Genomic DNA, 57,671 nt, shown 5'->3' with positions numbered 1-57,671 from the left:
TTAAGGTATCTCATGGCTGAGTGGAATGGTGAGTATGTCAGCCCTTATGCTGAACATGGCAAAAAAAGTGAACAAGTCAAAAAGATTACGGTTTCAATTCCATTAAAGGTATTGAAGATACTGACTGATGAACGCACCCGCCGTCAGGTAAATAATCTGCGTCACGCAACAAACAGCGAATTACTGTGTGAAGCATTTCTCCATGCATTCACCGGACAGCCTCTGCCTGACGACGACGATTTACGCAAAGAGCGTCATGATGAAATTCCTGAAGCAGCCAAAGAGATAATGCGTGAGTGTGGGATTGATCCCGATACTTGGGAATATTGATATCTCTTTTATCTCAAGTCGTTGTTTATATGCTGTACTGCGACTTGAAATCAATCAGATGCAGGCAGTTAAAATTGCATTCGTTTAAAACAAAAACGCCCGGCGTATACACCGGGCGTTTTTGTTGGCAGTAAGAATTACTTCTTAGCACCTGGAACGCTGAAACGTTTGTTAAAGCGATCAACACGACCACCAGTCGCAACGTCACGCTGCTTACCAGTGTAGAACGGGTGGCATGCACCACAAACGTCCAAGTTCACATCGTGACCGGTAGATTTGATTTTGATAACGTTACCGCAAGAACAGGATGCAGTAATTTCTTCGTATTTAGGGTGAATACCTTGTCTCATGGGGAAAACCTCTGTTAAGGCCGTGTCGCTATCCGGCCTTATTGCCGCCAGACACCACACGTCGTGTTGATTAAAATAAGTTTGGTAATTTTTATACCAAAGGCGGCGGATCATACAGAATATCGTTTTATCGCGCAATGAAATCTGCTGAGTTGCTATGATACTCTTTGTTTATATGTTTGCCATTAATCATCCGGAAATTACTTTATGACAGTTGTTCAGGTTGCGTTACCTGTCCCTTTGGCCCGCTCTTTTGATTACCTGTTACCCGAAGGATTGCCCGTTCCTGCCCTTGGAATACGGGTACGGGTGCCTTTTGGCAAACGCAGTGCAATTGGTGTTGTCACCGGGATCACCGACAACAGTGAATTCGCGCCTGAACAACTGAAATCAATTACTGAACTTCTTGATGAAGCTACCCTGTTCCCTGACGATCTCTGGCAATTACTCCAATGGTCTGCCCACTATTATCACTACCCACTCGGGGAAGTTCTTTTTCACGCTATGCCTGTTTTGCTGCGGCAGGGCAAACCAGCAGAATTTTCCCCTCTCTGGCAATGGCAAATCACAGAAACCGGCCAGCAAGTGCCACCAGAACAGCTTAAACGCTCCGCTAAACAGCAACAGGCATTAGCCAAACTGCACCAGCAATCCGTTTATCGCCATCAGGTTTCTGAATTAGAAATCAGCGAAAGTGCACTACAGGCACTGAAAAAAAAGGGGTTCATTGATTTGCATCCGGTACAGCCGGAAGCAGAGAACTGGCGGGAACATTTTCAGATTATCGGCGAACGGCTGAAACTCAACACCGAACAGGCCACCGCAGTTGGCGCGATTCGCGCAGAAGATAAAACTTTCGCTCCCTGGTTACTTGCTGGTATCACGGGTTCAGGTAAAACCGAGGTTTATCTGAGTGTACTGGAAAATATTCTGGAGCAGGGAAAACAGGCGCTGATTTTAGTTCCCGAAATTGGTTTAACACCCCAGACTATTCGCCGATTCAGAGAACGTTTCAATGCACCTGTCGATGTACTGCATTCGGCTTTAAATGACAGTGAAAGGTTATCCGTATGGTTAAGAGCCAGACGGGGAGAAAATGCGATTGTTATCGGCACCCGCTCCGCACTGTTTACACCTTTTGCCCACTTAGGTGTCATCATTATTGATGAAGAACATGACAGCTCCTATAAACAACAGGAAGGCTGGCGTTATCACGCCCGTGATCTGGCGGTATTCCGGGCCAAAAAAGAGAGCATTCCCATTATTCTGGGAACCGCAACTCCTGCACTGGAAACACTGCACAATGTACAGCAGGGTAAATATCGGCAACTCACTTTGACAAAACGGGCCGGTCACGCCAAACCAGCTACTCAACACCTGCTTGATATGAAAGGATTACCGCTGACTGTCGGTCTATCTCAGCCACTGATTAACCGCATTAGAGAACATCTAAAAGCTGATAATCAGGTTATTCTGTTCCTGAATCGACGCGGTTATTCGCCTGCCCTGCTCTGCCATGAATGTGGCTGGATAGCAGAATGTCAGCGTTGTGATCACTATTACACCCTTCATCAGAATCATCGCCATCTGCGCTGTCATCACTGTGACAGCCAACGTCCTATCCCACGCCAATGCCCACAATGTGGGACAACAAATCTCATCCCGGTAGGGCTGGGAACGGAGCAACTTGAGGATGGTATCAGCCAACTATTTCCCGATATTCCGGTTACCCGTATCGATAGAGATACCACCAGCCGCAAAGGGGCTTTAGAGCAACAACTGGCTGACGTTCATCAGGGAGGAGCCCGTATTCTAATCGGAACCCAAATGCTGGCAAAAGGCCACCATTTCCCTGATGTCACACTCGTCGCTTTACTGGATGTGGATGGTGCCCTGTTTTCTGCCGACTTTCGTGCCGCTGAGCGCTTTGCTCAACTATATACTCAGGTTTCCGGCCGGGCAGGACGCGCTGGCAAACAGGGAGAAGTCGTCCTTCAGACTCACCATCCTGACCATCCGCTTTTGCAGGTATTGCTGGAAAAAGGCTATGACGCATTTGCCCGACAAGCAATAGAAGAACGCCAGCAGGTTCTTCTGCCCCCTTTTGTCAGCCATATCATGCTACGATCAGAAGATCACGATAATCAGCAGTCCCCTGCTTTTTTACAGCAAATGCGCCAACTACTTGAACAACACCCCCTGTATAATGACCAGCTCTGGATTATGGGCCCTGTTCCCGCCTTACAGGCAAAACGCAGTGGTCGTTATCGCTGGCAATTACTGGTGCAGCATCCTTCGCGTATTTATCTCCAGAAAATGATGACTGAGGTCTATCCGGGCATTACAGCACTGCCTCTGGCACGTAAAGTAAAATGGAATATTGATGTCGATCCGACTGAAGGCTAATAAAAATTCAAAACTAAGCAGAACCCCATGAAAAACAGTGAAACTTATTTCCTTAATTTGCGAAGCAGCTCTAAGAAATGATGCGTATCACATTTTTTATGCAAACAAAGTAACGGCTTGAACTGTTAATCTGTTTAAAATGGATTTATTAATATGACTGTAGAAAACGAATCCGCCAGCGTTTCCCCACAGAAATGGCTGGCGTTTTTTTACTTTCGTTTTTTGACATTAACTTTTTTAACTTTGCGGATAGCAATCGTTTCACTGCCTGTAGAAAGCGAGGAGTGGCTATGGAAAAAAAGAATTGTGCATTGGCGACAATGAAAGATGTAGCCAAAGTAGCGGGTGTTTCTACCGCAACTGTATCAAGAACGCTAATGAATCCTGATAAAGTTTCTGCGCACACCCGCCAAAAAGTAGAAAATGCAGTACTGGAAGTGGGTTACTATCCCCATAATCTCGCGAAAAATTTAAGGCGGAATGAATCCAGAGCAATTCTGGTCATTGTTCCTAATATCTGCGACCCTTTCTTCAATGAAATTATTCGTGGCATTGAAGAGGCCGCAGCACAACATGGTTATCTGGTTCTGATTGGTGACTGTAAACACCAGCAACAGCAGGAACATGCCTTTATTAACCTGCTTATCACCAAACGTATTGATGGCATGATACTGCTCGGTTCAAACATTCCATTCGATGTTTCCAAAGAGGAACAGAAAAATATGCCTCCTATGGTGATGGCCAACGAATTTGCGCCTGAGCTGGAACTTCCCACCGTCCACATTGATAACCTGACCTCTGCCTTCAATGCCACGCACCACCTGCAAGCTCTAGGCCATAAGCGCATTGCCTGTATCACCGGCCCAGAATCAATGCCCCTGTGCCAATATCGGCTCCAGGGTTACATTCAGGCATTACGCCGTGCCGGTCTGCCTATCCGGGATGAATACATTATCAGAGGCGATTTTACTCATGAAAGTGGCGCTGAATTAGCAGAAAAACTGCTCACCCTAACAAATCCACCCAGTGCTATTTTCTGCCATAGTGATGTCATGGCCATCGGGGCAATGTGGCAAGCTAAAAAAATGGGGTTAAAATTACCAGAAGATCTTTCCATTATTGGTTTTGATAATATCAGCACAGCGCAATATAGCGATCCCCCTCTGACAACCGTGGCGCAGCCATGTTATGAAATTGGGCATAACTCAATGCTTTTGCTGCTGGAACAGCTTCAGGGCCGTATGGTTTCGAAAGGTTCACGATTACTGGATGCAGAACTTCTTATTCGAGGAAGTACTTGCTCGCCTAAAAGCTAGGCAAAGAAAGGCATGTTCAGTAACATTAGGTATCTATTCCTTAATTTTTTTATAACTCAGCGAATTAAATACAGTGGCACAACGAGATTATGTGGGTCGCGGGCATTCTAATCCCCGCAAGAAAGGTTCTGGTAAGAAAAAAAATCAGGCTAAAGGGCTGCCTAAAACACTATTAGTCATTGCTGTAGCTCTGGTCGTCACGTTTATTGGCGGGCTTTATTTCATCGTACACACTAAACATGAAAGTGAAAAAAATATACCGCCAGTTGCTCACCAGCCTAAAGGCCATAGTCTGCCACCAAAACCAGAGGAACGCTGGAGCTATATTAAAGAGCTGGAAAACCGGCCTGTGGGTCTGCCATCAATTCAGGATCCATCGCTAACAACAGGCCAGCCAAACAACCGGCCAGCGGAACTGACCCCAGAGCAGCGCCAGTTACTTGAACAGATGCAGGCCGATATGCGCCAGACGCCTGTCCAATTGACTGAAGTCCCCTATAACAGCGAGCCAGTACCCCGCTCACGTGTGATTATCAACCCACCGTCACAACAGCCGCCTTCAGAATACGCGCCACAGCAAAATAAGCCGTCAGTGCCACTACAGTCGCCTCAGGCTCAGATGCCTCAGTCGCAAGCATCCAATGAGACCAATAAGCCCAAGACAGAGACGAATGGCTCCCGAATAATGTTACAATGCGGTTCGTTCCGTACGATGGAACAGGCGGAATCTGTCCGTGCCAACCTTGCGCTGGCAGGTATTGAGAGTAAGATCACAACCAAGGACAGTTGGAATCGGGTGGTATTAGGGCCGTATAAAAACAGAGAAAGTGCAGAAAAAATGCATAGACGTGTGACTAATACAGGTATTCCCAGCTGTATTCTCCGCCCTGCCGGGGGTTGAAAAACCAAAAAGTTCCCCCCATCTTGATTTCTAATAACGTGCACACGCTGTTTTTGATAAACAATGTGGCTTACAGCTAAGGTTTTGGTAAGCAAAAGTATCGTGTGTACCATCTTCTATTTTGTAACCAGGGGCTAACTCGTGACTACAATCGTAAGTGTTCGCCGTAATGGCCAGGTCGTCATCGGTGGTGATGGACAAGCAACAATGGGCCATACCGTTATGAAAGGCAATGTCCGTAAGGTACGCCGCCTTTATAATGACAAGGTTATCGCGGGTTTTGCCGGCGGTACCGCTGATGCCTTCACCCTGTTCGAACTGTTTGAACGCAAACTGGAAATGCATCAGGGCCACCTGACCAAAGCTGCTGTTGAGCTTGCAAAAGATTGGCGGACAGACAGAATGCTCCGTAAGCTGGAAGCCCTGCTTGCTGTTGCAGATGAAAATGCATCTCTGATTATTACAGGTAATGGTGACGTGATTCAGCCAGAAAATGATCTCATCGCTATTGGCTCCGGTGGTTCATATGCACAGGCAGCTGCGCGCGCAATGCTGGAAACCACTGAACTCAGTGCCCGGGAAATCGCAGAACGCGCCCTGACTATCGCTGGCGATATCTGTATCTACACCAACCAAAATCATAACTTCGAAGAACTGCCTTCAAAAGCGTAAGGATAGATAGCATGTCTGAAATGACTCCTCGCGAAATTGTCAGCGAACTTGACAACCACATCATCGGTCAGGATAAAGCAAAGCGTGCTGTTGCCATCGCTCTGCGTAACCGCTGGCGTCGTATGCAGTTGGATGAATCACTGCGTTATGAAGTGACTCCGAAAAATATTCTGATGATTGGCCCAACTGGTGTAGGTAAAACCGAAATCGCCCGTCGTCTGGCTAAACTGGCCAATGCGCCTTTTATCAAAGTGGAAGCAACAAAATTCACTGAAGTGGGTTATGTCGGTAAGGAAGTTGATTCCATCATCCGCGATCTGACTGATGCGGCAGTAAAAATGGTACGCTTGCAATCCATTGAGAAAAACCGCTATCGCGCTGAAGAACTGGCAGAAGAACGTATTCTGGATGTTCTGTTACCACCAGCGAAAAACAACTGGGGGCAAGCTGAAGAGCAACCAGAACAATCCTCTACCCGTCAGGCATTCCGCAAGAAACTGCGTGAAGGTCAGCTGGATGAGAAAGAGATCGAAATCGAAGTGGCAGCTGCCCCGGTTGGTGTTGAGATCATGGCTCCTCCTGGCATGGAAGAAATGACTAACCAGTTGCAGTCTATGTTCCAGAATCTGTCTGGTCAGCGTCAAAAAAGCCGTAAGATGAAGATCAAAGACGCATTCAAATTGCTGGTGGAAGAAGAAGCTGCGAAGCTGGTGAACCCTGAAGAGCTGAAACAGCAGGCAATTGATGCCGTTGAACAGCACGGTATCGTCTTTATTGATGAAATCGATAAAATTTGTAAACGCGGTCAAACCTCCGGCCCGGATGTTTCCCGTGAAGGTGTCCAGCGTGACCTGCTGCCACTGGTTGAAGGCTGTACTGTTTCCACCAAACATGGTATGGTAAAAACTGATCATATTCTGTTCATTGCTTCCGGCGCATTTCAGGTTTCCAGCCCTTCCGATTTGATCCCGGAACTACAGGGTCGTCTGCCTATCCGCGTCGAGCTGGAAGCATTGACTACTGAAGATTTTGAACGCATCCTGACTGAACCAAATGCTTCACTGACAGAACAGTACAAGGCATTAATGGCAACAGAAGGCATGCACATTGAATTTACCACTGATGGTATTCGCAAAATAGCAGAAGCAGCATGGCAGGTTAATGAAACAACCGAAAATATTGGTGCCCGCCGCCTGCATACTGTTCTTGAGCGCATGATGGAAGATATCTCTTTCGACGCCAGCGAATCTCAGGGTCAGTCAGTTGAAATCAACGCTGACTACGTCAAATCACACTTAGACGAACTGGTCGCTGATGAAGATCTGAGTCGATTCATCCTGTAATTGATCTGGATCCTGCTTAGTAACAGTAAAAATGGAATGGGAGGCTTGCCTCCCATTTCTCTATTCTGCTTAAATCAAAATTTATCACATATGACATATTTGATGACAATATGAACTCAACAACGACAAGCAGTCAAATGCAGGCATGGCTGGAAAGTTTGCGTCCGAAAACCCTCCCGCTGGCGATAGCGGCAATTATGACAGGTTCAGCCCTTGCTTCATGGACCGGTCATTTTAGCTGGCCTGTGGCATTATTAGCCTTCCTGACAGCCTCCCTGCTGCAAATTCTGTCTAACCTTGCTAATGATTATGGTGACGTCGCCAAAGGCAGTGATACCGAAAAGCGTATCGGCCCAATGCGGGGTATGCAGAAGGGCCTGATTACAGCCCAACAAATGAAAACCGCGTTAAAAATTACCGTGCTGCTCTCCTGTTTGTCAGGCATTGCTCTTATCGTCGTAGCCTGTCATAGCCTTGGCGATATTATCGGTTTTCTGGGATTAGGTTTACTGGCAATTATTGCAGCCATTACTTATACCGTTGGTGCTAAACCTTATGGCTATATGGGGCTGGGTGACCTTTCTGTCCTGATATTCTTTGGCTGGCTCAGTGTTCTTGGCACGTATTATTTACAGGCCCATACTTTTTCCTTAAGTACCGTTCTGCCAGCAACGGCCTGTGGTTTACTCTCTGTAGCTGTGCTGAATATTAATAACCTGCGGGATATCGAAACAGACAGCCAGAATGGCAAAAATACACTGGCAGTCAGGCTCGGTGGCAAAAAAGCACGCTATTATCACGCTGCCCTGCTTACAGGAGCTATGTTCTGTTTTATCGCCTTTACACTTCTGTACCTGAACAACAGCGGGTATAGCTGGTTATTTCTGCTGGCCTTCCCCATGCTACTGAAGCATGTACTACAGGTACTGCGCGATCCAACAGCCGAAGGTATGCGTCCTCAATTAGTACAGATGGTCAAAGTGGCACTCCTGACCAATATCCTGTTTTCGATTGGGCTGATACTTAATTAAGCGAGTACATATCAATTTTATCCTCACGTTTTAAGATTGATGATTTTGCCAACGCTAGTCTTAAAAGGATATACTGTCCGTTCCTTGCATAAACCAGACGTAAATCCCATGAAATATGATACTTCCGAACTTTGTGATATCTATCAAGAAGATGTGAATGTGGTAGAACCATTATTTTCCAACTTTGGTGGGCGTACTTCATTTGGTGGTCAAATCATCACGGTGAAATGTTTTGAAGACAACGGTCTGCTCTATGACTTGCTGGAAGAGCCAGGACGCGGGCGCATTTTACTGGTTGATGGTGGCGGATCGGTACGCAAGGCCCTGCTCGATGCCGAGCTGGCCCAGCTTGCTGTCAATAACGAATGGGAAGGTATCGTCATTTATGGCGCTGTGCGTCAGGTAGATTACCTTGCTGAATTTGATATTGGTATTCAGGCGATGGCAGCAATTCCTGCTGGCTCCAGCAGTGAAGGCATCGGGGACAGCGATATCAGAGTGAATTTTGGCGGAGTGACTTTCTTTTCCGGTGATTATCTTTATGCAGACAACACAGGAATGATTTTGTCAGAAGTTCCGCTGGAAATAGATGGGGATGAAGATAATGATGAAGTGTCATAACTTATAGCCTAGCCATCACTCCTTACCATTGATAAAAAAGGGCGCAGTAATTATCGCCCTTTTTTTGCAAAATAATTTCTGCAAAACTATCTTTCGGTAAAGCCAGCGGATACTTTATTGTACGTCTTCCATTTTACCCAACAAGGTACGTAAGCGTTCTTGCCATGCTGATTGTTCTTGTTTGAGCTGCTCATTTTCACGTACCAGTGAATCACGGCTGTCTGTCGCATTCTGGACATCCTGAGATAACACTGCGTTCTGTTCTTTTAATTCTTCAATTTCCATTTGCAGCAAAGTAATGGTATCAATTGCCTGCTGAACTTTAGATTCCAGCTTTTCAAAAACTTCAAATGACATTCTCGAGCCCCTCTTATAAGCAATGCCTTGATTGTATTTAGCCTGTTAACGACTGTCTAGTTTCATACTTCTAATGTGTGGCATATACCCTTCATCTTGCGAGCGACCTCCTTATTTATGACATGAGGTAACCCGAAATTTACCGGGTATGACGAGAAATATAGTGACTAATCCTAAATGAAGATAAGATCACATTTTAACGATGAATAAAACCCCAATTAAATGCGAATTCGCTCATTTTGTTGACGCAACACGCAGATTTCAATTTCGCTATTTCTCGTTTCCGCTCATTAACGATAAATTCACACCACCTTTCTCTGCGTAATCAGAACGCAGCAAGAAAGGACTAATAATTAATCTCCTCTCTGTACTTTTTATAGGATATAGAAATGGGCCAGACAACCACTCCAACATTATCAGGTCAATGTATTTCAGAGTTTCTGGGTACAGCATTGCTTGTTTTCTTCGGCTTAGGCTGTGTTGCTGCTGCACGTCTTGCAGGTGCACAACTTGGACTGTGGGAAATCAGCATTATCTGGGGCTTTGGTGTTGCCCTGGCTATTTACCTTACTGCCGGCATTTCTGGTGCTCACCTTAATCCCGCAGTAACTATTGCTCTATGCCTATTTGCCAGTTTTGACAGAAAAAAAGTACTCCCTTACATCATTGCCCAAATGCTAGGCGGTTTTATCGCCGCAGCTCTTGTCTATATGATGTATTACAACCTTTTCCTTGATTATGAGCAAGTTCACAACATTGCTCGTGGGTCGCAAGAAAGTCTTTTCACGGCTGGCGTCTTTTCCACTTACCCTGCAACACAAATATCCGTATTCCATGCATTTATTGTTGAAGTTATCATCGCGGCTGTTTTGCTTTGCCTGATCTTGGCTCTGACAGACGACGGCAACGGTATTCCACGTGGCCCTTTGGCACCATTGATTATCGGTATTCTGATTGCCGTTATCGGCGGTTCTTTTGGTCCTCTGACCGGATTTGCACTGAATCCTGCTCGTGATTTCGGACCTAAATTAGTTGCTTATTTTGCCGGATGGGGAAATATTGCTCTGACCGGAGGTCGGGACATCCCTTATTTCCTTGTTCCATTGGTAGCCCCTATTATTGGCGCCATTCTGGGTGCATTTGGTTACCGCAAATTAATTTCCCGCCATTTACCACGTGAAAATTAGTTTTGCCTATATTTAGAGATGATAACAGATTAAAAAATAAAAAATTATTAAATAAGACCAGGTTATAGTTATGACAACAGAAAATATCACTGATAAAAAATATATCGTTGCGCTGGATCAGGGAACAACCAGCTCAAGGGCGGTGATTCTTGATCACGATGCCAATATTGTCAGTATTTCACAACGTGAATTTCCGCAAATATACCCTAAACCAGGCTGGGTAGAGCATGATCCTATGGAAATTTGGGCCAGCCAAAGCTCAACGCTGGTTGAAGTATTGGCAAAAGCCGATATTCGCTCAGACCAAATTGCCAGTATCGGGATCACGAATCAACGGGAAACAACGATTGTCTGGGAAAAAGAGACAGGTAAACCCGTTTACAACGCCATTGTATGGCAATGTCGCCGAACCGCAGATATCTGCACCCGCCTGAAGAAAAAAGAAGGCCTGGAAGAGTATATCCGTCATAACACTGGTCTGGTTATCGACCCTTATTTTTCCGGAACAAAAATAAAATGGATTCTGGATAATGTTGAGGGTGTCCGCCAACGTGCTGAAAATGGTGAACTGCTGTTTGGTACCGTTGATACTTGGCTGGTCTGGAAAATGACACAAGGTCGCGTACATGTTACCGACTATACCAACGCTTCCCGCACTATGCTGTTTAACATCCATGACCTCGACTGGGATCAGAAGATCCTTGATGAGCTGGATATTCCTCGCGTGATGCTGCCAAAAGTTGCGGCCTCCTCTGCAATTTATGGTCAGACTAATATCGGCGGTAAAGGCGGTACTCGTATTCCTATCGCAGGTATCGCAGGCGATCAGCAAGCCGCACTGTACGGCCAGCTATGTGTCCATCCGGGCATGGCAAAAAATACTTATGGCACTGGCTGCTTCCTGCTGATGAATACCGGCACCGATGCAGTACGCTCAAGCCACGGTTTGCTGACCACTATAGCCTGTGGCCCACGGGGTGAAGTTAATTATGCTCTGGAAGGTGCCGTGTTTGTGGGAGGAGCATCAATCCAGTGGCTGCGTGATGAACTGAAACTGATCGCTGACGCAGCAGACTCCGAATACTTCGCCACAAAAGTACAAGACAGTAATGGCGTTTATGTTGTTCCGGCCTTTACCGGGCTTGGTGCACCTTATTGGGATCCGTACGCCCGTGGCGCCATTTTTGGGCTGACCCGCGGAGCAAACAGCAACCACATTATCCGGGCGACTCTTGAATCAATCGCTTACCAGACCCGTGATGTACTGGATGCAATGCAGGCTGATTCCGGCGCACGTTTACAGGCGCTGCGCGTAGACGGTGGAGCGGTCGCGAATAATTTCCTGATGCAGTTCCAGTCTGACATTCTCGGCACCCGTGTAGAGCGTCCTGAAGTTCGTGAAAGTACTGCATTAGGTGCAGCATTCCTTGCTGGTCTGGCTGTCGGCTTCTGGAAAGATCTTGATGAAGTGAAAAGTAAAGCGACCATCGAAAAAGAATTCCGCCCAGGCATAGAAACCACAGAGCGTAACCACAAATACAATGGCTGGAAAAAAGCCGTTGCCCGTGCTCAGGAATGGGAAGACCGCGCTTAAAAAGCGCATACATGCGAAAGCTCTGACAGATTAGCGTCAGAGCTTTTTAGTATCCGATAATTCAATGAATATCTCAGACAGTACGTTCCTGCTGCTGGATCCTCTGAGAAATTGGCAACCAGCATAATAAAATCAGCAGCGCCATACAGAACATCAGCATACCCACGCTGAATTGGCTATTTTGTGGCAGCATCGCCGATAACCACGTAGCCACACCAGAACCTACATTCTGTAATCCCCCTACCAGCGCACCTGCCGCACCCGCCAGATAAGGGAAGGGTTCCATAGCACCCGTCGTCGCCAGCGGAAATAACATACCTGCCCCAAAAAAGAACAGCGCAGCCGGAAGCAACAACGTCCAGACATTCATAATGCCGAACCAGCCGGGCAACCACATCAACGTCCCGGCCAGCAGACAGCAAATAACAGCATTCCACACCAGCTGATAAAACGTTTTGTTTTCACGCCCTGCATACCATGCCCCCAGAAATGCGGCAGGAATAGGCAGAATAAACAAGATACTGACCGTTAAACTATCCAGCCCTAAAACAGCGCCGAGCAAAACTCCACAGCTAGCTTCAAACACGGCTACTCCCGCCAGACCGCCAATCAGCATAATCAGATAAGAGACAAAAATGCCATTGGATAGCAGTTGATGGAAAGAAACCAGCATTGTACTCTGCGTTGTCTGCTCCGGGCGGGTTTCCGGGAAATGCCGGAATAAAAACAGAATCACGCCTGAAGCCAGCAACAATAAAAACCAATAGCAGGCCCGCCAGCCAAAATAATGGCCCACGACGCCACCAATCATCGGCGCTAATAACGGGCTGACCAGTATCGCCATATTCAACAGACTATTGGCACAACGCAGCGATGCCCCGGTGTATAAATCTCTTGGCACAGTACGTATCATTACACCTGCAACACCCGTCCCCAACCCCTGAAATACACTGACGATCACCAATGCCAATAAACTGGAAGAAAACAGTGCACATATTGTAGCAACCAGAAAGACTGACATTCCTGCTAAAATCACGGGACGACGACCGATTTTATCCGACAGTGGCCCATAAAAGAGCTGTGAAAACCCATAAGCGAACAAATAGGCCGCCATAACCCGTTGAACTTCCCCCGCCGGCTTGCCGAAGCTATTCGCTATATCAGCAATCACCGGAACATAAATTGTCTGAGTCATCTGCCCAACAGCGGCTAACGCAATTAACATCAGCAATAAATTGAAATGTGCTATTTTTCTCATCGCATTTACATACAATTTTATTTAAGCAAAATATACCGCCTGATTAAGGTACATTCCCTATCAATCAGATGGGTATAACGGCAACAGAGAAGCCCTCAGGTTATTAATGAACAAACCTGACTACAGACTTCACTGGATTAAATTTTCCCGAGCAATGTATATTTTTTATCGGCAGTATACAATTTTACATGAGGAAAAAATTGCAGTCATATTACCCTACAATGTCAATAAAAGTGTACATATCCATCTTAAAATACAACGAAAATACAGTTAATTAGACTGCAACACGTAATCGATAAGCCTATTTCCCTCAATCGCGTAGAATCACCAGTTGATGAGTCACTCACTCCGTACAATTTCATTCTGTAAAATTTTATTTCGTATAATTTTCTTTCGTAATAGTGCAGAGAGGCTAAATGTAATGGCAAACTGGGTTACAGGAAAAGTCACTGACGTCACCAATTGGACAGATTCACTATTCAGTATCAAGCTACATGCACCAATAGAAAAATTTACTGCTGGCCAATTTGCAAAACTTGCTCTCGAAATTGAAGAGGAACGTATCCAGCGGGCCTATTCTTACATCAACGCTCCCAATAACAATAGCCTTGAGTTTTATTTAGTCACTGTACCGAATGGAAAACTCAGCCCTCAGCTTGCCACTTTGCAGGTCGGTGATGAAGTTCTGGTGACAGAACAGGCAGCCGGTTTTTTTGTTCTTGATGAAATCCCTGATTGCCAAAACCTCTGGATGCTCTCAACCGGAACAGGTATAGGGCCTTATCTTTCGATTCTCCAGCTGGGAAGTGATTTGGAGCGGTTTGAAAATATTATCTTAGTTCATGCGGTCAGGCTGGAACAGGATTTAAGTTATTTACCTCTCATGCGGCAACTGGAAAAAACGTTTCAGGGGAAATTGCGGATCCAGACCATCGTTAGCCGGGAACAATGCCAGAATTCGCTAATGGGGAGAATTCCGGCACTGATTGAAAATGGTGAACTGGAATCCGCTATCGGCTTATCAATGCAGGCAGAAAACAGCCACGTGATGTTATGCGGAAACCCCCAGATGGTCAGGGATACCCAACAGTTGCTTAAAGAACAACGTGGCATGATAAAGCACCTGCGCCGTAGGCCGGGGCATGTGACCAGTGAACAATACTGGTAGTGTTCATAAATCAACTCATTGGATATATGACCATTTAATGTTTTTGCGCAGAATTGCCGGCAGAGATGTACTCAACCATTTCTGCCGATTCACCAAAACGGTTTGCACCTTCCGTCCCCCGGAATACTCCGCAGTCCAGTATTATCATGACAAAAATCAGTGTCGGGATAAAACGGCCAATTCCCCACTGCCATATGGGTGCTAGCATATTCCAGTCGAGGGAGAGCAAAAACCAGGCCAGTATCAGCAATAACGCCCACCCTCCGCGTTTATTGCGATCATGCAGGCGCTTCGAAAAAATCGCCGCTGTCGGATACAATATCAGTGCTGTGCATACTGCCGCAAAATTCATGGGGAGAACATTCATTCCATGCAGAGTAAGGAGAATAAAAATCAGAGCAAAACAGATACCAATTCCGATCCAGAACTCCCGTCGCCCGATGCGACCTTTGAATGAAAATCCCCATTGTTGTAATGTCATGTATTCTTTCCCAATTGTGGATACTGTTTTTCTGCCATTGACACTTTTTCCGCGACTTACATTCGGCGAGTAACAACATGAAAACAGGCATAAATAAACTTCTGCTGACAATATTAATCGCTTTTGGTATCGGTTTACCATTCTCAGGCACTGCAGGTGAGCCTTCTGTCACACCAGATCTGCGCCCACAGTTAATGTATCTCCTGCCTGATTCCCCGACTTTTGAAGACAATATCCCGGCCTTCCGGGAAAAATACAATAAAAGTCATCCTGATATTCTGCTGCACGAATATAAAGTTATTACGAGCACCGATATCTCTCTGCCTTTTATCCGTGCTGCCAGCAAGATCAACGAAAAAATCTACTCTTCCGCCGTACTGGAAAGAGGCAGTGAAAAAATTAAAAGTCTGCAAATTACATTGCTGCCATCCCAACTCACACAGGAAAAAGAACAAAACCTGCTCCTGACAAAAAAGTATATCGCCGCCATAACCCGCCAGTTTGAACCCACACTTTCTCTGGAACAGGCTCAGACACAAACAGAGAAACTTTTTAAGATGGCGGAAACACAACCTTTTTACAGCCTAAAAATCGGGGCGATACGCTATATCATCGTAAACAGCAGCGAAAATATAATGACCTTCGCTATTGAACCGATTAAGCTATCACTATCTGACGTACCAGCAAATGAAAATTAGTGACATAGCGCAGAGCTATTCGAGCCGATGATCTTTATACTGTCGGCCTTTCACTGATAGAGAATGGCGTATCACTATTCACGAGAGCACATTCATTTAGTTCGCAATTTGATTATTTTTCTGGTTGGAGGGAAAAACATGCGACATCCATTAGTTATGGGTAACTGGAAACTCAATGGCAGTACCCACATGGTTAACGACCTGATTGCAGGCCTGCGTAAAGAACTGAGCAACGTTGACGGCTGTGGCGTCGCTATTGCACCACCAACTGTTTATGTCACTCTGGCAAATAATGCCCTGGCTGGTAGCCGTATCGCTCTGGGCGCACAAGATGTAGGCATTAACCTTTCCGGCGCATATACAGGCGAAACATCCGCAGAAATGCTGAAAGATGTAGGCGCAAAATATATCATTATCGGTCACTCCGAACGCCGTACTTACCACAAAGAAAGTGATGAGTTCATTGCGAAAAAATTCGCTATCCTGAAAGAACAAGGGCTTATTCCGGTTCTGTGCATTGGCGAAACTGAACAAGAAAATGAAGCAGGCCAGACAGAAGCCGTCTGCGCGCGCCAGATTGATGCCGTTCTGAACACACTGGGCGCAGAAGCGTTTAAAAACACCGTTATTGCTTACGAACCTGTCTGGGCCATCGGCACCGGAAAATCCGCTACTCCTGCACAAGCACAGGCTGTTCACAAATTCATTCGTGATCACATTGCTAAACAGGATGCGGCTATCGCTGAGCAAGTCATTATCCAATACGGTGGCTCTGTTAACGCCAGCAACGCAGCAGAATTGTTTACTCAGCCAGACATCGATGGTGCTCTGGTTGGCGGAGCATCACTGAAAGCTGATGCATTTGCCGTTATCGTGAAAGCAGCAGCTGAAGCGAAAAAAGCCTAAGAGCTTACAAAGATAATCGCCACCGCAGAACGCCGTGGCGATTATCCTTTTCTTACCTGTCAGTTAACGGCGAATAATCTCATCAAATACCCCACCTGTGGCAAAGTGTTCTTTCTGCGCTTTTTCCCAGCCACCAAATACACCATCGACTGTGAATAACTTCAGCTCAGGAAAAACGGCACGGTACTTTTCGATAATCGTTTTATCACGAGGACGATAATAGTTTTTTGCAGCAATTTCCTGTCCGACCGGTGAATACAGATATTTCAGGTATTCTGTTGCCAGCTCACGCGTGCCTCGCTTATCGACCACTTTATCGACTACCGCTACAGTTGGCTCTGCCAGAATAGACATACCCGGAGTGACAATTTCAAATTGCCCTTTCCCCTGCTCTCCGTTATCCAAAGTATGAATTGCCAGTAATGCTTCATTTTCCCATGCAATCAACACATCCCCAATCCCACGCTCAACAAACGTATTCGTTGCGCCACGGGCACCTGAGTCTAAGACTTCGACATTTTTATACAGTGCCTTCACGAAGGCTTTTGCCTTAGACTGGTCCTGATTGTTATGAGTCAGCGCATATCCCCATGCAGCCAGATAATTCCAGCGTGCACCACCGGATGTTTTAGGATTTGGGGTCACAATCGAAACATCAGGCCGGATCAAATCTGACCAGTCTTTGATATGTTTAGGGTTTCCCTTTCTTACCAGAAACACAATGGTTGATGTGTAAGGCGCTGAATTATCGGGTAAGCGGTGAAGCCAATTTTTGGCAATCCGGCCACGTTCTGCAATCGCATCCACATCATAGGCCAGAGCCAGTGTCACCACATCGGCCTGAAGACCATTGATAACTGAAGTTGCCTGTTTGCCTGAACCACCGTGTGATTGCCGGATTGTGACCCGATCTCCGGTTTTCTGCTGCCAGTATTGGCTGAATGCCTGATTATATTGCTGATATAACTCACGCGTCGGATCATAAGAAACATTCAGGAGCTGTAAATCTTTTGCCCAGGCATTTCCTCCGACCAAAATAACCAGCAACAGCACCATCAATGGGGAATACCGGCTTATTCTCCATTTCATCCTCTTCCATTTCATAGGCGTAATCATCGGAAATGCTCTCCTCAATATTGGATATGATTTTCATCGTAAAATTGACAGAAAGCGTTATGCCGCAGAAATAATTTTAAATTTCCACTTATTCATTATGAGAATATGACGTATGAAAAGGAGAGAGATAAAAAGAAAAACAGCCATATAAATATCATATGACTGTATCGGAAAAGCGCTCTTATGAAGGTTAGTAAAGTTTCTTCGCTGTATCTAACCAATCTTTCTTGAAGATACGCTGCATATTCTGCACCGCATCAATAATGTCATGGTGGACAAGTTTTTCGTTCTGGATACCAACACAACGGCCGCCGCACCCTTCCAGCAACAGCTGAACAGAATACGCCCCCATGCGTGATGCCAGAATACGGTCATAAGCCACTGGCGCACCACCACGCTGAATATGACCTAATACCGTTGCCCGCGTTTCGTGGCGTGTTTCCGCTTCAATATATTTTGCCAGCTCATCAACATCACAGACATGCTCCGTAATCGCAACAATGGCATGACGCTTGCCTTTCTGGATGCCCGCTTGAATTTCAGCTAACAATTCTTCGCGATCAAACGGAATTTCACGTTCAGGCAGCACGATAAACTCACATCCACCTGCAATTGCAGCAGACAACGTCAAATCACCGCAGTAACGTCCCATCACTTCAACAATAGAAATACGCTTGTGGGAGGTTGAGGTATCGCGCAGACGGTCAATAGCTTCAACAACCGTATCCAGCGCTGTAAAATAACCGATAGTGTAATCTGTTCCCGCAACATCATTATCAATCGTACCTGGCAGGCCAATGCAGGGGAAACCCGCCTCAGTCAGTTTTTTCGCTCCCAGATAAGAACCATCACCACCAATTACCACCAGCGCATCAATTTCATTCTTACGCATGTTTTCGATAGCAATTTCACGCACTTTATCATCCCTGAACTCAGGAAAACGTGCGGAACCTAAAAACGTGCCGCCACGGTTAATCATGTCGGAAACACTGTAGCGATCGAGCTTTTTCATCCTGTTTTCATACAGCCCCAGATAGCCATCATAAATACCATAAACCTCTAACCCTTCGGTTAAAGCGGCACGAACAACTCCACGAATAGCGGCGTTCATACCCGGTGCATCTCCACCGCTCGTTAAGACTCCGATTCTTTTAATCTTGTTGATCATGATGACCTCTGACTTATAGATGTAATATTTGCCTAATCTGCTGACTGCCCTTCCAAAAGGGAAGGTTCACGACGATTATTTCACTCAACTTTTGATTGCCAATTCATTAGCTGAATTGATTCAACCGCGCCCATGATACGGAAAAACATTCAGTCTGCATCAATCTTTTGTCTACTTTTTGACATTATTTTGATTATGAATAAATTCCTCCATCAATCCCAACGGTTTTTCCGTTCATCGGGAACAACAGAGTTAGGATCCTGATGGATAATAATATCGGCACCGGGAAACCTATCACGCAATTTATTTTCAATTCCTTCGGCTAAAGCATGAGCCTGTACCAACGGTAAATTATCATCTATCTCAAGATGAAACTGAATAAACCTCGTCGGCCCCGATTGACGGGTGCGCAGATCATGCCCACCGGAAACACCGGGGTAATTCCTGATAATCTCTATAATCTCCTGCCGTTCCTCATCTGGCAAGGCACGATCCAGTAAAGACTGGATCGCATCGTATCCCATTCTTAACGCGCTATAGAGAATATACACACCAATTCCCAACGCGAATAAAGCGTCTGCACGTCGGAACCCGTAGACACTCAAAACCAATGCCACCAAAATCGCGCCATTCATTAATAAATCAGATTTGTAATGCAACATATCGGCACGAATGGCCTGACTTTGAGTTTTATTAATCACCCATTTCTGAAAAATAACCAGACAGCTTGTTGAAACAATTGCAATGATGATTACCCAAACACCCACAGCGGCATGTTCTAAAGGCTGGGGAGAAAATAAATGCTGAAAACCTGTCAAAAACAGAAAAATCGCTGAACCGGAAACAAACATACTTTGGGCAAGAGCAGCCAGTGACTCGGCCTTACCATGCCCAAAAGTATGTTCTTCATCCGCTGGCTGAAGGGAATAACGCACGACAAAAAAATTAGTCAGAGAAGCAGCCAAGTCGACCAGAGAATCTACCAGTGCCGCCAATAAACTCACCGAGCCGGTAAACCACCAGGCAAAAATTTTCACGACTAACAATACACTGGCCAGTATTGTCGCCACCAGTGCAGCAGTACTGACCCATCGGCCATAATTCATACCCATATTCACAGCCCTCAGAGTTATTCAGGATGGTCTGTATCAGGTATAAAAATAGCGCGTTAAATGGAAAAATATAGGGGCAGAAAAGCAAAGAGAATCGATTCTGTCCAACATACCGCCGTGACCTTCAATAATCTCACCAAAATCTTTTACGCCGCTGTCACGTTTGATCGCTGACATACACAGCCCACCGATGAACCCCATCAAGGTAATAGCCAGTGACATCCCTCCTGCTACCCACGGAGAAAATGGCGTTATCCAATACAGCGAGATTCCCAGCAATACCGAAGCTAAGATACCGCCGATAAACCCTTCAACCGTTTTATTCGGGCTTAATTTCGGTACAATCGGTCTCTTGCCGAATAATTTACCGAACACATACTGCAAAACGTCAGACATTTGCGCCACAATCATCAAAAACAGCAATAGCTTGATATTCTGCCCCTGATATTCCGCTATATCTAACATCAACAAAGCCGGTGCATGGCTAATGGCAAACACAGTGACCAGCATTCCCCACTGTATTTTTGCGGTACGTTCCAGAAAGTGAGTTGTATCACCGACCAAAGCAATACGGGCCGGTAAAAACAGAAAAACATAAACGGGAATAAACACCGAAAACAGCCCGTACCACTGCATTCCAACTAACACATACTGAACCGGCAGAAAACCAAAGAAACACCAGAACAGAGCCTCATGGTCACTACGACGAGTCGGGGTGAGAGTGATAAATTCACGCAAGGCAAAAAAGGACATAACAGAAAACAACACAACAGACCCGATTGGCCCGATAACTACGGCCAGCACACAGACGATACACATCATCCACCAGCCACGAATACGGGCATTCAGATTATCGATGGTTGCGTTCCGTTTTTCCCCTGAATAACAAAGTGACAAAATACCGCCAATCACACTGGCAATAATCAGCACCCCAAAAATTCCGCTAAACAACAACATCAAATCATGATCTATCCCTGTCATAACACCAGCTCCTCCAATGCAGTCTGGGCACGTTGTAAAAAGGCTTCCTTACTTTCATCATCCGCCAATTTATCCAGAGGCTGACCAAATGTCGCCGAACAAATAACGGGGATTAATATCCTTTTTCCTTTTGGTAAAGCGCGATTTAAATTTTCCAGATAAACAGGAATAAGTTCAGCATCAGGATATTTTCGAGCCAGATGATATAGACCACTCTTGAACGGATTGATTTGCTCACCGTTCCCACGAGTTCCTTCCGGAAAGATGATCAAAGACTCCCCTTGCGCCAGAACACGTTCCAACGGTGCCAGAATTTCTTTTCTGTTACTGTTTTCTCCTTGACGCTCGATCAAGACAGCACAAAATACCTTATGAATAAGATAACGACGCAGTTTGGTTTTATCCCAATAATCACGAGCTGCAACCGGATGTACTAAATGGCGCAATACAGATGGAAGACCTGACCAAATGACTAATCCATCCAGATGACTGGAATGATTGGCATAATAAATCCGGCTCTTAGTCGATGGCTGGCAACCAACCCATCGCACACGTACCCCTGTCAGGACACGACACAGGCCCGATAACATCGCCCCCATGCTTCTCGACAGCAAACTGATTTTATGAATTTTTCCCATATAGGGTATCCCTATCCCTTTTTATATAGAGTAACAGTGATAAGATTTTTTAATTGAACAGACTGGGAAGGTAAGATAATCAAGATTGGCTAAGATAACAACAGGCCTATATACAATGGATTTCAAGATGCATCGCGGCGGCAAGAGAGTGAATCCCCGGGAGCATAGATAACTATGTGACTGGGGTGAGCGAGCGCGGCCAACAAAGAGGCAACTTGAAAGACGAAGTGTATAGCTTATAACAAGAACTGAAATACCTCATAATTTACGGCTTACGATACCTGCCTGACGGAATTTACATGATCGCCCTGTTATTTATTCGTGCCTCAAACCCTAAAATAATAGAGAATACCCGCTAAAATCCGTGTTTGTTCAGGTATGGTTATGTTTAAAGAAACAATCAGAAATCATTTATCTTGGAGTACGTTTTTCGTAGGAGGGTACATTTCACTCGTCTACGTTACAGGTGTTACTCGTTATAAAAACTTATTCTTTGCTTTGATAGCACTGGCTGCGCTCTACTGGATCATAAAAAACCCTAAAGGATGCCTAGCTGCACTAAAAAATAACCTTGTGTTGGCATTGGGAATATTCACACTAACCACTATTTATTCCGTCATTATCTCTCCCGACCCAAAACTCAGCTTCCATGAGATAAAAACACCTTTTTTTAGAGATGTGGTACTTTCTGCCATACTGATTACTTTAGCGCTGAGCCAAACGGATAAATTGAAAATCCAGAAAATGATCATCGGATCATTTCTGCTTGGATTACTATTTATCACAGTGAAAGAGATGTATCTATTTTATCAGGACTATCAAAACGGCATTATGCCTTTTACTAACTACAATCACCGTAGTGTATCTGATGGTATCGTCTTCTTCTTCCCCGCATTAGTTGCCCTTTGGCATTTTCAGAAGCCCAAGAATTATATCCGCCTAGCGCTGACGATTTTACTGATTCTTTCGGTATCTTTTGTACTGTTAGGTACTCTTGCAAGAGGGGCGTGGCTGGCTGTTTTCGTTATGTTTTTCATGATGATATTGATGAATAAAAACTGGAAGACATTGATTGCCAGCATTGTTCTTATTTGTGCGGCTTTATTTGCTATTAAACATGGTTATCTAGCTAAAGAAGCTACTTTAAATTATAAACTAACTCAAACTGATAGCAGCTATCGATATACCAATGGCACGCAAGGTTCAGCCCTAACCTTAATTCTGGAAAATCCGTTCAAGGGTCATGGGACCGGTAATAAGATCTACGACCAGATTTATAATGATAACGTTAAAAATTATCCAGCGTGGACATTCAAAGAATCCTTAGGACCACATAATATCTTCCTAACAATCTGGTTTGCCACGGGCATATTGGGACTAGGCTCTTTTTTATTGCTGATATTTGTTTACCTAAAACAATCAGGCAAACAATGGATGTTGGATAATGATAACTATAAGCAGGCCGCATTAATTTTATTTATTTCTTTCTTTGGATATTTTGTTATAAGAGGAAATTTTGAAAGCGTTCACTTAAACATCTTAGGTATTTATCTCGGTTTGCTGACAACACTCTGCCAGCAAAGGTTGAATAAAACAAAATAAAAGCTAAACGTCAAGAGCATACAGGCTATCAAGAAAAATAGCCTGTAAAATCAAAAAAATTAAAACCATTCAGACAACACACCAATTAAAGACTCACTGACATTATGCCAATCGTAGTTTGTGAGAACCGCTTCCCTACCTTTTTCAGTAATTTCTTGCAATCTACCGTCTAACAACGTATCTGAAATATTCTGAGCTATACTCTCAGAGGATAATGGTTCTTGCAGTAAGAAACCTGTATTTTCAGGGAATACAAACTCTTTGATCCCTCCTCTTGGGCTAACCAAAACAGGTGTACCACTCGCCATTGATTCTAGAGCAACCATACAAAATGCTTCCTCACCTAATGATGGTACAACCGTTAAATCAGCTAGCGAATAAACTTGATGCATATTTGCCGGAGGAATATTTCCGGCCAGAACACAACATTCTTTTATCTCCAACGCCTTATTGAGTACTTTTTTACGATAAATCTCACGCTCGCCTTTTGTAACTTTTGCATGCTCTCCAACTAACAGAAGCGTAAATTGTGAATCCTTTTTGTGTAGTAAGGACACTGCTTCCATTAATTCAAGCACACCTTTTCTCTTATCTAGCCGCCCTGCATACAAAATGACCTTCGCAGCCTCTTTGAGGCCAAACCTTTCCCTATTCCAGCTGCTTTCTTGCATATAAAGCATTTTATCAATGCCATTTGGTACAACTTTAATATTCTCTAATTTGGCTTCGGTCTGGAAAAAGTTGGCTAAAGAGTGGCTTGGCGCAATGAGCTTGGTTTCTTTACCCAAAGTAGTAGCGTTCTGCCTATTGTGCAGATGAAGTACCATCAGTTCTTCAGGGTAATACTGCTTAACTGCGTCATAAAGTGAAATGGAGTTCTGAATAATCAGAACGGGTTTATCCCCATGCTCTTGATTATGCAAAACCATATCCACAACCCGCTTAGCATAAGGATAAGGGTCTAAACGAGACCATTTCCTAAAAATTCGCTTATAAAACGCACTAGTATATATCCTATTGATTGAGGAATAATCACTAATTCTTTCAATAGGCTTTTCTGACTTCTCTCGCTTACAGATAACTGAATTATTACTTTTCATTACCTTAGCGACATTATAAATCCACCATTCTACCGCGGCTGCATAATTTGGGGGGATAGAGTGAAACTCAGGAGCAATAAAAACAATTTTCTTCATAAAAGCAGCTAATCTTATAATTTATCGATGAGGTAGAGAATCGGACTAAACACCGAGTTTAAGTCAACAATCTAGAATCCACAATTGATGATAAAAAAAAGCCCCGAAACGGGGCTGAAAGACAGGGATGGTGTCTATGGCAAGGAAAATCGTTATTGACGCTGTTTTATAGATAGTTATAACAGCATCAGTACAAATACCGGGTAGTTCGTGCCTGATAACATCTCTGGAACTGTTTTTCTTGCTCAGGCGTCAGCACTTGATACATCTGATTGCGAATACGCGCAAACTTCTGCACCGATATCAACATTATATCTTGCTATTTTTTCAAGCTGCGCTCTAATCGCAACTTAATCAAAATTCTTTGCTACCAAAAGGCCGTATATCTTCTGATCTTCTATCTGAATATCCGTTATTAATTGCTCATACAGATACCGTTTTTTCACCAGAACCCACATCACCTACCGCTGCTTTTCAGTTAATGTGATTCCCCCAAAGACACAACTATAGTTATAGTTACGCAGAAAGTTGCCAGAATCACTGTTGTCATATGGCAGACAAAGCGATGAATCAACCTCAGAGTCGTTACACGTATCCAACAGTTTCGGCTAGAGCCATCATCGTTCCAAGAACGGGTATTGACGCTAAAGCTAACATTGCTATTTTACGCACTTTTAGTAATTCCTCACTTTATCGAATAGCACTATTCGATTCAGTGCGGGTAATATAGCCCCACGGCTGCAAACTAGCGTCAGAGCATGTAAAAGAACGTAAAGTCATGGAATAGCAAAATTTGTTATCGTATTTTGCTCTCGGAGGAAGAATGAATGCATAAGATATTATTAGTTGATGATGACCGCGAACTGACAGCTTTATTGAAAGAACTTCTTGAGATGGAAGGGTTCAATGTGGTTATCGCACATGATGGTGAACAGGCATTACAATTTATAGACTCTTCAATTGACCTTCTGCTGCTGGATATTATGATGCCGCGCAAAAATGGCATTGAAACCCTGAAAGAGCTGCGTCAATATCATCAGACTCCCGTTATTATGTTGACAGCGAGAGGAAGCGACCTAGATCGAGTTCTGGGGCTGGAACTGGGCGCGGATGATTACTTACCTAAACCATTTAACGATCGCGAACTGGTGGCCCGCATACGCGCGATTCTACGTCGTTCCAACTGGAGTGAACAACAAGCCGACAACAGCACACCTATACTGGAAATCGATAAGCTACAACTCAATCCTGGACGTCAGGAAGCCAGTTTTGACGGCAATATTCTGGATTTAACCGGTACAGAGTTCACACTTCTCTATTTGTTAGCTCAACATATTGGGCAAGTTGTTTCTCGTGAACATTTGAGTCAGGAAGTTTTAGGAAAACGGCTAACACCTTTTGACAGAGCCATAGATATGCATATTTCTAACCTTCGACGTAAATTACCTAACCGGACTGATGAATTACCCTGGTTCAAAACACTACGTGGGCGCGGATACTTAATGGTTTCAGAGAAATGATTAATAGTTTAACAGCGCGCATATTCGCAATCTTCTGGCTAACACTGGCACTTGTCCTAATGGTGGCACTGATGGTGCCCAAGCTGGATTCCCGGCAATTAACTCCGCTATTAGATAGTGAGTACCATCAGGGAAATCAGTTAGCCAGACATATTGAAGCAGAATTGACCCGCCATCCCCCCAGTGATCTGTTCTGGTGGCTAAGGCTGGATCGTGCCATTGTCAAATGGGTACCACCCGATCAACGCTTATTTCTCGCAACCGGAGAAGGACGAGTTATAAGCACTGAGAAACGCGATACGCAGCTCGTGCGCAATTTTATGGGGCAATCAGATAACTCCGACCACCCTAAAAAGAAAAAATATGGTCGTGTCGAAATAATGGGACCATTTTCAATACGAGATGGTGAAGATTACTATCACCTTTACCTGCTTCGCCCGACAAACAGTCCACAATCAGACTTTATCAATCTGATGTTTGATCGTCCTCTTCTGTTACCAGCAGCAACTATGCTCATCAGCGCGCCATTACTCTTATGGCTGGCGTGGAGTTTGGCAAGGCCCGCACGTAAACTAAAAAATGCAGCAGATCAGGTAGCAAAAGGTAATTTAAAACAACACCCAGAACTGGAATCAGGCCCACAGGAATTTCTGGCAGCCGGCAGCAGCTTTAACCAGATGATTAGCGCACTAGAAAGGATGGTAACCGCTCAGCAACGTCTCATCTCCGACATTTCCCATGAACTGCGTACTCCCCTTACCCGTTTACAACTCGCCACAGCATTATTGCGCCGCCGTCACGGAGAAAGCAAAGAACTGGAGCGTATTGAAACAGAAGCACAATTACTGGATAGCATGATTAACGACCTGCTAGTACTTTCCCGTAACCAGCATAAAAACGAACTACTGCGCGAAAACATCAAGGCTAACAAGATATGGAATGACATACTGGAAAATGCCAAATTTGAAGTCGAGCAGATGCACAAAACACTGGATATCGTTTCACCTCCCGGTTCTTGGATTATCTACTGCAACCCTGCGGTACTCGGTAGTGCACTAGAAAACATCGTCCGCAATGCCGTCCGCTACTCCAGAAGCCATATTGCCGTTGCATTTAAAGCCGATAATCACGGAGTGACGATTACCGTTGATGACGATGGTCCTGGAGTCAGCCCTGAAGACCGTGAACATATCTTTCGCCCGTTTTATCGGACAGATGAAGCGAGGGATAGGGAATCAGGTGGAACTGGTTTAGGACTGGCGATAGTTGAAACTGCGGTGGAACAACATCGGGGCTGGGTTAAGGCAGAGGATAGCCCTTTAGGTGGATTGAGGCTAGTGATTTGGTTGCCGTTGCATGGGAGATAGATAATGACCTGATTAAAATTAAGCTAATAACAACATGTAATAATTAAAGAAAAAAGACTATTATACTTGACCTTGGAACGTTGAGGGACTAATCTCGTCACTGCTTAACACAACTTGTTGATATGATTATTTTTATTAAGAGAGAAAATTGTTTTATATTAACAAGATAGACTTTACCAATTCCGAAATAATAGGCACTCTGGGAGCCATAACCTAGTGCGGTAGCTTTAATAAAAATATCTTTCTATATACATTCCTTTCCAAATTCTGCATCAATCCTAAAATCAGCTGAAAAAATTAAAAATGAAAATTCTAGTTACTGGTGGGGCAGGTTTTATTGGTTCTGCCTTAATTCGACATATTATTAATAATACTAATGATAGTGTGATTAATATTGATAAACTCACTTATGCAGGCAACTTAGAATCCCTCAAAGAAATTGATCATAATCCGCGTTATTCTTTTGAAAAAGCCAATATTTGTGATCGTAATATACTTGATAACATATTAGAAAAACACCAACCAGATACAGTGATGCATCTGGCTGCTGAAAGCCATGTAGATCGTTCAATTAGTGGTCCTAGTGATTTTATTGAAACCAATATTATTGGTACTTATACACTTCTAGAGGCTACCAGAAATTATTGGCAACAATTGCCCGAAAACAAAAAGAATACATTCCTTTTTCACCATATTTCAACCGATGAAGTATATGGTGACTTGCCTCATCCAGATGAGCTTCCAGAACATTCTTCCCTTCCTTTATTCACTGAAAAAACCGCTTACGCTCCAAGCAGTCCATACTCTGCTTCAAAAGCATCCAGCGATCACTTAGTTAGAGCTTGGCACAGGACTTATGGTTTACCAACCATAGTAACCAATTGTTCTAACAATTATGGACCTTATCATTTTCCAGAAAAATTGATTCCTCTGGTTATTCTGAATGCACTAGAAGGAAAACCTTTGCCCATTTATGGTAAAGGAGACCAGATTCGCGATTGGTTATATGTTGAAGACCATGCAAGAGCGCTACATTTAGTTGTTAGCACAGGTAAAAATGGTGAAACTTATAATATTGGCGGTCATAACGAAAAAACTAACCTCGAAGTTGTTGATAAGATTTGTCAAATTCTGGATATTCTTGTTCCTAAAGAAGTGTCTTATAAAAAACAAATTACTTTTGTTACTGATAGACCAGGTCATGATCGTCGATATGCTATTGATGCTGACAAAATCAGTAAAGAGCTTGACTGGAAGCCACTGGAAACATTTGAGAGCGGTATCCACAAAACTGTTAAGTGGTACTTATCAAATACCTCGTGGGTCAAGAACGTGAAGAGTGGTGCTTACCTGACGTGGATTGAGCAAAATTATGAGGAACGTAGTAAATGAACATTCTATTGTTCGGTAAAAATGGACAAGTTGGATGGGAACTTCAGCGTTCACTCGCACCACTCGGCAACCTGATTGCACTGGATGTACAATCCACTGAGTATTATGGTGATTTCAGCAATCCAGTAGGAATTGCTGAAACTATACGTCGCATCAAGCCAGACGTAATTGTCAATGCAGCTGCTTATACGGCCGTCGACAAAGCAGAGTTCGAACCTGAATTTGCCTCATTGCTGAACGCAGAAAGCGTAAAGGCCATCGCCCTAGAGGCCGCAAAACTTAACATCTGGGTCATCCACTATTCAACCGATTATGTTTTCTCAGGAGAGGGTGAAAAACCGTGGGTAGAAACTGATCACACTGCGCCACTGAACGTCTATGGTCAGACAAAATTAGCGGGGGAGAAAGCACTACAGGAAAACTGTTCAAAGCATCTCATTTTTCGTACCAGTTGGGTTTATTCAGGTAAAGGCAATAACTTTGCGAAAACAATGCTGAAACTGGCAAAAGAGCGTCAGGAACTTTCTATCATTAACGACCAGTTTGGTGCACCGACAGGAGCTGAATTATTAGCTGATTGTACTGCTCACGCTATTCGTACGGCCATGACTCAGCCACAAGTGGCAGGGTTATATCATTTAGTCGCTGGAGGGGAAACCTGCTGGCATGACTACGCTGGACTAGTTTTCGCTGAAGCCAAACGTTCTGGAATAGAACTGGCGCTGAGCAAATTAAACGCAGTATCTACAGATAATTTTCCTACACCAGCTAAACGGCCGCATAATTCACGATTGAATACAGAAAAATTTCAGCGCACCTTTGGTCTGGTACTCCCGCATTGGAAAGTAGGCATCAAACGTATGTTGGCAGAATTGATTACAACGACTGCACCTTAACTTATTCTCTGAGACAGTAAAATGAAAACACGGAAAGGTATTATTCTGGCTGGCGGTTCGGGTACTCGTCTTTATCCTGTGACCATGGCTGTGAGTAAGCAATTGCTGCCAATTTATGACAAGCCGATGATCTATTATCCCCTGTCAACGCTAATGTTAGCTGGAATTCGCGATATCCTTATTATAAGTACGCCACAGGATACTCCGCGCTTTGAGCAACTACTTGGCGATGGTAACCAGTGGGGACTAAATCTGCAATACAAAGTACAGACATATCCCGATGGTCTGGCACAGGCGTTTATTATTGGTGAAAAATTTATTGGCGATGATAACTGCGCGTTAGTATTGGGTGACAATATTTTTTACGGCCATGATTTGCCGAAATTGCTGGATAGCGCAGTGAATCAAGAAAGCGGGGCGACGGTTTTTGCTTACCACGTTAACGATCCTGAGCGCTATGGTGTCATTGAGTTCGATAAACAAGGCACGGCAATTAGCCTTGAAGAAAAACCACCTGAGCCGAAAAGTAACTATGCGGTGACTGGTCTCTATTTCTATGACAATAATGTGATTGAAATTGCTAAAAGCTTAAAACCTTCTGCGCGTGGCGAACTGGAAATTACCGATATTAACCGCTTGTATCTGGAGCATGGTCGTCTCTCCGTAGCAATGATGGGACGTGGCTATGCATGGCTCGATACCGGGACGCATCAAAGTCTAATTGAAGCTAGTAACTTTATCGCAACCATCGAAGAACGGCAGGGATTAAAAGTATCCTGTCCTGAAGAAATTGCTTTCCGAAAAGGATTTATTGACGCAAGGCAAATCGAAAAACTGGCTAAACCACTAGCAAAAAATAATTACGGAAAGTACTTGCTGAAAATGATCGGTAAAAAGTAATCGAAAAAGAAAGGAATAATGTTTTTCTTTTAATCAAATCCTCAGCATTAATCGAACATACCCAACGTCATTGAAGATACTTGATTTTTTACTCAAATTAGCCCACGTTGACGACCATGAAAATTCATCTCACGTCAGACCAAAAACTGGCCCTCGAATTAATGCATGATACCACTCGTGGTGGACGAGTACTCGACCGTATTAAAGCCGTTCTTTAGTTTCTGAGGGCTGGACAACTCAGATGATTGATCAGGTCTTGCATGCTCATGAAAACACGGTAAATCCTCATCTGAAAGTTTATGTCAGTCAAGAAAAGCGCCCCCTGAAAATGGGGGCGCTCAAGGTCATCTGTCCGCCGAGCAAACGGCTGACTTGGTTGAGTATCTGCCTGTCAATTTGATGCATAAAACCGCACAAATTGTAGCCTATGTCCAATCACGCTGGTCAATTACTTTTACTGTGACCGGAATGGCGAAATAGCTTCATCATCAAGGTTTCAGCTATAAGAAACTAATGGGCGTTCCTCATAAATTTGATGCGGATAAACAGAAGCAATTTATTGAAGTCTACAACGCGTTGAAAGACAGCCTCGGTTAGCATGAACCGATTCTGCTTATTGATGCCTGCACCCTACCCAGTCCACAAAATTAAGTCATTACCGGATGAAAACAGGCATAAACATGTCAAGATAGTCACCACCACAGGCGGCCGTATTCGCCTTATATTATGGGCGCCCTCAATTACAGCGAATTGAAGAGGCAATTATTCGTGAATATCCGAGTATTAATGAGAGAAATGCGGCTTATTTTTTGGTGTAATCGGAGAGAACTATCCTCTTTCACAAAAAATCCACATCATTCTGGATGGGACAAGCTATCACCAAACTATCACCGAACAAATTTGGTGAAAGATATCGCAGAAGTTTTCAACATTGAATTACGTTACTTACTGCCTTATAGCCTGAGCCTCAATCCCATAGAGTAATGATGGAAGTGCGCCAATCGGCAGGTACGAAACAATGTCTATTTCCCGGATGCAAAAACGTTCTGTGAAATACTTCACCACTTTTTTCATATCATTTTACCAGAAAAAACAAAATAGCTAACGCCCTGACTAGACTAACTGTTAACTTTCAGATTTTAAAACCTGTATCTTCGAGTTAATTGCGTATAATAACCTTTAATAAATAGCTTACAATGAAAATATTGATCACAGGCATCTCTGGTTTTTTAGGTTCAAGACTTTCTGAGCTTCTAATGCATAAGTCATTCGATGTTTCAGGTAGCTCACGCATGGGTGATACAACCCGAAATATCTACGCCACTGGCGATATTGATGGTCATACCGCCTGGCATAATATCGTCTCTGGTTGCGATGTTGTCATTCATGCAGCAGGACGCGCGCACATTCTGAATGACAAAGCAACAGATATTGCCGCGGCCTTTAAAAAAGTGAATTGTGATGCGACAATAAAGCTCGCTGAAGACGCCTTCGCAGCTGGTGTCAAGCAATTTATCTTTATTAGTTCGATCGGTGTAAATGGTGATAATCCGAAACAACAAGCCATTAGCGAGAATTCCGCTCTGCATCCCGCTTCACACTATGCAATTTCCAAATACGAAGCAGAAAAACAGTTACTGGAAAAATATAAAAACACGAAGATGGCCATTACCATTATTCGTCCAGCATTAATTTGTGGTCCAAATGCACCGGGAAATATCGAGCGCCTACTCAAATTAGTAGCAAGTGGCCTGCCGTTGCCGTTCAAAAAGGTCAACAATGTCAGAAGCATGGCATCACTAGACAACGTATGTGATTTTATTGCCCACTGCATTGACAATCCATTGGCAAAAGATGAAGTATTCGTTTTTTCTGACGAGATTGAATTGTCAATCGAAGAGATTGTCAGCACGATGGGCACAGGGATGGGAAAAAAAGCCAGACTAATCTATTTCCCGCCCTTTATCCTAAAGTCGCTGTTGTATTTGCTAGGCAAAAAGAAAATGTATGAGCAACTTTTCGAATCGTTATCTATTGATGCATCGAAATCCAGAACATTGATGAAGTGGCAACCGATTGTAAGTATCCAAGATTCCCTCTTCGCAGCAGGTCAAACATTTCACGGGGATAAAAAATAATGTCATTCATCGTCACGTTGCTCGCGGCGTTTATTATTGCATACATTCTAACTTGGCTGTTACGGGGCTATGCCATTCGCAATAATGTCTTCGATATTCCAGTACATCGCAGTTCGCATTCAACTCCCACACCGCGAGGTGGAGGAATTGCCATTGTTATAACACTACTTACTTTTATGAGCATTGGCTACTTTTCACTACTTATTTCTCGCGATGTGATGTTGGCGCTGGCTATTCCTGGCTTGATCACCGCAGTAATCGGTTTTCTTGATGATCACGGACATATAGATGCGAGACTTCGTCTGTTGTTCCATTTTCTAGCTGCTGGTTCTGGACTTTATTTTATCGGAGGTTTCCCGACGATTGTGGTTGCCGGTTACAGCATCAATATTCCCGTTGTCAGCATCATTTTTGGAATGTTGTTCCTTGTCTGGATGCTAAACCTCTATAATTTTATGGACGGAATCAATGGTATTGCAGGCATCGAAGCTGTATCGTTCGGGGCATTGAGCCTGCTGGTTATTAGCTTAAGTAACCCGGCATTGTTAGATCAAGACTTGTCCTTATGCCTATTGATTCTTGCCGGAGCCAGTCTCGGATTCCTAGTATGGAATTTTCCGGCTGCACGCATCTTTATGGGTGATGCTGGTAGCGGATTCCTCGGTATTGTTATTGGCCTGCTGTTACTTATTGCCAGCCAAGCAGATCACCGCCTGTTTTTTGCCGAGCTGATTTTACTGGGCGTATTTGTGATCGATTCAACCGTAACGCTGTTACGTCGGGTGGCGCACAGACACAAACCTTTTGAAGCGCATGCCAGCCATTGCTATCAAATACTATCCCGTCACTATCAATCACATACGAAAGTCACAACGGGTGTGATAGCGATCAACGTACTGTGGCTAACGCCTCTTTCTTTTGCTGCGGCAGCATCATACCTTGATGGCGTATTGGCTCTTATCATTGCATGGGTTCCTTTGATCGTGCTGGCATGGAAATATGGTGCGGGTGTTAAGGATAAGATTTGAGCATGAGCGTAGGTATTCGCAATTTGTTTTTGAATCTAAAGTCACAACTATGTGTGTGACATCAAGTGGCGTGTAAAACATTAGGAATATCATGTTAGTCTGGTTTATCTCATTACCAAGGTCATACAAAAGAACAATATCTCTTTCCATCGACATTTCTCTTTTGGTCTTCTCTTTTTGGCTCGCTTTCTGGTTAAGAATTGATGCATTGATGCCAATCACCAGTATCCATCATTGGTATCTTGTTTCTTTCAATACCTTAGTAACCCTACTGGTCTTTATTAAGCTTGGCTTGTATCGAGCAGTTTTGCGCTATCTGAACGCGAAACTACTCGTTACGGTGGCTATCGGCATGGCTTTGTCTGCCACGCTACTGGCCATGCTCGCTTCCTCCACTAATATCTATTTGCCACGTACTATCCCAGGTATCTATTTTGCCGTTGGTTTGTTGCTCATTGTCGGTTCGCGACTTTTACTGCGTATGCTACTCAACAGAGGCATGAATTTCGGTACTAAAGTCATCATCTATGGTGCAGGTTCATCCGGATGTCAACTCTTGCCAGCGTTGAGTCAGGCCACGGAATATTATCCGATTGCATTCGTTGATGAAAATGAAAAGTTACAAAATACGACCATTCACGGAGTGACCGTTTATAGCCCGCAAAAACTGAAATGGCTGGTTGATAAGTATGATGTCAAGAAAATACTTTTAGCTATGCCAAGCGTAAACCGTGAACGAAAAAGAGAAGTGATTGCTAAACTGGAAGGGCTGCCCTGCCAAGTGTTATCTATTCCGGGCATGGTCGATTTGGTTGAAAATAAAGCCACAATCGATATGATCAAGAAAGTCTCAATTGCCGACCTACTAGGCAGAGATTCCGTTGCACCATTATCACAATTGATCTCCAAAAATATCAAAGATAAGGCGGTAATGGTCACCGGAGCTGGGGGGTCAATTGGTTCAGAACTATGTCGGCAAATACTCAACAATAGCCCCTGCGTACTTGTCCTGTATGAGATTTCTGAATTTTCCCTTTATGCCATTGAGCGCGAGCTAAGTGATCTTATCAAGCAATTGCATGCGAACATTACGCTAGTGCCGATTCTTGGATGTGTTCAGGATCAACACCACCTTGAACGCGTGATGGCTCGTTTCAACATTGAAACGGTCTACCATGCAGCGGCCTATAAGCATGTACCACTGGTTGAATATAATGTTGTTGAAGGCGTCATGAACAACATTTTCGGTACGTTGAATTGCGCGCAGGCTGCTATAAGCAGCGGCGTGTGTAAATTTGTATTAATTTCAACAGATAAAGCGGTACGCCCAACAAACACAATGGGTGCAACAAAGAGGATGGCTGAGCTAGTGCTACAATCTTTGTCTGCGCAACAGAAATCTACCTGCTTCTCTATGGTGCGCTTTGGTAACGTTCTTGGCTCATCTGGTTCTGTTGTACCTCTATTTGAAAAGCAGATTGAAGCAGGCGGCCCGATAACACTGACACATCCGGATATCATTCGCTATTTCATGACCATCCCGGAAGCTGCTCAGCTGGTTATCCAAGCTGGTGCGATGGGCAAAGGTGGTGATGTGTTTGTGCTAGATATGGGTGAACCGGTGAAAATTCTGGAACTAGCTCACCGTATGATCTCCCTGAGTGGTTTGCGAGTGAAAGATGAAACGACTAGGGAAGGTGACATTGCCATTAAAATTACTGGATTACGGCCTGGCGAGAAGCTATTTGAAGAGCTATTGATTGGTGAAAGTGTTGAAAAAACCCAGCATCCACGCATTTTGACCGCCAATGAAATAATGCTCAGCTACGATAAATTACAAGAGTATTTATGCGAACTTAGGAACGCCTGTATAAATTACGATCAAGTTAAAATACGAGAGATTCTAATTAACGCGCAAACCGGTTTTCAACCTTCTGATGATATCTGTGATATTTTGTCTTAAGGTTTTTGGTACGACAGTACACAGTAATAGTGGTGACGAGCCATAGATTGTTATCGCTAATATTTATTAACTTAATGTATCGGAATTAAAATGCTCGTAACAGCAACCAAAATACCTGACGTGTTGATTTTTGAACCGAAAATTTTCAAAGATGAACGCGGATATTTTTATGAAAGCTTCAATCATGCCAAATTTGAAGAAGCTGTCGGTCATGAAGTCACTTTTGTCCAGGATAACCAATCAAAATCTCAGAAAGGTGTTGTCCGTGGTTTGCATTTCCAAGCGGCACCCTCAACACAGGGCAAATTAGTTCGCTGCGTTGCTGGTGAAGTCTATGATGTCGCGGTTGATATCAGAGAAGATTCGCCAACGTTTGGTCAGTGGGTTGGCGTGCATTTATCTGCTGAGAACTGCAAACAACTGTGGCTCCCGGAAGGTTTTGCGCATGGCTTTGCCACGTTGAGCGACTCGACAATTTTTCTGTATAAAACAACAAATTATTACAATTCCAAAGCGGAGCGGACCATCCTGTGGAACGATCCTGCACTGGCCATTGACTGGCGTGTAGAACAACCAATCTTATCCGATAAAGACAAAATTGCGCCTCTGTTACATCAATTACTGGAGAACAAAGGTGGATATTAAACTGATTCCTCTTCAAACCCATGGCGATGAGCGTGGTTCCTTGGTTGCTCTGGAGTATGGCAGCAATATTCCGTTCGAAATCAAACGTGTTTATTACCTGTTCAATACCAGTAAAGGTGTCAAACGTGGTTTTCACGCACACAGAAATCTAAAACAAATTGCCATTGCCGTTCGCGGTTCTTGCCGATTCGTTCTGGATGATGGCAAAGAGCGAGTGAATCTGCTGCTGGATAACCCTGCGCAAGGTTTAGTGATTGAATCCTTCATATGGCGTGAAATGGTTGATTTTTCAGAAGATTGTGTTCTGATGGTGTTGGCCAACGAACTCTATGATGAGAGCGACTATGTGCGCAATTACGATGACTTTCTGGAATCAGTCCAGGGGAGGGCTGGCTGTGACTAGTAATTGGATTTTAACCGATGATGAGTTTATGAAACCCTCATATCGGATAAGCCCGTTCAGTACATCATCTATTGCAACGAGTTGCTGTTTACCACCGGCCAGCAAGGATGTGCAGTTTTTTGAAAAAAGACATCCAGCGTACCATCAGTACTATTTGCTCAAAGCACGCCACGGTATCACGCTAGCGTTAACCAACTTGGAGCTGGCAAAAACAGATTGTGTCACCGTGCTTACCACCACGGATAATCTGTACGTCAGTGGGTGCGTGACAAATGCGATTGAAGCTGTTTGCAAATGGAATCGTACGCTGACTGAAGAAACCAAAGCTATTGTGGTTGTCCATGAGTTTGGTACTGTATATCCGGATATGGATCAGCTCTACCAGCTTGGTGTTCCCATTATCGAAGACTTTGCCCATTCATTTAATTCCTCGTCTGCAGACTCCGGGCGCAGTGATTTTGTCATCTATAGCTTTCCTAAGTATTTCCCGATTCAGTTCGGTGGAATTATCCTTAGTCGCAAGGCGTTGACCACTAAGCCGGAACTGGGCGCAGAGCACGAAGACTATGTTAAGCGTGTGATTTCCGCACATATTGACCATGTTGATGAATATGCCGACATACGATGGAAAAACTATCGCTATCTGTTGGAGCAGTTTGCGGGCTTGTCCTGCACGCCACGTTTTACTTTTAGCGAACGGGAAACACCATCCGTATTTATTTTTTGTCCTCCGCCAGATGTTGACCTTATTGCGCTGAAAACATTTATGCAGGGTAACGGAATAGAATGTAGTGTTTTTTATGGCGAACAGACGTTTTTCATTCCGCTGCACAATAGACTGCAACAAGCAGACCTTGACTATTTTGTTTTTGTCTACAATGAGTTTATTCAACGGGGCGCGTGATGAAATTAGAAAACATTACATTGATTGGTAGTGCAACAGTAGACCCTTCGACAAGCATTAATAATGTTCATTTAGGAGATAATGTTAAAATTGCTAAACGATGCTCTGTTTTTGGTTCAAAAGAAAACATTCTTGAAATTGGTCATGACAGCTATGTCGGAATGAATTCAATTTTAAACGGCTACAGCGCCAAATTAACCATCGGTGCTCATGTAAGCATTGCGCAAAATGTAAACATAATGACCGATTCAGGTCCAAACGCCAGCGAGCTTTTGCAAAAAATCTATCCGATTCAGAAAGAAGAAATAGAAATTGGCGATCACTGCTGGATTGGCACTTCGGCGATTATTATGCCAGGCGTTAAATTGGGTAATTTTTGCATCGTCGCGGCGAATAGCTACGTCAATACGTCATTTGAAGACTACTCCATTATAGGTGGAACACCCGCTAGATTAATTAAAAAAATTAATCATTGCGAGCTAAAAAAGGATTAAGTTATGACCAGAATAGCATCGAATGAAAAATATGCTGTCAACCTAGTTGATGAGTATGCGGAAAATAATTTTTTTTCTAGTAAATGCTTTATTGAGCACCAGATTATCGTGCAGAAAAAAGAGGTACGAACATTTGTTCTGGTGGATCTCACAAGCAACAAACAACTCGCCATCAAATCTTTTGCTCGCGGACAAAATTCCTCTAACTGGACGTCCCCGATAACCGGCGCTTTTGGACCCATTGAGGCCAGCGAGCTTATTTCTATGAGCGAGCTGGATTTTTTCATCAGCGCTATCTCTGATTATATGTTATCTCTGGAAAACAGCGCTAAAATCGTCTGGCGTCTGCCTCCGCAATACTACCAAAGCAAAGTCCACACCAAAGTTCAGAACGTTCTGTTCCGCCAAAAATGGGCTCTGGATGAATATGACCTTAATTTTCATCTTTCCATTACCAGCTACGAGGATTTTCGCGATAACCTCAGCAGCAGTAAACGAAGAGAGCTTAACCGCATTACAAAGTCTAAGCCGGAATTTAACGAAGCAACCACGGCTGAGCAGCGTAAAAGTGTTTATGACGTCATTAAGTTAAACCGAGAAAACCAGGGGTTCCCGATGACAATGTCATGGGAGGCAATTGAAGCACTTTCTCTTGCTATGGGAGAGAAGATTAAGTTTTATATTCTGACGCGCGACAATGTTGTTCTTGCTGGTGCTATTTGTCTCATACTTGATACCAACACATTATATGTGTTTTATTGGGGCGAACATCCGGAATATAGAAAAGATTCTATCATCATTAAGTTAACCGAAGGTATCTATCTTGCAGCCGCTGAAGGCGGGTTTTCGACGCTTGATATCGGTACCTCGACAGACCATTCAGAGCCAAACCAAGGATTGATCAATTTTAAAGAGAGCATTGGTTGTCTGGTTAGTCAAAAAATTACAGTTAGCTTAAGCAAAGATGGAAAATAAAATGAAAGTAGACTTTTTGAATCTGCAACAAATTAACGCGCGCGATGCGCAAGAAATGCTTACGGCATGCAAAGAAGTTATTGATTCTGGCTATTATATCGGTGGCGATAAAGTTGATGCTTTCGAAAATAAATTTGCGGCTTACTGCGAGGCAAAACACTGCATTAGCGTGGCAAATGGTCTTGACGCATTAAACCTTGTTTTACGTGTCTGGAAACTGCAGGGCCACCTGCAAAACGGTGATGAAATCATTGTTCCTGCTAACACCTACATTGCATCGATACTTGCGATCACTGAAAATGGGTTAGTCCCTGTGCTTGTTGAGCCTGACTACAATACATTCAACATCACTGCGGCAGCCATTGAATCCGCTATCACCGCGAAAACGAAAGCCATCCTTCCTGTACATCTGTACGGTCAGTTAGCACCAATGCCTGAGATTATGTGTATTGCAGAAAAACATAATCTATTGGTTCTGGAGGATAGTGCCCAAGCACATGGTGCCATGCTTGAGGGAAAACGTGCGGGGACATGGGGTCACGCCGCTGGCTTTAGTTTTTACCCAGGTAAAAATCTCGGGGCATTGGGTGATGCTGGTGCCGTAGTGACAAATGATGACGAGCTGGCAAATGCCATCAAAGCACTGCGCAACTATGGTTCGCACAAAAAATATGAAAACCTGTATCAGGGGCTGAATAGTCGTCTGGATCCGATGCAAGCCGCAATGCTCAGCGTTAAATTAAAACGTCTAGACAGTGATACTGCGCATCGTCGTCGTATTGCGGATATTTATATCAAGAACATGAATAATGCGCTGGTGACTGTGCCATTCGTCACTGAAGCGGCTGCCCATGTCTGGCATTTATTTGTGATTAAAACCCCGCATAGGCAACAGCTGCAGGAGTGGTTATCGGCAAACAACATTCAAACACTGATTCACTATCCTGTTCCGCCGCATAAACAACAAGCCTACTCAGAGCTGAACCATTTGCATTATCCGATCACTGAGCAAATTCATGACGAAGTATTGTCACTACCAATATCTCCGATTTTGACAGAAGATGAAGCTATGTATGTCGTAAACAAAATCAATGCATTTAAAGTGTAAGAGCAAATTTAATGCGGGCTCTATTTAGCGTCACTTTTTGGACTGGTTTGCTAACAATATTTAAAATGACTGTGGGTTTTGTTATTACAAAATTTGTGGCTGTTTATGGCGGACCTTCAGGACTGGCTCTTTTGGGCCAGTTACAGGCTATGGTTACAAGTTTCAATGGAATAATTAACGCTCCTGTCAGTAACGGGATAGTTCGTTATACTGCCGAAAATCATGACATTGGTATAGATAAATGCACGCCTTGGTGGCGTGCAGGTATACGTTGTGCGATATTCCTCTATCTTATCATATTGGTCGTTGTCTTGCTCTGCTCAAACTATCTGGCGCGGGCCTTTCTGGCAAATGAAGAGTATGCTTGGATAATTGTTCTGGCAGGCGTTTTTTTACCACTCACTGCCATCGGAACTTTTGTCAACTCCGTCATCAATGGTACGAAAGATTATAAGAAATATGTCATTGTTGGCATGTTCTCAACCCTATTATCATGTCTGATAATGGTGGTGTTAATCTATTACAAGAAATTGCACGGCGCACTTATTTCTGTTTGTATTCAATATGCATTGGTTGGGTTTATTTCTATCGCGTTTGTCTATCGACAAAAGTGGTTCAAGTCCACTAATTTCTTTGGTAAAACGACCAACAAGAATATTAAAGGTATCACTGGTTATATTTGCATGGCAGTGGTCAGTGCCATTGCTTTACCCACCTCATTACTGTTGATCCGTAACGAAATGGTTGACCAGCTTGGCTGGACTATTACCGGACAATGGCAAGCCGTATGGCGGATATCAGAAGTTTACCTGAGCGTCTTGACGCTTGCGCTTGGAGTTTACTATTTGCCAAAACTTTCCTCTATTAGTGGTAGCAATAAAATTCTGGCAGAAGTAAAAACGACAAGCCACCTGATGTTTGGTCTGGCGATCATTATGGCGCTCAGCGTCTACATGATGAAAGATTTCATTATTCTGATTTTGTTTTCACCAGAATTTTTACCGGCGCGGGAGTTTTTCACTATTCAGCTAGTGGGAGACTGCCTAAAACTCATTAACTGGGTTTACTCTTACCCTATGCTGGCTCGTGGTTGTACACGCTGGTTTATTGCACTAGAGTTATTTTTTGCCTTTTTATTCTATATAATAACGACTATTCTGCTTCATTTCACAAATCTAGCTGTCGACTCCGTATTGTATGCATATGTGATTATCCAGTTGGTTTGTTTACTGTTCTTGCGCTTTGCACTAAAACATATCATTCATTAAATCGGAAGGAACAATGCTAGAGTTAACCTATGCAATGCCTTGCTATAACCATAGCGCTTTTTTAGTTGAGGCTTTGGACTCTATAAAAGATGATGTCGCGACTCATGATTTCAGTTATGAAGTATTAATTATCGATGATGGTTCACCGGACGATTCAGTTCACGTTATCAAACAGTGGATGGAAACGAATAACGATATCAATGTCCGTTTAATTACGCAGGAAAATCACGGTATTGCCAAAACCGTTAATAAACTTTACAACAACTCTAACGGTAAATTTGTTCGGCTTTCCGCTTCTGATGATATCGTCCTTCCCGGCAGCTCCGCTGCGATGATGGCAGTTGTTACTGATAATATCACCTGCGTGTTTGGTGATGGTACCGTTATCGACAACGACAGCAAGCAATTTAGCGATAGCTTTATGGATTATCACGGCGGAAACCCCGATGATCTGCGAAATAACCAACGCATTCCGCAAAAATTGATAGACAAATGGTGTATTGCCGGCCCGTGCATTCTGGTAAGGCGCAATTTCTTTAAACGCTATCAGTATGACGAAAATTCAAGGATCGATGATTTTGACTTCTTCCTGAATGTGTTTAAAACACCGGACAGCGTAATTTACCTCGATCAAAAAGTTTGTGGCTACCGTATACACGGCAACAATACGTCAAAAGTGAAAGATGTAGCCACGCGAGTTGCTAATTTGCAGTCATTTTGCTATTTGCTGGAAAAATACACCTATACTCCTGAATTGAAATACGTACAAAATCAACTTCTGGCCAAAAGATATCTCACTAAGTGTAAAATTAACTACTTGCAGAGGAGTTATCTCAAAGCCGTCTATCATTATGCTATTCACAAATATTATTCATCACTAACGTAAGCAGCTAGTGAGATAAAATAGCCAGTAGTCAGCTTAGAGTGGATTGAAATATGAGTGAAATGAAAAGCCGATTGTCATTTTATATAATGGCTCCGGTACTAACCCAGTTAGCCATTTTTTATCTGTGCTTCAACGTGACAAAGGAAATGTTCTGTTATTCCCTCTTTTACGGCGGCAGCATATTCTTTCTGGTCTGTTTTTTTGAATTAATCTTCAGAAGAAAACTGGATTATTCCAAGTTATACGAAAATATTTACAGTAAATTAGCACGACCCGATAAGCTGGCGCTAAAGTCGTTGGCCTTTTTAATTTTGCTTCTATTTCCCCTTGATGTTTATTTTAATGGGTTCAAATTGCTCAATCCAGTCAGCTACGCTGAACTCTATGGGATCGGACGATTCATTCGCCATGTCACTTCGATGTGCTGGATGCTAGTTCCCATTGCTTATGTCATCAGGCATGAAAACCCGTGGACTGCTAAGTTCTTCATTCTGTTTTCGGTACTATTGCCGATAATGATGATTGACCGTAACCGCTTACTGATGTCTTTCTTTTGCTACTTCTTCATCCTCTACGCACGCTCCCGTTCGATGTCAGTCAGAAGTCGTCCGCGCGAATTTCGTAACGTGAAACTCGGTCTGTATTCATTATTGATTTTACTGCCGACAATATTTGTTGTTATTGGATTCTATCGTAGCGGCACATCTTTCTCGATTGAATCTTCTGGCGACCGTATTGTTTATGGGAAATTCCCGCTGACGGCTTTTTTTGACGTAATGCCGCCGTCTATTAAACAAATACTGTTGTATATCACGACACCTATTTTTAACTTCACTCATGTGGCCTCGACAGGCTTTCTGAACGAACAGTTCTTGCTCAGCCAGATTTCACCGTTTTCTCGTGAAGCGTTCCCAATATACCCTTACTCACCGGTATTAATTGTCCGTTACAACGTAGGTACTGAGTTCTACCCTTTCCTCCTATTTGGCGGATTGCCTCTGGTATTTCTTGCAATGTTCTTTGTCGTTCTGACTTTTGGCGCTGTATTTTACTGGTTCTGCAAAACTCAGGGGATTTATGCTTGGCTACTTTTCCTTAAGTTTTCCTATCTTATGCTATTTCTAGGGTTTGCTCCCCAGTTTTATATATTGCTTAATATTATGAGTTCTATTCTTATATTCTTATTGTACTTGTTTTCTAATTTTTTAAAGTTTTCGATAGTAGGTCATACCAACAAACCCATTGGTGAGAGGCAGCAATGACGGAAAGTAAAGTAGCTGTTTTACTGGCTGCGTATAATGGAATGAAGTGGATAGACGAACAAATTCAAAGTGTTCTTAATCAAGAAAATGTATCCGTAGATATCCACATTAGTGTCGATATTAGTACCGATGATACCTATAAGTATTGCCTTGAGCTCGAAAAAAAATATAGCAATATTTATGTGTTACCTTATGGTAGCCGCTATGGTGGCGCAGCACGTAATTTCTATCGTTTAATCCGTGATGTTGAACTGGTAAATTATGATTTCGTCTCTTTCGCCGATCAGGATGATATCTGGCACCTGAGCAAATTATCGAACGCGATAAAAATACTTTCCGAAAAAGGCTACGATTGTTATTCCAGTAATGTCATAGCCTTTTGGGAAGATGGCAAACAAGTGCTGATCAACAAAGCACAAGCTCAAGTCGAGTATGATTATTGCTTTGAATCTGCCGGACCGGGCTGTACTTATATGTTCAGCAAAGAAGTGGCATTAAAATTCCAAGCATTCATAAACAATAATAGAGATAAAGTCGATGAAGTTGAATTGCATGATTGGCTAATTTATGCATTTGCTCGCCACACCGGATATAAGTGGTTTATTGATTCGTGGCCGAGCATGTTATACCGACAGCATAGTAGCAATCAGTTTGGCGCAAACGGTGGATTACAAGCAGCGAAGCGCAGAATCCAAATGATACGTAATAGTTGGTATCTGACAGAAATAAAACGCATCGTTAGCCTTTACAGTGTTGAAAATCGTCCGTTCTTTGTTAATTGTCTGAATCGCGGTTATTTTGGTCATCTTTATATGGCATGTAATATCCACAAGGTTCGTAGGAAATTACGGGACAGACTAAGCCTTGCAGTTATTTTAGTACTAGGTATGCTAAAGTAAGATTACCACGATGTGTCACAAACAAAGGTGTAGTTCCATTTCGTTTCTTTTACAATCGAATCAAAAGTTGAGAAGAAAAACAATAGATTACTCAAATCAGAAGAAATACACGACAAAGTGGATAGAAACCTTCATTGAGTATGGATATTATTTTAAGCTTCAATCTGACTATTTGCGCATGCCCCTAAACATCGTCCTATTCGAACCAGAAATTCCGCCTAATACGGGCAATATCATCCGCCTGTGTGCCAACACAGGCTGTCAACTCCACTTAATCCAACCTTTGGGTTTCACATGGGATGATAAACGCCTGCGCCGTGCAGGGCTGGACTATCACGAGTTCGCCAATATCAAACAACATTACGATTACCAAGCATTTCTGGAGAGTGAGGGGTTAAGTGCAGTAAATTCACAATCCCCTTCTGGAGCTCGCCTGTTTGCTTTAACAACAAAAGGCACCCCGGCACACAGTAATGTTAGTTATCGTGATGGTGATTATCTGATGTTTGGGCCAGAAACTCGTGGTCTGCCGCCTTACGTGCTGGATAACATGCCACCCGAACAGAAGATAAGAATTCCAATGCTGCCAGATAGCCGCAGCATGAATCTTTCTAATACTGTCGCAGTAGTCGTATTTGAAGCATGGCGGCAACTTGGTTATCAGGGTGCTTTATTAAGGGATTAATACATATACCCGTTGTCTTTCAAACTGCCTCTTTGTTGGCTGCACTCACTCATCCCGGTCACATAGTTATCTATGCTCCCGGGGATGAGTTCCCTTGCCGCCGCGATGCAACTCGAAATCCATTGGGTATAAGCACTCAGCGCCTTACAGCACTGAGTGTTATTAATTCTGTGCTATCAAAAGAGAATAGGTTTTAAATCCCATCTCCATTCTCAAACCCATTATTCATTCCATTAAAATGCTGGTTCATATCCAGAGATGGCTTATCACTTTCAGGTTTACCAACAATCCGCGCTGGAACACCGGCAACTGTGGTGTGCGGTGGAACAGGCCTTAACACTACTGAACCTGCCCCAATTTTCGCACCACGACCAATTTCGATATTGCCGAGGATCTTGGCTCCGGCACCAATCATCACGCCTTCACGCACTTTCGGGTGTCGATCTCCACATGCTTTTCCTGTTCCTCCAAGCGTCACCGATTGCAAGATAGAAACATCATTCTCAACAATTGCTGTTTCACCGATAACAATGCCTGTTGCGTGGTCAAGCATAATGCCACAGCCAATTCTTGCAGCCGGATGAATATCCACACCAAAAGAAACTGATATCTGGTTTTGCATGTAAACGGCCAACGCTTTGCGGTCTTGCTTCCATAGCCAGTGTGCAATTCGATATCCCTGTAGTGCATGGAAACCTTTCAGGTAAAGCAGAGGGGTGGAGTATTTATCTACGGCGGGGTCACGAAGCCGGACGGCTTTGATATCACTCGCTGCCGATTCGATCATCTTTGGTTCACTGCCATAAGCATCTTCAACAACTTCTCTGACCGCAATCGCGGGCATGATTGGTGTCGCCAGCTTGTTTGCCAGCATGTAGCTTAAAGCACTACCAAGGTTTTCATGTTTAAGTAGTGTTGCGTGGAAAAAGCTGGCTAACATAGGCTCACAATCGGCCAGCGACCTCGCCTCATTTTTTATATTTTCCCAAACTTCTCTCAGTTCTTCTCGAGACATATCAATCATTCTCATGTGATTGTTTTTATACCCGTCGTCTTTCAAGTAGTTTCTTTGTTGGCTGCGCTCATTCACTCCCGACGAATTTGTCATTCCCTTGCCGCAGCGATGCAGCTTGAAATCCATAGGGTATGTTATGTATGGATATTTTGGGTAACTTAAATGTGGGAATTTTCTCCTTCATCCCTTGTCGCTCTTCCCAATAATGCCTGAGCTGCTTCAAGTACATTTTTGTTACGATATAGTATCTGGTAGATCTGCTCTGTAATGGGCATTTCAACCCCAACTCGTCTGGCTAGTGCCCGAACCTCTTTGGTATTACGATAACCTTCAACAACCTGCCCGATTTCACTCTGTGCAGCATCAACATTAACCCCCTGCCCCAGCATCATTCCGAAACGGCGGTTACGAGATTGATTATCCGTACAAGTCAGTACTAAGTCGCCCAATCCTGCCATGCCCATAAATGTGGAAGGGTCTGCCCCCAGCGCAACACCAAGTCGGCTCATTTCAGCCAGACCACGAGTTATCAATGCAGTGCGAGCATTGGCTCCAAAGCCCATACCATCAGAGATCCCGGCACCAATAGCAATCACGTTTTTTACTGCGCCACCAAGTTGCACGCCGATAAAATCAGGATTTTTGTATACTCGGAAGCTTTTGCCACAGTGGAAAAGCTGCTGAAGCTCTTCGCCAAATTCAGGTGTTGTCGCAGATACTGCAATTGCTGTTGGTAAACCTGCCGCCAGTTCTTTCGCAAATGTTGGGCCGGACACCACCGCTAACGGGATTTCATTGCCTAATATCTCACGAGCCACATCCTGTAATAAACGCCCCGTTTCTGCTTCAAGGCCTTTAGTAGCCCAAACAATGCGGGAGTCTGGTTGTAGATGAGGCTTTATCTGCTGTAAAACATCGCCGAAGACATGGCTGGGAACCACGATCAGGATATTCCGGCTGGCTGAAATAGCATTCTTCAGCTCAGCTTCAAGCTGTAAACTATCAGGAAAAGAAACATCCGGTAAAAATGCCTGATTACATCTGGCTTGCTGCAAAGCACGGACATGTTCAGGGTTATGTCCCCAAAGCACAACATCATGCCCGTTACGGGCCAGTGTAATGGCTAAAGCGGTGCCGTATGAGCCGGCACCGATAACTGTCATAGAAGCAGTATTCATTAGGCTTCCTGTGTTGCCTCATCAGACTGGGAATCAGACTGTTGCTGCAAGTAATTCATGAACAGAGCATCAAAGTTTACTGGTGCCAGGTTCAGTTGTGGGAAAGTACCACGGCCTACCAGGCTGGTGATGCATTCACGGGCATATGGGAACAGAATGTTCGGGCAGTATGCACCTAAGCAGTGCGCCAGTTGAGTTCCTTCGATACCATCAACAGAGAAAATACCAGCCTGTTGAACTTCACACAAGAACGCAGTTTCTTCTCCCAATGTCGCCGTAACAGTGACACGCAGAACAACTTCATAAACTCCCTGAACCAATTCACTAGAAGCAGTATCCAGATCCAGCTTAACTTCCGGCTGCCATTCTTCTTGGAAAATCTGAGGTGCTTTAGGGGCTTCGAAAGAAATGTCTTTCGTGTATACGCGTTGGATCTGGAAAGCCATTTCTGTGTTGTTTTGTTCTGACATAATAATTTTTACCTTTTGTATATCCTTATTAAACCTAGATTATGTAAGTACTAAGTATACTGCTTACATTCACATTCGTTACTTTTTGCCACGGGCTAATGGTAAGTTTTCACCTGTCCACCCGGCAATTCCCTCTTTCAGGGTATAAACTTGTTCAAAGCCTGCTTTCACCAGATTCTCTGCCGGTGTTTTCGATTCCAGACCATTCGCAGAAACAACAATAACAGGCTGCTTTTTGTGTTTTTCCAACTCACCCAGATTGTTATCTTTAATCTCGGATGGAGTCAGGTTAACAGAACCAATGATATGCCCTCTGCGGAAATCGTCACGGGAGCGTAAATCCACGACGATACCATCTTCTTTATTGATGAAATGGATGACCTGTGCGCGAGTGATATCTTTACTCTTGGAGAACACACTTTTTAGTGTCAGGACGATAACAGCCACTAACAGGGCAATCCAGACGAGGCTCAGGATCGTGTTCCGGCTAATAAATTGCATGATTTCTTGCAGCATGGAGGGCAACAACTCCCATTAGTTAATAACAAAAATCTTAAGGTAACAGAGTATACCTGTGTGTTGTGTCAATTACAGCCAGTTAGCATCAACCTAATGCAGTTTTTGCGGAGAGTTTCGAGAAAAAATAAAAAATCTCCATGAAATACTTGATTGCCATATTCCGCTAAAATATTTCATGCCAAACTGGTCAGATAGAGGATTTTCGATAATAAATGAGCTAAATTCACTAAAATTTAGATTATGATTAGGGAAGATAAAAAAACCGTCTACTCTCTGGTCAGAGGCAATTTCACATGAAATAATCGGGCACAACAGACATATAATAGACAAGTACTATAAATAGTTAGTGTAGAGCGGGGAAAGGTACTGAATCAAATGGCTGATAATCAGGGTTTCAAAAGTTTTAACTTTCGGAAGAAGCAAAAACAGTGGCAATTTAGTAGCAGGGCTTTACTGTTCTGTGCCCTGCTGCTTGCTTTTTTCTGTTCAGGGACCTTTGCCAATCAAATTTCAGAAAATAAAAACCAGCTCAAAGATATTCAGCAGGATATTGCTGAAAAAGAGAAAAGTGTCAAACAACAGCAAAAACAACGCACAGAACTCCTCAGCCAGCTCAAGGAGCAAGAGAGTACAATTTCAGAAGTCGGTCGTTCATTGCATAACACTCAGCTTCACCTGAATAAACTGGGGAATGAAATCACCTCCCTGACGAAAAATATTCAGCACCTGCAAATGCAACAAAAAGAACAGCGCAAACGGCTTGCCAGCCAGTTGGATGCAACATTCCGGCAAGGAAATCATCAAGGATTAGAATTACTGCTGAATGGCCCAGAAGCTCAGCGCAAAGAACGTATACTGGCTTATTACAGTTACCTGAATCAGGCGCGCCAAGAGACTATCACTAAGCTCCAAGAAACAACAGATAAACTGAATCAGCAAAAAAAACTGCAACAGGGCAAACAAAACGAGCAACAAACGCTACTAAGCAGCCAAAAACAACAAAAACAAAAAATGGAAATTGCCCGCACAGCCCGGCAAAATACGCTGACAACTCTCGAATCAGCATTGAAGAAAGATCAACAGAGTCTGGCTGAACTTCGGCAAAACGAAACTCGCCTACGTAATAAAATTGCAAAAGCAGAACGGGAAGCGAAGGCTCGCGCGGAACGGGAAGCGCGTGAAGCTGCACGTGTTCGTGCACAAGTTGCGGCTAAGCAAAAACAAGCCCAACAAAAAGGCTCCAGCTATAAACCAACAGAAGATGAACGTGCGTTGATGGCACGAACGGGTGGACTTGGCCGTCCTGCCGGGCAGGCGATCTGGCCTGTTCGTGGTCGGGTTATTCACAGTTTCGGGGAAACAATACAGGGCGAATTACGCTGGAAAGGTATTGTTATCTCCGCAGCGGAAGGGACGGAAGTCAAAGCAATTTCAGATGGGCGAGTATTACTGGCCGACTGGTTACAAGGCTATGGTCTGGTTGTCGTGGTTGAACACGGCAAGGGAGATATGAGTATTTACGGGTACAACCAGAGTGCTCTGGTCAGCGTTGGTCAACAAGTCCGTGCCGGTCAGCCGATTGCTCTGGTAGGAAGTAGTGGTGGGCAACAACAGCCTTCACTGTACTTTGAAATTCGCCGTCAGGGACGTGCCGTTAATCCGTTACCGTGGTTAGGAAAATAATAGAGGGAAACCATCGTGCAGCATCTATTAATACAATGCCTACATTCATTCACTCTATTATTTGGGATGCTTCGCTTTCCGCATATTCGGTTCTGGAAAGTATTACCGCTTTTTGTACTTTCATTTACTCTGAATGCTCATGCTGCGCGTTTGGCTATTGTCATTGATGATTTTGGCTACCGCCTTCACAATGAAAACAAAATATTACAAATGCCATCGGCAGTCTCAATCGCAGTATTGCCTGACTCACCACATGGCAGGGAAATGGCACAAAAAGCCCACAAACAAGGGCGGGAAATTTTAATTCACCTGCCAATGTTACCTCTTAGCAAACAACCGTTGGAAAAAAATACCCTGCACCCTTCGATGAATAAAGAGGAGATTGAAGCCATTATTCACGATGCCATACAGAAAGTGCCCTATGCGACTGGTATGAATAACCATATGGGCAGCGCAATGACTTCTAATCTTAGCGGTATGAAAAAAGTCATGGGTGCCCTATCTCAATATCATCTCTATTTTCTGGATAGTGTAACCATTGGCAGCACTCAGGTTTCTAAAGCATCGATAGGAACGCCTGTACAGATACTCCGCCGGAATGTCTTTCTGGATAATGTTCAGACAGAAGCAGAAACTCTGCATCAACTCAATCGTGCTATTGCTCTGGCTCGTAAACAAGGGTCCGCTATCGCAATTGGTCACCCGTACCCAACAACTATTCGTGCATTACGGCAAGGATTAGCAACATTACCAGATGATATTGAACTGGTAGCTCCCAGCAAATTGCTCAACCACGCTAGGCCAGATAAACAGACTGAACAAGAGTGTATTAATTCTCAGAAATCCAACACTAAATCCGGAATAACATCAGAATCCAGAGTGCAATATCTCAAAATGGTTGGAGAAACATTAGTTCCCAGTGCAATCATTCATATCCTGCAACAGCACTTTGAAAAGTTACATAGTACTGAGCAAATAAAGTCACAACAGGAAGAGGCTATGAAGGATAATTCCTTGCAAGATAAAGCAGGGATAAAAGAGAAGACCACACAAAATAAAACAGGTGCTCATAAAACGGTCAGCACCTGTTCTGGTTCTTAACAACTTATTTTACTAATCTGTATATGAGATTCTCAGCTAATCCCAATTCAGAATAACTTTGCCAGATTGCCCTGAACGCATGATGTCAAAGCCTTTCTGATAATCATCTATTGAGAACTGGTGAGTGATAATCGGAGTCAGATCCAGACCAGACTGAATCAATGCCGCCATTTTGTACCATGTTTCGAACATTTCCCGTCCGTAGATACCTTTAATAAACAGCCCTTTGAAAATAACCTGATTCCAGTCAATCGCCATATCAGAAGGTGGGATCCCCAATAAAGCAATACGCCCACCATGATTCATGGCATTAAGCAAGGTACGGAAAGCCGGTGGTGCTCCTGACATTTCCAAGCCGATATCAAATCCTTCTGTCATACCCAGTTCTGACATAACATCGGTCAGATTTTCCTTACTGACATTCACGGCACGAGTGACACCCATTTTCCTTGCCAGTTCAAGGCGATACTCATTCACATCCGTGATAACAACATGACGTGCGCCAACATGCTTGCACACAGCCGCAGCCATGATGCCAATAGGCCCAGCACCTGATACCAGTACATCTTCTCCGACTAAATCAAAAGAAAGAGCAGTATGAACAGCGTTGCCAAAGGGGTCAAAAATTGCAGCCAGTTCGTCAGAGATATTGTCGGGAATTTTGAAGGCATTAAATGCCGGAATAACCAGATATTCCGCAAATGAACCGGGACGATTTACCCCGACTCCAGTTGTATTGCGGCACAAGTGAGTACGTCCGCCGCGGCAGTTACGACAATAACCACAAGTAATATGGCCTTCTCCGGATACGCGGTCACCAATCTTGAAGCCTTTGACTTCCTGACCAATTGCGACCACTTTCCCCACATATTCGTGCCCGACGACCATTGGCACCGGAATAGTTTTCTGGGACCACTCATCCCAATTATAGATATGCACATCCGTCCCGCAGATTGCGGTTTTACGGATTTTAATCATCACATCATTGTGGCCCAATTCCGGTGTGGGCACTTCCGTCATCCAAATCCCTTCTTCTGGCTTTAATTTTGACAACGCTTTCATAGTGATACCTTATGCAATAATATTCAATTGCTTACCGATACGTGTAAATGCATCCACTACATGTTCAATTTGTTCTTTGGTATGGGCGGCTGAGATCTGGGTACGAATGCGCGCCTGGCCTTTCGGCACGACCGGATAGAAGAAGCCAATCACATAGATACCTTCTTTTAACAGCTCGGCGGCAAATTCCTGCGCTAGTTTTGCATCCCCTAACATGACAGGAATGATGGCATGATCAGCTCCAGCCAGAGTAAAACCAGCCGCTGTCATTTTTTCACGGAACAAATTAGCGTTTCTCCAGAGGCGCTCGCGTAGTTCGTCTCCGTCTTTCAGCATATCCAGAACTTTGATAGATGCGGCAACAATAGAAGGAGCAAGAGAATTGGAGAACAAGTAAGGGCGTGAACGCTGACGCAACCACTCTACAACCTCTTTACGGGCGGCAGTATAACCACCGGATGCGCCCCCCAAAGCTTTACCGAGTGTACCGGTGATGATGTCAACACGTCCCATGACGTCACAGTATTCATGAGTACCACGGCCATGCTTGCCAACAAACCCTACTGCGTGAGAATCATCAACCATGACCAGTGCGCCAAATTCATCCGCCAAATCACAGATAGATTTCAGATCGGCAATCACGCCATCCATTGAGAACACACCGTCAGTTGCAATCAGGATATTCTGTGCACCTTCTGCTTTTGCTTTCTCCAGCTGCGCCCTGAGTTCCTGCATATTATTATTGGCATAACGATAACGTTTTGCTTTGCACAAACGAATACCATCAATGATGGAAGCATGGTTCAGTGCATCTGAGATAATCGCGTCTTCTGGCCCGAATAACGTTTCGAACAAACCGCCGTTTGCATCAAAACATGAAGAGTACAGAATGGCATCTTCAAAGCCTAAAAATTCAGCGATTTTATTTTCTAATTCTTTGTGAGAATCCTGCGTACCACAAATGAAACGGACAGATGCCATGCCAAAACCATGGCTATCCATTCCTGCTTTTGCAGCCGCGATCAGGTCAGGGTGATTCGCCAACCCTAAGTAGTTATTGGCACAGAAATTAATGACATTGTTACCATCAGCAACGGCGATATCTGCATCTTGTGCAGAGGTAATAATACGTTCACTTTTGAACAACCCTTCCGCGCGGGTTTGTTCCAACTGCTCATTAATTTTCTGATAAAACGAAGCTGACATCTTTCTCTCCTGATTACCTGAATAAATGAAGTAATAATGCACAATGTATTCTACTTATAGATATCGCCAGTGACGACAGAGAGAAAGAGATAATATCAAGTTTGTAAAGCGGATCACGGCCTGAAAACTGAGATGTTACAGGATTTCAGGATATTCCCCTATATCAGCAGCTGTCGTCAGTAGGGTTAAGTGATATGATACGCACCAAAGTAAAGCGAACTGACTATTTAGAGGTGGGCCAAATGATTATTGTCACTGGCGGCGCAGGATTTATTGGCAGCAATATTGTCAAAGCACTGAATGACGAAGGCTACAGAGATATTCTGGTTGTTGATAATCTGAAAGATGGCACAAAATTCGCCAATCTTGTTGATCTGGATATCGCAGATTATATGGATAAAGAAGATTTCATTGCCAGCATCGTTGCAGGTGATGATCTAGGCGATATTGATGCTATTTTCCATGAAGGTGCCTGCTCTTCCACAACTGAGTGGGATGGCAAATATATGATGGACAATAATTATCAGTACTCTAAAGATGTACTGCATTACTGCCTTGAGCGACAGATCCCATTCCTGTATGCCTCTTCTGCCGCCACTTATGGTGGTCGTAGTGACAATTTTATTGAAGAGCGCCAGTACGAAAAACCTCTTAATGTGTATGGCTACTCAAAATTCCTGTTTGATCAGTATGTCCGTGATATTCTGCCACATGCAGACTCTCAAATTTGTGGTTTCCGCTATTTCAATGTTTACGGGCCACGTGAAGGACATAAAGGCAGCATGGCCAGTGTCGCCTTCCATTTAAATACACAGATTAATCAAGGCCAGAATCCAAAATTATTTGCAGGCAGCGAGCATTTCCGCCGGGATTTTATTTATGTTGGTGATGTTGCGGCGGTGAACCTGTGGTTCTGGAAGAACAGCGTTTCTGGTATTTTTAACTGCGGAACTGGGCGTGCCGAATCTTTCCAGGCTGTTGCTGATGCTGTTACCGAGTTCCATAAAGAAAAGTCTCCATCCGTGGAATACATTGAATTTCCGGAAAAATTAAAGGGTCGTTATCAGAGCTTCACTCAGGCTGATCTGACAAAACTTCGTGCTGCAGGTTATGACAAATCATTCAAAACCGTTGCTGAAGGTGTTACCGAATATATGCAATGGCTTAATCAGGATAATTAATCGACCTTTATGAAGATATTGGTGATCGGCCCATCATGGGTGGGTGATATGATGATGTCACAAAGCCTCTACCGTACCTTGAAGGCTTTGTACCCAAATGCAGAAATTGATGTGATGGCGCCGGAATGGTGTCGTCCATTACTGGCAAAAATGCCGGAGGTTACTCGGGCTCTGGCAATGCCTCTGGGGCATGGGGCACTTGCCCTCGGTGAGCGCCGCCGTCTTGGGGTAGCACTGCGTGAACGTAAATATGATCGTGCTTACGTCCTCCCTAATTCGTTTAAATCTGCTTTGGTGCCTTTCTTCGCCAATATCCCTTTGCGTACAGGCTGGCGTGGTGAAATGCGCTATGGTTTTCTGAATGATATCCGCACTCTGAATAAAAGTGCTTTTCCGCTTATGGTTCAGCGCTATGTTGCTCTTGCATATGACGGGAAAGCTGTACGCAGTGCTGAAGATCTTTCTCATCCTCTATTGTGGCCTCAATTGGCTGTCAGTGAGCAAGATATTGCAGAATCAACCGCCGCGTTTAATATCGACGATCATCGCCCCGTTATCGGTTTTTGTCCCGGTGCAGAATTTGGCCCAGCGAAACGCTGGCCCCATTATCATTACGCGGCACTTGCTGAACAGCTGATCACCCAAAAAGGCTATCAGATACTGCTGTTTGGCTCCGCTAAAGACAATGAAGCCGGTGAGGATATCCGCGCACTTTTGAGTGAAGAAGCCCGCAAACAGTGCCTGAACCTTGCAGGCAAGACTTCCCTTGAACAAGCGGTGAACATTATCGCAGCCTGTGATGCGATTGTTACCAATGATTCAGGTTTAATGCATGTCGCGGCAGCCCTGAACCGCCCGCTGGTAGCGCTATATGGCCCAAGCAGCCCTGATTTCACGCCCCCTCTGTCAGATAAAGCTGAAGTGATCCGCCTGATTACCGGCTATCACAAGATCAGAAAAGGTGACAGTGATGGTGGCTACCACCAGAGTCTTATTGATATTCAGCCAGAGCTGGTTTTGACCTCACTGGAAAAACTCTTACAGGCGGAGAACCAGCGTTAATGCGTGTTTTACTGGTAAAAACCTCTTCAATGGGTGATGTGTTACATACCTTGCCTGCATTAACAGATGCCAAAAAACACATACCGAATATTAAATTTGACTGGGTCGTTGAAGAAGGCTTTGCCCAAATTCCCACATGGCACAATGCAGTTGAAACTGTTATTCCGGTCGCTATTCGTCGTTGGAGAAAAAACTGGTTCAGGAAAGATATCTGTGAAGAACGGACACGTTTCAGAGAGCAGTTACAGCAACAACAATATGATGCAATTATTGATGCTCAGGGCCTGTTAAAAAGTGCTTTTTTCGTGACACGATTGGCGCATGGTATAAAACATGGCTATGACAGAAAAAGCGTTCGTGAACCACTTGCCATTTTTTTCTACGATCAGCGTTACTCAGTGAGCAAGCAGCAACATGCCGTAGAACGCATTCGTGAATTGTTTGCAGACAGCCTGGGTTATCAAAAACCGGTAGATTCTGGCGACTACGCTATTGCCCGCCATTTTCTGACTCAGCAAACTGAAGGTAAAAATAGTTATCTTGTCTTCCTGCACGCGACTACTCGTGATGAGAAGCACTGGCCGGAAGAACACTGGCGGCAACTTATTGCAGAAATTCAGCCTACTGGTCTGAAAATCAAACTTCCCTGGGGAGCAGAACATGAACACCAACGAGCATTACGGCTAGCAGAGGGTTTTTCCCATGTTGAAGTATTACCAAAACTGACACTAGCAGAAGTCGCACGAGTTATTGCCAGCGCGAAAGCTGTTGTTTCTGTTGATACCGGATTGAGTCATCTTACCGCAGCACTTGATCGTCCGAATATTACACTATTCGGCCCAACAGACCCCGGCTTGATAGGCGGCTATGGGAAAGAACAGCACGCTCTGAAGTCAAAAGATAATACGATGAAGAGTATTAAACCATCAGAGGTCATGCTGTTCTTGCAGGATGTGCTAAAAGAGGATCTTTCCTAACGGGAATGTCTCACACCAACTTTATACTCAAATGTAAGATTCAATATTGTATTTCATTTTAAATTTATACCCTTTTATAAAAATTCCGATTACGTTATTATTCAAAAATAATATGATGATCAGTTTAATAAACTGTACTCATTTTCTAAAAATTAAATTAGGTATATATATGATTTTTTCAGATAAAAGTGATGTTACTATAGTTATCACAAGTTGTGGAAGATTTTCTCTCCTAACAAGTACACTGCAATCATTGGATAAGCATAATACTTATCCTATTAAAAAAATAATAATTACAGAAGATTCAGGGAATGAAAAAATTCTAGATGTAATACCAAAAAATTGGCAACCCCACTGCGAGATAATAATAAATAGACCTAAACTAGGACAAATAAAATCTATTGATTTAGCTTATGAAAAAGTAGATACAAAATATATTTTCCACTGCGAAGATGATTGGCTTTTTTATAGAGATAATTTCATCGAAGATTCACGCATACTCCTTGAAAAAAAACATGATATTCTGCAAGTATGGTTACGTGATTTTAATAAAGATATAAAGATTAACTATCCTTTTCATTATCCTTCTAATCCACAATCAATCTCTGGAGTTGATTTCTCTGTGTTAGAAAGCAATGATGAAACTTGGAAGGGATTTAGCTTTAATCCTGGTTTACGTAGAAAAAGTGATTACTTAAGAATAGCACCTTACTATGTTGGGAAAGATTTCGACAAAGCAGAGGCACATATTTCGAAACTATATTATGAAGAAGGAATGTATGCTGTTATATTAAAGAGTAGTGCTACAAAACACATTGGCTGGAATCAACATGTCATTAATAAAAATGATATCCTCCGTAATAAAAACAAAAAAAGAAAGAAAATAAAATACTTTTCACTAGGATTTATTTCGGGTTGCATATTATCCTTTATTGCTTTAATCATTATGAAATAACTTTTCACTCTAATAATTCAAGCTTCTTTAAAAGGAACTTGAATTATTATCTTATTAGAACTATAATACTAGTTATTTCTTAATGAAAAACCAACAT

The 57,671-nt window shown here is 43.6% G+C and carries 56 protein-coding genes and 1 pseudogene; 40 read left to right on the top strand and 17 right to left on the bottom strand.

Annotation, left to right across the window (positions count from 1 at the left end; translation table 11 throughout):
* Nucleotides 1-12 precede the first annotated feature (12 nt).
* Nucleotides 13-330: a met regulon transcriptional regulator MetJ gene (gene metJ / locus AACX68_RS11595; protein ID WP_099111253.1), complete on the top strand. Its 318-nt coding sequence runs from the start codon at nt 13-15 to the stop codon at nt 328-330.
* A gap of 137 nt (nt 331-467) precedes the next feature.
* Here the strand turns inward: metJ and rpmE are convergent, their stop codons facing one another.
* The gene (rpmE, locus tag AACX68_RS11590) at nt 468-680 is read right to left on the bottom strand and encodes a 50S ribosomal protein L31 (protein ID WP_099111252.1); all 213 of its coding nucleotides are present in this window, start codon (nt 678-680) and stop codon (nt 468-470) included.
* A 207-nt stretch (nt 681-887) separates the two neighbouring features.
* Here rpmE and priA point away from each other — a divergent pair, with 207 nt between their 5' ends.
* The 7 genes from priA to rraA all read left to right on the top strand — a co-directional run bounded on the left by priA (nt 888) and on the right by rraA (nt 8,970).
* On the top strand, nt 888-3,086 hold the full coding sequence (gene priA / locus AACX68_RS11585; RefSeq protein WP_228858000.1) for a primosomal protein N': 2,199 nt from the start codon (nt 888-890) through the stop codon (nt 3,084-3,086).
* A gap of 290 nt (nt 3,087-3,376) precedes the next feature.
* Entirely contained in the window at nt 3,377-4,402 is a 1,026-nt protein-coding gene (gene cytR / locus AACX68_RS11580) for a DNA-binding transcriptional regulator CytR (RefSeq protein ID WP_228857999.1), read from the top strand.
* A gap of 73 nt (nt 4,403-4,475) precedes the next feature.
* Nucleotides 4,476-5,303, top strand: coding sequence for a cell division protein FtsN (gene ftsN, locus AACX68_RS11575; protein ID WP_228857998.1), 828 nt, complete (start codon nt 4,476-4,478; stop codon nt 5,301-5,303).
* Between the two features lie 141 nt (nt 5,304-5,444).
* Entirely contained in the window at nt 5,445-5,975 is a 531-nt protein-coding gene (hslV, locus tag AACX68_RS11570) for an ATP-dependent protease subunit HslV (protein WP_099120862.1), read from the top strand.
* An 11-nt stretch (nt 5,976-5,986) separates the two neighbouring features.
* Nucleotides 5,987-7,318, top strand: a complete 1,332-nt coding sequence (gene hslU, locus AACX68_RS11565) for an HslU--HslV peptidase ATPase subunit (RefSeq protein WP_099111247.1) — start codon at nt 5,987-5,989, stop codon at nt 7,316-7,318.
* Nucleotides 7,319-7,428: 110 nt separating this feature from the next.
* On the top strand, nt 7,429-8,349 hold the full coding sequence (locus AACX68_RS11560; RefSeq protein WP_228857997.1) for a 1,4-dihydroxy-2-naphthoate polyprenyltransferase: 921 nt from the start codon (nt 7,429-7,431) through the stop codon (nt 8,347-8,349).
* Between the two features lie 108 nt (nt 8,350-8,457).
* Nucleotides 8,458-8,970 (top strand): ribonuclease E activity regulator RraA, encoded by a 513-nt coding sequence (gene rraA / locus AACX68_RS11555; RefSeq protein WP_228857996.1) that lies wholly within the window; start codon nt 8,458-8,460, stop codon nt 8,968-8,970.
* Between the two features lie 114 nt (nt 8,971-9,084).
* Here the strand turns inward: rraA and zapB are convergent, their stop codons facing one another.
* Nucleotides 9,085-9,327 carry a cell division protein ZapB gene (gene zapB, locus AACX68_RS11550; protein ID WP_099111244.1) on the bottom strand — a complete coding sequence of 81 codons (243 nt, stop codon included), beginning with the start codon at nt 9,325-9,327 and terminating at the stop codon, nt 9,085-9,087.
* Between the two features lie 389 nt (nt 9,328-9,716).
* On the opposite strand from zapB, the gene AACX68_RS11545 reads away from it, so the two are divergent.
* Both AACX68_RS11545 and glpK read left to right on the top strand, forming a co-directional pair.
* Nucleotides 9,717-10,514 (top strand): MIP/aquaporin family protein, encoded by a 798-nt coding sequence (locus AACX68_RS11545; protein WP_228857995.1) that lies wholly within the window; start codon nt 9,717-9,719, stop codon nt 10,512-10,514.
* Nucleotides 10,515-10,584: 70 nt separating this feature from the next.
* The gene (gene glpK / locus AACX68_RS11540; protein ID WP_099120871.1) at nt 10,585-12,108 is read left to right on the top strand and encodes a glycerol kinase GlpK; all 1,524 of its coding nucleotides are present in this window, start codon (nt 10,585-10,587) and stop codon (nt 12,106-12,108) included.
* A 73-nt stretch (nt 12,109-12,181) separates the two neighbouring features.
* Here the strand turns inward: glpK and emrD are convergent, their stop codons facing one another.
* Nucleotides 12,182-13,366, bottom strand: a complete 1,185-nt coding sequence (emrD, locus tag AACX68_RS11535) for a multidrug efflux MFS transporter EmrD (RefSeq protein WP_228857994.1) — start codon at nt 13,364-13,366, stop codon at nt 12,182-12,184.
* Between the two features lie 421 nt (nt 13,367-13,787).
* On the opposite strand from emrD, the gene fpr reads away from it, so the two are divergent.
* A complete protein-coding gene (fpr, locus tag AACX68_RS11530; RefSeq protein WP_228857993.1) occupies nt 13,788-14,534 on the top strand; it encodes a ferredoxin--NADP(+) reductase in 747 nt (248 codons plus the stop codon).
* A gap of 34 nt (nt 14,535-14,568) precedes the next feature.
* On the opposite strand, the gene AACX68_RS11525 is transcribed toward fpr, so the two are convergent.
* The gene (locus AACX68_RS11525) at nt 14,569-15,015 is read right to left on the bottom strand and encodes a DUF805 domain-containing protein (RefSeq protein WP_099111239.1); all 447 of its coding nucleotides are present in this window, start codon (nt 15,013-15,015) and stop codon (nt 14,569-14,571) included.
* 77 nt (nt 15,016-15,092) lie between these two features.
* Here AACX68_RS11525 and AACX68_RS11520 point away from each other — a divergent pair, with 77 nt between their 5' ends.
* Both AACX68_RS11520 and tpiA read left to right on the top strand, forming a co-directional pair.
* Nucleotides 15,093-15,713 (top strand): DUF1454 family protein, encoded by a 621-nt coding sequence (locus AACX68_RS11520; RefSeq protein ID WP_228857992.1) that lies wholly within the window; start codon nt 15,093-15,095, stop codon nt 15,711-15,713.
* A gap of 138 nt (nt 15,714-15,851) precedes the next feature.
* Nucleotides 15,852-16,619, top strand: coding sequence for a triose-phosphate isomerase (gene tpiA / locus AACX68_RS11515; RefSeq protein WP_228857991.1), 768 nt, complete (start codon nt 15,852-15,854; stop codon nt 16,617-16,619).
* Between the two features lie 63 nt (nt 16,620-16,682).
* Here tpiA and AACX68_RS11510 read toward each other — a convergent pair whose 3' ends face one another.
* From AACX68_RS11510 to AACX68_RS11490, 5 genes are all read right to left on the bottom strand, one after another.
* A complete protein-coding gene (locus AACX68_RS11510; protein ID WP_228858020.1) occupies nt 16,683-17,675 on the bottom strand; it encodes a sulfate ABC transporter substrate-binding protein in 993 nt (330 codons plus the stop codon).
* Nucleotides 17,676-17,925: 250 nt separating this feature from the next.
* Nucleotides 17,926-18,903: a 6-phosphofructokinase gene (gene pfkA / locus AACX68_RS11505; protein ID WP_099111235.1), complete on the bottom strand. Its 978-nt coding sequence runs from the start codon at nt 18,901-18,903 to the stop codon at nt 17,926-17,928.
* 212 nt (nt 18,904-19,115) lie between these two features.
* Complete coding sequence (gene fieF, locus AACX68_RS11500; RefSeq protein WP_228857990.1) at nt 19,116-20,015, bottom strand: CDF family cation-efflux transporter FieF; 900 nt, start codon at nt 20,013-20,015, stop codon at nt 19,116-19,118.
* A gap of 36 nt (nt 20,016-20,051) precedes the next feature.
* Nucleotides 20,052-20,996: a phosphatidate cytidylyltransferase gene (locus tag AACX68_RS11495; RefSeq protein WP_228857989.1), complete on the bottom strand. Its 945-nt coding sequence runs from the start codon at nt 20,994-20,996 to the stop codon at nt 20,052-20,054.
* Entirely contained in the window at nt 20,993-21,634 is a 642-nt protein-coding gene (locus AACX68_RS11490) for a lysophospholipid acyltransferase family protein (RefSeq protein ID WP_228857988.1), read from the bottom strand. The genes AACX68_RS11495 and AACX68_RS11490 overlap by 4 nt, the downstream gene beginning before the upstream one ends.
* 384 nt (nt 21,635-22,018) lie before the next feature.
* Between AACX68_RS11490 and rfaL the strand changes: the two genes are divergently transcribed.
* Entirely contained in the window at nt 22,019-23,236 is a 1,218-nt protein-coding gene (gene rfaL, locus AACX68_RS11485; RefSeq protein ID WP_228857987.1) for an O-antigen ligase RfaL, read from the top strand.
* 59 nt (nt 23,237-23,295) lie between these two features.
* Here the strand turns inward: rfaL and AACX68_RS11480 are convergent, their stop codons facing one another.
* Together AACX68_RS11480 and AACX68_RS11475 are read right to left on the bottom strand one after the other, a co-directional pair.
* Nucleotides 23,296-24,432, bottom strand: a complete 1,137-nt coding sequence (locus AACX68_RS11480) for a glycosyltransferase (protein ID WP_228857986.1) — start codon at nt 24,430-24,432, stop codon at nt 23,296-23,298.
* Between the two features lie 187 nt (nt 24,433-24,619).
* Nucleotides 24,620-24,742 carry a Spy/CpxP family protein refolding chaperone gene (locus AACX68_RS11475; RefSeq protein ID WP_228857985.1) on the bottom strand — a complete coding sequence of 41 codons (123 nt, stop codon included), beginning with the start codon at nt 24,740-24,742 and terminating at the stop codon, nt 24,620-24,622.
* 517 nt (nt 24,743-25,259) lie between these two features.
* Between AACX68_RS11475 and cpxR the strand changes: the two genes are divergently transcribed.
* The 20 genes and pseudogenes from cpxR to trmL all read left to right on the top strand — a co-directional run bounded on the left by cpxR (nt 25,260) and on the right by trmL (nt 45,165).
* Nucleotides 25,260-25,952, top strand: a complete 693-nt coding sequence (cpxR, locus tag AACX68_RS11470; RefSeq protein ID WP_228857984.1) for an envelope stress response regulator transcription factor CpxR — start codon at nt 25,260-25,262, stop codon at nt 25,950-25,952.
* Nucleotides 25,949-27,319, top strand: a complete 1,371-nt coding sequence (gene cpxA / locus AACX68_RS11465; RefSeq protein WP_228857983.1) for an envelope stress sensor histidine kinase CpxA — start codon at nt 25,949-25,951, stop codon at nt 27,317-27,319. Before cpxR ends, cpxA begins: the two co-directional genes overlap by 4 nt.
* A gap of 303 nt (nt 27,320-27,622) precedes the next feature.
* Entirely contained in the window at nt 27,623-28,711 is a 1,089-nt protein-coding gene (gene rfbB, locus AACX68_RS11460) for a dTDP-glucose 4,6-dehydratase (protein WP_228857982.1), read from the top strand.
* Nucleotides 28,708-29,607 carry a dTDP-4-dehydrorhamnose reductase gene (gene rfbD, locus AACX68_RS11455; RefSeq protein WP_228857981.1) on the top strand — a complete coding sequence of 300 codons (900 nt, stop codon included), beginning with the start codon at nt 28,708-28,710 and terminating at the stop codon, nt 29,605-29,607. Before rfbB ends, rfbD begins: the two co-directional genes overlap by 4 nt.
* Nucleotides 29,608-29,628: 21 nt before the next feature.
* Complete coding sequence (rfbA, locus tag AACX68_RS11450; RefSeq protein WP_228857980.1) at nt 29,629-30,507, top strand: glucose-1-phosphate thymidylyltransferase RfbA; 879 nt, start codon at nt 29,629-29,631, stop codon at nt 30,505-30,507.
* 116 nt (nt 30,508-30,623) lie between these two features.
* A pseudogene (locus AACX68_RS11445) lies at nt 30,624-31,670 on the top strand (IS630 family transposase).
* A 33-nt stretch (nt 31,671-31,703) separates the two neighbouring features.
* Nucleotides 31,704-32,645 carry an NAD-dependent epimerase/dehydratase family protein gene (locus tag AACX68_RS11440; RefSeq protein ID WP_228857979.1) on the top strand — a complete coding sequence of 314 codons (942 nt, stop codon included), beginning with the start codon at nt 31,704-31,706 and terminating at the stop codon, nt 32,643-32,645.
* Nucleotides 32,645-33,673 (top strand): MraY family glycosyltransferase, encoded by a 1,029-nt coding sequence (locus tag AACX68_RS11435; RefSeq protein ID WP_228857978.1) that lies wholly within the window; start codon nt 32,645-32,647, stop codon nt 33,671-33,673. Before AACX68_RS11440 ends, AACX68_RS11435 begins: the two co-directional genes overlap by 1 nt.
* 91 nt (nt 33,674-33,764) lie before the next feature.
* The gene (locus AACX68_RS11430; protein ID WP_228857977.1) at nt 33,765-35,636 is read left to right on the top strand and encodes a polysaccharide biosynthesis protein; all 1,872 of its coding nucleotides are present in this window, start codon (nt 33,765-33,767) and stop codon (nt 35,634-35,636) included.
* Between the two features lie 90 nt (nt 35,637-35,726).
* Nucleotides 35,727-36,281: a dTDP-4-dehydrorhamnose 3,5-epimerase gene (gene rfbC / locus AACX68_RS11425; protein ID WP_228857976.1), complete on the top strand. Its 555-nt coding sequence runs from the start codon at nt 35,727-35,729 to the stop codon at nt 36,279-36,281.
* Complete coding sequence (locus AACX68_RS11420; RefSeq protein WP_228857975.1) at nt 36,271-36,684, top strand: sugar 3,4-ketoisomerase; 414 nt, start codon at nt 36,271-36,273, stop codon at nt 36,682-36,684. Before rfbC ends, AACX68_RS11420 begins: the two co-directional genes overlap by 11 nt.
* A gap of 28 nt (nt 36,685-36,712) precedes the next feature.
* Nucleotides 36,713-37,588 carry a DegT/DnrJ/EryC1/StrS family aminotransferase gene (locus tag AACX68_RS11415; RefSeq protein ID WP_255705078.1) on the top strand — a complete coding sequence of 292 codons (876 nt, stop codon included), beginning with the start codon at nt 36,713-36,715 and terminating at the stop codon, nt 37,586-37,588.
* Entirely contained in the window at nt 37,588-38,082 is a 495-nt protein-coding gene (locus AACX68_RS11410; RefSeq protein WP_228857973.1) for an acyltransferase, read from the top strand. The genes AACX68_RS11415 and AACX68_RS11410 overlap by 1 nt, the downstream gene beginning before the upstream one ends.
* Before the next feature lie 3 nt (nt 38,083-38,085).
* Nucleotides 38,086-39,057, top strand: coding sequence for a GNAT family N-acetyltransferase (locus AACX68_RS11405; RefSeq protein WP_228857972.1), 972 nt, complete (start codon nt 38,086-38,088; stop codon nt 39,055-39,057).
* A 1-nt stretch (nt 39,058) separates the two neighbouring features.
* Nucleotides 39,059-40,165 carry a DegT/DnrJ/EryC1/StrS family aminotransferase gene (locus AACX68_RS11400; RefSeq protein ID WP_228857971.1) on the top strand — a complete coding sequence of 369 codons (1,107 nt, stop codon included), beginning with the start codon at nt 39,059-39,061 and terminating at the stop codon, nt 40,163-40,165.
* An 11-nt stretch (nt 40,166-40,176) separates the two neighbouring features.
* On the top strand, nt 40,177-41,433 hold the full coding sequence (locus AACX68_RS11395; RefSeq protein ID WP_255705074.1) for an O-antigen translocase: 1,257 nt from the start codon (nt 40,177-40,179) through the stop codon (nt 41,431-41,433).
* Nucleotides 41,434-41,446: 13 nt separating this feature from the next.
* Nucleotides 41,447-42,319: a glycosyltransferase gene (locus AACX68_RS11390; RefSeq protein ID WP_228857970.1), complete on the top strand. Its 873-nt coding sequence runs from the start codon at nt 41,447-41,449 to the stop codon at nt 42,317-42,319.
* Nucleotides 42,320-42,369: 50 nt separating this feature from the next.
* Nucleotides 42,370-43,581 carry a hypothetical protein gene (locus AACX68_RS11385; protein WP_228857969.1) on the top strand — a complete coding sequence of 404 codons (1,212 nt, stop codon included), beginning with the start codon at nt 42,370-42,372 and terminating at the stop codon, nt 43,579-43,581.
* Nucleotides 43,578-44,480: a glycosyltransferase gene (locus AACX68_RS11380; RefSeq protein WP_228857968.1), complete on the top strand. Its 903-nt coding sequence runs from the start codon at nt 43,578-43,580 to the stop codon at nt 44,478-44,480. The genes AACX68_RS11385 and AACX68_RS11380 overlap by 4 nt, the downstream gene beginning before the upstream one ends.
* Nucleotides 44,481-44,658: 178 nt before the next feature.
* Complete coding sequence (gene trmL / locus AACX68_RS11375; RefSeq protein WP_228857967.1) at nt 44,659-45,165, top strand: tRNA (uridine(34)/cytosine(34)/5-carboxymethylaminomethyluridine(34)-2'-O)-methyltransferase TrmL; 507 nt, start codon at nt 44,659-44,661, stop codon at nt 45,163-45,165.
* A 193-nt stretch (nt 45,166-45,358) separates the two neighbouring features.
* On the opposite strand, the gene cysE is transcribed toward trmL, so the two are convergent.
* The 4 genes from cysE to AACX68_RS11355 form a co-directional block, all read right to left on the bottom strand.
* Nucleotides 45,359-46,180, bottom strand: a complete 822-nt coding sequence (gene cysE / locus AACX68_RS11370; RefSeq protein ID WP_228858018.1) for a serine O-acetyltransferase — start codon at nt 46,178-46,180, stop codon at nt 45,359-45,361.
* 158 nt (nt 46,181-46,338) lie between these two features.
* Nucleotides 46,339-47,358 carry an NAD(P)H-dependent glycerol-3-phosphate dehydrogenase gene (gpsA, locus tag AACX68_RS11365; protein WP_228857966.1) on the bottom strand — a complete coding sequence of 340 codons (1,020 nt, stop codon included), beginning with the start codon at nt 47,356-47,358 and terminating at the stop codon, nt 46,339-46,341.
* A complete protein-coding gene (secB, locus tag AACX68_RS11360) occupies nt 47,358-47,828 on the bottom strand; it encodes a protein-export chaperone SecB (RefSeq protein ID WP_099120919.1) in 471 nt (156 codons plus the stop codon). Before secB ends, gpsA begins: the two co-directional genes overlap by 1 nt.
* A 78-nt stretch (nt 47,829-47,906) precedes the next feature.
* Nucleotides 47,907-48,344: a rhodanese-like domain-containing protein gene (locus AACX68_RS11355; RefSeq protein WP_099110004.1), complete on the bottom strand. Its 438-nt coding sequence runs from the start codon at nt 48,342-48,344 to the stop codon at nt 47,907-47,909.
* Nucleotides 48,345-48,722: 378 nt separating this feature from the next.
* Here AACX68_RS11355 and envC point away from each other — a divergent pair, with 378 nt between their 5' ends.
* Both envC and AACX68_RS11345 read left to right on the top strand, forming a co-directional pair.
* Entirely contained in the window at nt 48,723-50,030 is a 1,308-nt protein-coding gene (gene envC / locus AACX68_RS11350; protein WP_228857965.1) for a murein hydrolase activator EnvC, read from the top strand.
* Between the two features lie 66 nt (nt 50,031-50,096).
* Nucleotides 50,097-51,131, top strand: coding sequence for a divergent polysaccharide deacetylase family protein (locus AACX68_RS11345; RefSeq protein ID WP_228858017.1), 1,035 nt, complete (start codon nt 50,097-50,099; stop codon nt 51,129-51,131).
* Nucleotides 51,132-51,167: 36 nt separating this feature from the next.
* On the opposite strand, the gene tdh is transcribed toward AACX68_RS11345, so the two are convergent.
* Complete coding sequence (gene tdh, locus AACX68_RS11340; protein ID WP_228857964.1) at nt 51,168-52,193, bottom strand: L-threonine 3-dehydrogenase; 1,026 nt, start codon at nt 52,191-52,193, stop codon at nt 51,168-51,170.
* A 9-nt stretch (nt 52,194-52,202) separates the two neighbouring features.
* Nucleotides 52,203-53,399: a glycine C-acetyltransferase gene (kbl, locus tag AACX68_RS11335; RefSeq protein ID WP_099120923.1), complete on the bottom strand. Its 1,197-nt coding sequence runs from the start codon at nt 53,397-53,399 to the stop codon at nt 52,203-52,205.
* Nucleotides 53,400-53,641: 242 nt separating this feature from the next.
* Between kbl and rfaD the strand changes: the two genes are divergently transcribed.
* The 4 genes from rfaD to AACX68_RS11315 all read left to right on the top strand — a co-directional run bounded on the left by rfaD (nt 53,642) and on the right by AACX68_RS11315 (nt 57,574).
* A complete protein-coding gene (gene rfaD / locus AACX68_RS11330; RefSeq protein ID WP_228857963.1) occupies nt 53,642-54,580 on the top strand; it encodes an ADP-glyceromanno-heptose 6-epimerase in 939 nt (312 codons plus the stop codon).
* Between the two features lie 9 nt (nt 54,581-54,589).
* A complete protein-coding gene (rfaF, locus tag AACX68_RS11325) occupies nt 54,590-55,642 on the top strand; it encodes an ADP-heptose--LPS heptosyltransferase RfaF (RefSeq protein ID WP_228857962.1) in 1,053 nt (350 codons plus the stop codon).
* Nucleotides 55,642-56,619: a lipopolysaccharide heptosyltransferase RfaC gene (rfaC, locus tag AACX68_RS11320; protein WP_228857961.1), complete on the top strand. Its 978-nt coding sequence runs from the start codon at nt 55,642-55,644 to the stop codon at nt 56,617-56,619. Before rfaF ends, rfaC begins: the two co-directional genes overlap by 1 nt.
* Nucleotides 56,620-56,788: 169 nt before the next feature.
* On the top strand, nt 56,789-57,574 hold the full coding sequence (locus AACX68_RS11315) for a glycosyltransferase family 2 protein (protein ID WP_228857960.1): 786 nt from the start codon (nt 56,789-56,791) through the stop codon (nt 57,572-57,574).
* Nucleotides 57,575-57,671: the final 97 nt, after the last annotated feature.

Origin of the sequence: Xenorhabdus sp. PB61.4 (assembly GCF_963894935.1) — a bacterium.
Lineage (GTDB): Bacteria > Pseudomonadota > Gammaproteobacteria > Enterobacterales > Enterobacteriaceae > Xenorhabdus > Xenorhabdus stockiae.
Note: the sequence above shows the minus strand (reverse complement) of the source record. Positions and strands in the feature narration are given on the sequence as shown.

Excerpts from the sequence above, each read along its gene's own strand:
- fieF (WP_228857990.1), bottom strand. The coding sequence starts at position 20,015 with ATGGGTATGAATTATGGCCGATGGGTCAGTACTGCTGCACTGGTGGCG.
- AACX68_RS11495 (WP_228857989.1), bottom strand. The coding sequence starts at position 20,996 with ATGACAGGGATAGATCATGATTTGATGTTGTTGTTTAGCGGAATTTTT.
- envC (WP_228857965.1), top strand. The coding sequence starts at position 48,723 with ATGGCTGATAATCAGGGTTTCAAAAGTTTTAACTTTCGGAAGAAGCAA.
- AACX68_RS11415 (WP_255705078.1), top strand. The coding sequence starts at position 36,713 with ATGAAACCCTCATATCGGATAAGCCCGTTCAGTACATCATCTATTGCA.
- rfaD (WP_228857963.1), top strand. The coding sequence starts at position 53,642 with ATGATTATTGTCACTGGCGGCGCAGGATTTATTGGCAGCAATATTGTC.
- AACX68_RS11390 (WP_228857970.1), top strand. The coding sequence starts at position 41,447 with ATGCTAGAGTTAACCTATGCAATGCCTTGCTATAACCATAGCGCTTTT.
- AACX68_RS11520 (WP_228857992.1), top strand. The coding sequence starts at position 15,093 with ATGAAAACAGGCATAAATAAACTTCTGCTGACAATATTAATCGCTTTT.
- tdh (WP_228857964.1), bottom strand. The coding sequence starts at position 52,193 with ATGAAAGCGTTGTCAAAATTAAAGCCAGAAGAAGGGATTTGGATGACG.
- AACX68_RS11395 (WP_255705074.1), top strand. The coding sequence starts at position 40,177 with ATGCGGGCTCTATTTAGCGTCACTTTTTGGACTGGTTTGCTAACAATA.
- gpsA (WP_228857966.1), bottom strand. The coding sequence starts at position 47,358 with ATGAATACTGCTTCTATGACAGTTATCGGTGCCGGCTCATACGGCACC.
- rfaL (WP_228857987.1), top strand. The coding sequence starts at position 22,019 with ATGTTTAAAGAAACAATCAGAAATCATTTATCTTGGAGTACGTTTTTC.
- rpmE (WP_099111252.1), bottom strand. The coding sequence starts at position 680 with ATGAGACAAGGTATTCACCCTAAATACGAAGAAATTACTGCATCCTGT.
- AACX68_RS11525 (WP_099111239.1), bottom strand. The coding sequence starts at position 15,015 with ATGACATTACAACAATGGGGATTTTCATTCAAAGGTCGCATCGGGCGA.
- AACX68_RS11430 (WP_228857977.1), top strand. The coding sequence starts at position 33,765 with ATGTTAGTCTGGTTTATCTCATTACCAAGGTCATACAAAAGAACAATA.
- cpxR (WP_228857984.1), top strand. The coding sequence starts at position 25,260 with ATGCATAAGATATTATTAGTTGATGATGACCGCGAACTGACAGCTTTA.
- AACX68_RS11560 (WP_228857997.1), top strand. The coding sequence starts at position 7,429 with ATGAACTCAACAACGACAAGCAGTCAAATGCAGGCATGGCTGGAAAGT.
- fpr (WP_228857993.1), top strand. The coding sequence starts at position 13,788 with ATGGCAAACTGGGTTACAGGAAAAGTCACTGACGTCACCAATTGGACA.
- rfbA (WP_228857980.1), top strand. The coding sequence starts at position 29,629 with ATGAAAACACGGAAAGGTATTATTCTGGCTGGCGGTTCGGGTACTCGT.
- AACX68_RS11435 (WP_228857978.1), top strand. The coding sequence starts at position 32,645 with ATGTCATTCATCGTCACGTTGCTCGCGGCGTTTATTATTGCATACATT.
- rraA (WP_228857996.1), top strand. The coding sequence starts at position 8,458 with ATGAAATATGATACTTCCGAACTTTGTGATATCTATCAAGAAGATGTG.
- cysE (WP_228858018.1), bottom strand. The coding sequence starts at position 46,180 with ATGTCTCGAGAAGAACTGAGAGAAGTTTGGGAAAATATAAAAAATGAG.
- priA (WP_228858000.1), top strand. The coding sequence starts at position 888 with ATGACAGTTGTTCAGGTTGCGTTACCTGTCCCTTTGGCCCGCTCTTTT.
- AACX68_RS11490 (WP_228857988.1), bottom strand. The coding sequence starts at position 21,634 with ATGGGAAAAATTCATAAAATCAGTTTGCTGTCGAGAAGCATGGGGGCG.
- kbl (WP_099120923.1), bottom strand. The coding sequence starts at position 53,399 with ATGTCAGCTTCGTTTTATCAGAAAATTAATGAGCAGTTGGAACAAACC.
- AACX68_RS11380 (WP_228857968.1), top strand. The coding sequence starts at position 43,578 with ATGACGGAAAGTAAAGTAGCTGTTTTACTGGCTGCGTATAATGGAATG.
- AACX68_RS11510 (WP_228858020.1), bottom strand. The coding sequence starts at position 17,675 with ATGGTGCTGTTGCTGGTTATTTTGGTCGGAGGAAATGCCTGGGCAAAA.
- AACX68_RS11315 (WP_228857960.1), top strand. The coding sequence starts at position 56,789 with ATGATTTTTTCAGATAAAAGTGATGTTACTATAGTTATCACAAGTTGT.
- zapB (WP_099111244.1), bottom strand. The coding sequence starts at position 9,327 with ATGTCATTTGAAGTTTTTGAAAAGCTGGAATCTAAAGTTCAGCAGGCA.
- AACX68_RS11355 (WP_099110004.1), bottom strand. The coding sequence starts at position 48,344 with ATGCTGCAAGAAATCATGCAATTTATTAGCCGGAACACGATCCTGAGC.
- AACX68_RS11385 (WP_228857969.1), top strand. The coding sequence starts at position 42,370 with ATGAGTGAAATGAAAAGCCGATTGTCATTTTATATAATGGCTCCGGTA.
- AACX68_RS11475 (WP_228857985.1), bottom strand. The coding sequence starts at position 24,742 with ATGTTGATATCGGTGCAGAAGTTTGCGCGTATTCGCAATCAGATGTAT.
- rfaC (WP_228857961.1), top strand. The coding sequence starts at position 55,642 with ATGCGTGTTTTACTGGTAAAAACCTCTTCAATGGGTGATGTGTTACAT.
- glpK (WP_099120871.1), top strand. The coding sequence starts at position 10,585 with ATGACAACAGAAAATATCACTGATAAAAAATATATCGTTGCGCTGGAT.
- secB (WP_099120919.1), bottom strand. The coding sequence starts at position 47,828 with ATGTCAGAACAAAACAACACAGAAATGGCTTTCCAGATCCAACGCGTA.
- trmL (WP_228857967.1), top strand. The coding sequence starts at position 44,659 with ATGCCCCTAAACATCGTCCTATTCGAACCAGAAATTCCGCCTAATACG.
- AACX68_RS11410 (WP_228857973.1), top strand. The coding sequence starts at position 37,588 with ATGAAATTAGAAAACATTACATTGATTGGTAGTGCAACAGTAGACCCT.
- hslU (WP_099111247.1), top strand. The coding sequence starts at position 5,987 with ATGTCTGAAATGACTCCTCGCGAAATTGTCAGCGAACTTGACAACCAC.
- AACX68_RS11400 (WP_228857971.1), top strand. The coding sequence starts at position 39,059 with ATGAAAGTAGACTTTTTGAATCTGCAACAAATTAACGCGCGCGATGCG.
- rfaF (WP_228857962.1), top strand. The coding sequence starts at position 54,590 with ATGAAGATATTGGTGATCGGCCCATCATGGGTGGGTGATATGATGATG.
- emrD (WP_228857994.1), bottom strand. The coding sequence starts at position 13,366 with ATGAGAAAAATAGCACATTTCAATTTATTGCTGATGTTAATTGCGTTA.
- AACX68_RS11480 (WP_228857986.1), bottom strand. The coding sequence starts at position 24,432 with ATGAAGAAAATTGTTTTTATTGCTCCTGAGTTTCACTCTATCCCCCCA.
- AACX68_RS11545 (WP_228857995.1), top strand. The coding sequence starts at position 9,717 with ATGGGCCAGACAACCACTCCAACATTATCAGGTCAATGTATTTCAGAG.
- cpxA (WP_228857983.1), top strand. The coding sequence starts at position 25,949 with ATGATTAATAGTTTAACAGCGCGCATATTCGCAATCTTCTGGCTAACA.
- rfbC (WP_228857976.1), top strand. The coding sequence starts at position 35,727 with ATGCTCGTAACAGCAACCAAAATACCTGACGTGTTGATTTTTGAACCG.
- rfbB (WP_228857982.1), top strand. The coding sequence starts at position 27,623 with ATGAAAATTCTAGTTACTGGTGGGGCAGGTTTTATTGGTTCTGCCTTA.
- tpiA (WP_228857991.1), top strand. The coding sequence starts at position 15,852 with ATGCGACATCCATTAGTTATGGGTAACTGGAAACTCAATGGCAGTACC.
- AACX68_RS11405 (WP_228857972.1), top strand. The coding sequence starts at position 38,086 with ATGACCAGAATAGCATCGAATGAAAAATATGCTGTCAACCTAGTTGAT.
- rfbD (WP_228857981.1), top strand. The coding sequence starts at position 28,708 with ATGAACATTCTATTGTTCGGTAAAAATGGACAAGTTGGATGGGAACTT.
- AACX68_RS11440 (WP_228857979.1), top strand. The coding sequence starts at position 31,704 with ATGAAAATATTGATCACAGGCATCTCTGGTTTTTTAGGTTCAAGACTT.
- cytR (WP_228857999.1), top strand. The coding sequence starts at position 3,377 with ATGGAAAAAAAGAATTGTGCATTGGCGACAATGAAAGATGTAGCCAAA.
- metJ (WP_099111253.1), top strand. The coding sequence starts at position 13 with ATGGCTGAGTGGAATGGTGAGTATGTCAGCCCTTATGCTGAACATGGC.
- AACX68_RS11345 (WP_228858017.1), top strand. The coding sequence starts at position 50,097 with ATGCTTCGCTTTCCGCATATTCGGTTCTGGAAAGTATTACCGCTTTTT.
- pfkA (WP_099111235.1), bottom strand. The coding sequence starts at position 18,903 with ATGATCAACAAGATTAAAAGAATCGGAGTCTTAACGAGCGGTGGAGAT.